Genomic DNA, 55,595 nt, shown 5'->3' on the forward strand with positions numbered 1-55,595 from the left:
TCTGGGCTATCGCCCGCCTGCGCCAGAAGCCATAGTCCAGATGGACCAAAGGCCGATCATGCACTAACAATCAAATTGGACCACTTAGATGGGGCCGATCAGTACTGCCAACCTGCCGACTATGCTGGACCTCCGGTTTGGCGAGGATTTTGTCTTTAACGCCTACGCTTTTTGGCTGGCAGAGAGCCATGAACACGTGGAAACTGTGGGCTACAGGTACTGTCAGCACGCCGCCCAGGTCAGCGCGTCTGCGTCCCAGGAGAAGATGCAGCAAAGGTTGATCTCGGACCAGACGACGTCGATGACAACCGTTTTGGAATTTCTACTGGCTCAGGAGCCGGGAAAAGACCGTGACACAGCAGTGCACGCTTTTTCCGTGCGCGAATACCATGCCACGATGCGGTTGCTACAGAACACGCTTGGAGTCACACAGGCAACGCAGATTGACGAGGTCGCGCATTTGATGGACGCCCGTCTTGCGGTCTTTGCCCCCTGGGCGCGCGAGATCCTGCGGCAGCGGGAAAGAGCCGACGGCCTTCAGCCCCGAATTGCCGATCGTTAGTGTTCGCGCCAGGAACACGTTCTACGATTGGGGTGGCATTCAGCCTCGCCCATTCGCTAAGAACAGAGATGTTTACATACGACCGGCCTGGGTCAGGCTGGGCTGACATGAAACGAAACGAGGATCACGGCCATGCCAAATGTCACTCCTGTTATACTTTCCGGCGGCTCTGGGACTCGGCTTTGGCCGCTCTCGCGCAAGGGGCATCCTAAGCAATTCACCTCGCTTATCGGCCAAACCTCGCTGTTTCAGCAGGCGGCGACGCGGCTTTCGGGACCTGGCTTTGAACCGCCCATCGTCATCACTCATGCCGATTTTCGGTTCGTCGTGCTTGATCAACTCAGGGACATCGAAGTTGATCCGGGGCTTGTGCTGATTGAGCCCGAGGGGCGCAACACGGCGCCCGCGGTGTTGGCGGCCACGTTGGCCGCGCTTGCCGAAGATCCGGACGCGATTCTGCTTGTGGCGCCTTCGGACCATGTCATTCCCGATGCGCCAGCCTTTCGTGACGCCGTGACACGCGGGCTTGAAGCGGTCGAAGAGGGCCGGCTAGTGACATTCGGGATCGAACCGGACCGGGCCGAGACCGGCTATGGCTATCTTGAGCTGAACTCTGTCCCTGATCAGGATGGCAGACCCGAAGAGCTCAAGCGTTTCGTGGAAAAGCCCGATGCGGATCGGGCCGAGCAGATGCTGGCCGCTGGAAATTACCTTTGGAACGCCGGTATCTTTCTTTTTGCCGCAAAAGACATGAAGGCTGCGTTTGAAGCTTATGCGCCCGACCTGTTGGCTCCGGTCACCGCCGCGGTCGAGCAGGCGGAATCCGATCTGGGTTTTGTGCGTCTGGCACCTGATACTTGGGCGCAGGCCGACGATATCTCGATCGATTACGCGGTGATGGAAAAGGCCGACGCCCTGTCTGTCGTCCCGTACCGGGCCGGCTGGTCTGATCTGGGAAGTTGGGAAGCGGTGGCCCGCGAGATGGGCCAGGACGAAGAGGGCATCGCCGCCGAAGGGCCAGTGACGGCCATTGACTGCAAGGATGTCATGTTGCGTGCCGAGGATCCCGATCAGGAACTGGTGGCAGTAGGTGTCAGCGACCTCTTGGTCGTCGCGATGAAGGACGCGGTTCTCGTGGCGGATCCTGCCCGTGCCCAAGACGTCAAGCTGGCCGTATCGACGCTGAAGGAAAAAGGCGCGCGCCAGGGTGAGCTTTTTGCCATGGATCACCGCCCGTGGGGGCATTTCGAGACCTTGGCGGCAGGTGACAGGTTTCAGGTCAAGCGTATCGTCGTCAAACCCGGCGCGCAATTGTCCCTGCAAAGCCACCATCATCGGTCTGAACACTGGATTGTCGTGGCCGGTACGGCACGTGTCACCATCGGTGACGAAGTGCAACTCGTGACCGAGAACCAGTCGGTGTACATCCCGCTTGGGATGAAACATCGGATGGAGAATCCGGGGAAGGTGCCAATGATCCTGATAGAAGTGCAAACCGGCACGTATCTGGGGGAGGATGACATCGTACGATTTGATGACATCTATGCGCGCGGCCAAGGCGCAAAAGGGTAGCTTTCTTGTTCAGGGCGCCGCCTGTTGAGTTGGGAAACAAGTATCGGTTTCGTGCATGTTTTGGACTGACCCGGAAAGGCTCTAGATGCTCTGGTCGTATTCGCCCACGGAAGGTTCGGTGCGGATGACGGTGTCGATCTCGGCGAAGATGGCGCGCATTTCCTCGTCTGACGTGGCGCTTTCGCAGACCACGACGAGGTTTGGGGTGTTGGACGATGCGCGGACGAGGCCCCAGCTGCCGTTTTCCAAGATCACGCGGGCGCCGTTGACGGTGACCACTTCCTTGATGGGCTGGTCGGCAAAGGTTTCGCCCGCCTCGTGCTTGGCGACGAGTTTCTGCACCAAGCGGTCGAGCACGTCGTATTTCTCGGTGTCGGCGCAATGGGGCGACATGGTGGGGGTGGACCAGGTCGTGGGCAGGGCGCGGCGCAGGTCGGACATGGACATGTCGGGATTGCGGTCCATCAGCTTGCAGATTTCCACCGCGACACGCATGCCGCAGTCGTAGCCGCGGCCCACCGGCTGGGCTAGGAAGTAGTGGCCGGATTTTTCGAACCCTGCCAGTGCGCCCAGTTCCTTGACCCGGCGCTTCATGTGGCTGTGGCCGGTTTTCCAGTAGTCGGCTGTCACGCCGTTCTTTTGCAACTCGGGGTCGGCGGCGAAAAGGCCGGTGGATTTGACGTCGGCCACGAAGGTCGCATTGGGATGCAGTTTGGAAAGGTCGCGGGCCAGGATGACGCCCATCTTGTCGGCGAAGATCTCTTCGCCCTCGTCATCGACCACGCCGCAGCGGTCGCCGTCGCCGTCGAAGCCGAGGGCGAAATCGGCGCCCGATTCCTTTACCGAAGCGGCCATGTCGTGCAGCATTTCCATGGCTTCGGGGTTGGGGTTGTAGTTTGGAAATGTGTAATCGAGCGTGTTGTGCGAGGGGATGACCTCGACCCCCAGACGCTCGAAAAGCTCGGGCGCGAAGGCCGACGCGGTACCGTTGCCGGTGGCGCAGACGACGCGCAGTTTCCGGGTCATGCGGAAGTCGCCGACGAGGTCGTCGAGATAGGCCTCGCGCACGCCCTCGACGAATTCGTAGCCGCCCCCCGAATGGGGTTCGCCTTCGCCATTCAGTACGATGTCGCGCAACTCTCCCATCTCGTCGGGGCCGTGGGTGAGGGGGCGGTCGAAGCCCATCTTGACTCCGGTCCAGCCGTTCGGGTTATGCGAGGCGGTGACCATGGCGACGGCGGGTACGTCGAGGTGGAACTGCGAGAAGTACGCCATGGGCGAGAGCGCCGGGCCGATATCCTTGACGTGGATGCCAGCCTGCATCAGGCCGACGATCAGGGCGTTCTTGATCGACAGCGAATAGTCGCGGTAGTCGTTGCCGACCGCGATCACCGGGTCGATGCCGCGGCGGCGCATCTGGGTGCCGAGACCGAGGCCGAGGGAGGTGATGCCGGGCAGGTTGATCTCGTCTGGGTATTTCCAGCGGGCGTCGTATTCACGAAAGCCCGTGGGCGTGATCATCGGGTCGCGGAGAAATTCCCAGGTGTTCTGGGTCACGTCGGCGGCAGGCTTGGTCACGGAAATACCTTTAGTTTGGATCGATGCGGCAAGGATATTCTTTTGCCAGCCTGTCGAATTGCATGAGGCTGTGCAAGAGGGCGGGCATCTGGTCGAGCGGGATCATGTTGGGCCCGTCCGAGGGCGCGGTGTCGGGCGCCTCGTGCGTCTCGATGAAGACCGCCGCGATGCCCAAGCTGACGGCGGCACGGGCCATGACCGGGGCAAACTCGCGCTGGCCGCCGGAGCTGCCGCCCTGGCCGCCGGGCTGTTGCACGGAATGGGTGGCGTCCATCACCACCGGATAGCCGGTGGCGGCCATTTGCGGCAGGGCCCGCATGTCCGCGACCAGGGTGTTGTAGCCAAAGGAGGTGCCGCGTTCGGTCAGCAGGATGCGGGTGTTGCCGGTGCTCTCGATCTTGGAGATGACATTGGGCATGTCCCAAGGGGCGAGGAACTGGCCTTTCTTGACGTTGATCGCGGCGCCGGTTTCGCCGGCGGCGAGCAGGAGGTCGGTCTGGCGGCAGAGGAAGGCGGGGATTTGCAGGATGTCTACGACCTTGGCCACCGGGGCGCACTGGTCGGGCAGGTGAATGTCGGTCAGGACCGGCACGCCGAGCGCATTCTTGACGGATTGCAGGGTCTTCAGCCCTTCGTCGATGCCGAGGCCGCGCTTGCCCGACAGGGACGTTCGGTTGGCCTTGTCGAAGGACGCCTTGAAGACGTACTGGGCACCGGCGGCGGCGCAGGCCTCTTGCATTTTGCCCGCGATCATTTGGGCGTGATCGGCGCTTTCCAGCTGGCAGGGGCCGGCGATGACGGTGAGCGGCGCGTCGTTTCCGACGCGCAGGTCTGCGATTTCAACTGTTTTCATGTCTTACGACGAAACCTGTTCCTTGAGCACCGATGCGGTCAGCGACAGCAACAGGTAGATACCGCCGAAGATCAGGAACGCAAGCAAAGTGTTCTCGAACTTGCGCGGATAGGAGGGATCCTGCGAAGCGACGGGTTTCACGGCGACTGTCAGGTAGCGGACTTGCTTGTTCGCCTCGATCTCGGACTGGCGCTTGGTTTCCAGCGCGGATTGCAGGACCATGTCGGAGGTGGCGAGATCGGCCTGTGCCATCTGGATCTCGGCAGCCTGGCTGGCGAGCGAGGCGTTTTCCTCGGTCGCCTCGGTCAGGCGGGCGTTCTGCTTGGCGAGTTCTTGAGACAGGACCTCAACTTCGGAGCGCAGGGCCTCGACCCGGGCGGTGTTGGGGCGGGAGTTGGCCAGCTGGGTGTTGAGCGCCAGCTGCTTTTCCTGCAGCTGCAATTCGACGTTGCCAATGAGCTGGCGGATGTTGGCGATCTCGCCTTCGGGGTCGAGGATCGAGCCCTCCTGCAATTCGACGAGGCGGCGCTGGGCGGCGCGGCGTTCATCCTTGGCCTCTTGCAGCGCGGCCTCGGCGGTCTTGACGGCATCGAAACGTTTTTCCTGGCTGAGTGCGTCGACGCGTTCCTCGGCGTATTCGATCAGCTTCTCGGAGAACTCCTGGCTGGTTTCGGGGTCGGCGGTGGCGACCTCAAGCCGGATCACGCCCTCGGTCGGGTCATAGCCGAGGTTCACGTATTTCTCATAGACCTTGTAGGCGTCCTCGTTCGTTGCATCGGGCTCGAGACGCTGGATCGGGTCGATCTCTTTGCCGCTGAACATCGCCTTGAAGCCCACATCCTCGTTCAGGCGCAGCATGGCATCCTTGGATTCGAGGTAGGATTGCACCGCGATTGAATCCTGCCCGGTGGCGAATTGCGAAGGCAGAAGGCCGCCCAGCCCGCCCTGGCCACTGCCGCCGCCGTCGGCGGTGATGATCAGGAACTCGGACTTGGTGGAATACATCGGCGTGGCGATGGCATAGAAATAATAACCCGCGATCAACGTCGGCAGCATCACGAATGCCGCCAGCCGCGACATGAGCAGCAGCATCTTCTTGCGGCGGCGCGAGGCGATGTCGCGCTGGATCTTCTGGATTTCGTGGGCGCGCCGGTCGGCCGGGCTGAGCTCGGTCGAGGGCAATGCGATCTGGCCCACCGGCACGGTCTGGGGCAATTGCACGCGTTCGCCGCCGGTTTCCGCGGGCAGCGTGTTTTCGCCGCCCGAGACAAGCTCGACGATGTTGGAACGCTGGAACGGGTCGATGCCGCGGGCGCGCAGGAGGCGGACCGCGTCGAAATCGGAGGTGGGGGCCAGCCCATGTTTCTGGGCCATGCGGCGAGCCATGCGCAATTGCCGGCCGGTCAGGCCTTCCTAGCGGATATCGTCGATATCCTGAGACACCGAGACCTCGCGGGTCGAAGATACTTCGCCCTCGTGCACCGGGGCGTGCTGAGTGTCGTCCACTGGCGGTTGTGGGGTGGTTTCCGGCGTCTGCTGCAACTCGTCTTCGACGCCGGTCTCGGGGCCGGGCCCGGCGGCATGTCCGTTGCCCGACACGGTGCGGCGGATGCGAAACTTTCTAGCCTTGGGTTTCGTAGTCATAGAGCCTCTTTGCCTCTTCCAAGGTGTCGAAAATATGCAGTTTGCCATCCATCAGGACGGCTGCCTCTCGCGCGAATTTCTCGAGCGTGGCGGGCTGGTGCGATACGATCACCACTGTGGTTGTACGCAGGCGTTCCCGAAGGATGTCGCCCGCGCGCCGGTTGAATTCAACGTCGGTGGAGCTGGGCATGCCTTCGTCGATAAGGTACATGTCGAAATCCAGCGCCAGCATCAACGAAAAGGTGAAGCGCGATCTCATGCCCGAGGAATACGTGCCGAGCGGCTGGTCGAAATATTCGCCAAGGTTGCAGACATAGCGGCAGTATGCCTCGACATAGTCGGGGTCGAGCCCGTAGAGCGTGGCGATGTAGCGCGCGTTTTCCTTGGCCGAGACGCGGCTGATGACGCCGCCCATGAAGCCCAAGGGGAAAGAGATGCGGCAGCCGCGCCGGATCTCGCCCTCGTCGGGTTTCTCAAGGCCCGCCATCATCTTGATCAGGGTGGTCTTGCCCGTGCCGTTGGGGGCCAGGATGCCGAGCGAGCGGCCAAGCTCCACCCGGAACGAGACGCGGTCAAGGATCACCTTGCGCTGGGTGCCCGTCCAGAAGGACTTGCTGACATTGTCGAACTCGAGCATCCAGAAGCTCCGTCGCTGCTCTTGACCCTCGTTTAGCGAGGTTTTGTTGCGGCTGCGTTAGCCATGATCCCGTACATTATGTCGGAATTGTCCACGATGTGACAACAAATCGGGGCAAATTTGTGTGCATGGTAAGAAAAAACGAGGAAGCGGCGCGAAAGCCCGGGAAGCTCTCGCGCCGCGTGGTCGAGGTGAAGGGGTCTTGCAGGATCAGGCGACGGCGTGCCACGCCATCCCGGCCAGAACGGCGCCGGTGAGCCCGAAGCCGAAATAGGCAAAGAAAATCCGTGGCTTGACTAGCGCCCAGACGGCGATGGCGGCGGGGATGCAACTGACGCCGCCTGCGATGACGAAGCTCATCGCGGCACCTTGGCTCATGCCTTGCGCCAGCAGGGCATCGACCAGCGGCACGGCGGCATAGCCGTTGAGGTAGGCCGGCGCGCCGACAAGCGCCCCGAGAAGGATCGTTCCGATGCCGTCGCCGCCCAGCACCGTGGCGATGGTTTCGGCGGGGATGTATTGCAGCATCACCGCCTCGATCACGTAGGCCAGCGTCAGCCATTTCAGCAGGAAGATGCCGTTGTCGATGACGTTCTCGCGGAAGGTGGCGGTGCGCTCGTCTTCGGCCCAGAAACGCCAGACAGGGCTGCCTTGGAACGGCTTCTTCGCACCGCAGCACCCGCCGGTCTGGCGGTTTTCGCGCAGGGGGTCGGCGAATAGGGGCGAGCGGGCGAGCGCCATGGTGACGAAGCCGCCCATGAGGCCAACACCCACCGCGGCGGCGGCCTTGGCGACGGCGAAATCCCAGCCGATCGTTCCGGAGGTGATGAGGAACATGGCCGGGTCCATCAGCGGCGAGGCAAGCCAGAAGGCCATCACGGCCCCAAGCGGCGCGCCGAGCGCCAGCATGGCGGCGATGAAGGGAATGACCTCGCACGAGCAGAAGGGCGACAGGCCGCCCAGGAGAGCCGCGAGGAAGATCATGCGAACCTGCCGCCCCTCGAAGGCCTTGGCCAGCAGGGTCTCGGCGCCGGTGGCCTTCATGTAGGCCACGGCGAGGACGGCGAAGACGATGAAGGGCGCGGTGTGCAGGAGCGCGCCCGCGGTGAAGGTCACTGTCGGCCAGAATTGCGGCGGGTCAAGCACGGCCACGGCGGAGAGGATCAGCGCCAGCGCCAGCCACGCCTTGTCGAGGCTCGCCCATCTGCGGCGCAGGGTGGTGGCGGAAATGTCAGCCATGGTCGTGGTCCTTTGGATCATCGTGCGCGCAATGGTCCCTGTCGGCACAGCATTCGCGCAGCAGAAAGTCGGCCAGCGCGTGCAACTCGTCATAGGCGACAGCGGCGCAGATGATGCTGCGGCCCTGTTTTTCCTGCCGTACGAGCCCGGCCTGCGCCAGAATCTTCATGTGATGGGTCAGGGTCGAGCCTGCAACCCCGGCGCGTTCACCCAACTCGCCGATGCGCAGCCCTTCGGGACCGGCGCGCACGAGGGTGCGCAGCACGGCGAGACGTTGTTCGGAGCCCAGCGCGGCAAAGGTCGAGGCGGTGAGGGCGAGATCGAGGTCGGGAATCGAGGTTTGTTTCATGTTTCTAGAATTATCGAAATTAGCGTCGCTTGCAAGCCATATTTCTAGAAATATCGAAATGACATGCTCCGTGAGCCCTGTGGAGCCCCTTTAACATCGCGCTGCACTGCGGTATGAGCGGCGCAAAGAGACCCGAACCGAAGAGGATTTCCCAAGATGGGTTACAAAATCGTCGTCGCGGGCGCCACGGGCAACGTGGGCCGCGAAATGCTGAACATCCTGGCCGAGCGCCAGTTCCCTGTCGACGAGATCGCGGTACTTGCCAGCCGCCGGTCCATCGGCACAGAGGTCAGCTTTGGCGATCAGACATTGAAAACCAAGGACATCGACGGGTTCGATTTCACTGGCTGGGATATGGCGCTGTTTGCCATCGGCTCGGAGGCCACCAAGAAATACGCGCCGATCGCGGCCAAGGCGGGCTGCGTGGTGATCGATAACTCGTCGCTGTACCGCTATGATGCCGATGTGCCGCTGATCGTGCCGGAGGTGAACCCGGATGCGATCATGGGCTATACCAAAAAGAACATCATCGCGAACCCGAACTGTTCCACTGCTCAGATGGTCGTGGCGCTGAAGCCGCTGCATGACCGCGCGAAGATCAAGCGGGTGGTGGTCAGCACGTACCAGGCGACCTCGGGCGCGGGCAAGGAAGGCGTCGACGAGCTGTGGGACCAGACCAAGTCGATCTACAACCCCACGGACGAAGTGCCGCCGAAGAAGTTCCAGAAGCAGATCGCCTTCAACGTCATTCCGCATATCGATGTCTTCATGGAAGACGGGTCGACCAAGGAAGAATGGAAGATGGTGGTCGAGACGAAAAAGATCGTGGACCCAAAGATCAAGGTCACGGCGACCTGCGTGCGGGTGCCGGTGTTCGTAGGCCACGCGGAATCGGTGAATATCGAGTTCGAGGAGTTCCTGGACGAGGACGAGGCGCGCGACATCCTGCGCGAGGCGCCGGGTATCATGGTCGTCGACAAGCGCGAGGACGGCGGATACGTCACGCCGATCGAATGCGTGGGCGATTTCGCCACCTTCATCAGCCGCATCCGGCAGGACAGCACGATCGACAACGGCATCAACCTGTGGTGCGTCAGCGACAACCTGCGCAAGGGCGCGGCGTTGAACGCGGTGCAGATCGCGGAAACGCTGGGCAACCGGGTGTTGCAGAAGGGCTAAGCCCCTACCATCGCTGTGAAATTCCGGCCGCGCCGTCCTTTCCCAAGGGCGGCGCGTTTTCTTTTCGTGAAAAAATTTCACGGTGCGGCCAAGAACGGCGGACTTGCGCGCGTCACATGAGAGACCGATCATCCGGCCAATTATCCTGGAGTAGACACCATGCGTTCGCTTTCCCTGATCATCCTTGCCGCCCTGCCGTTTCCCGCGCTGGCCGAAGACTTCGCCCTGTCGAGTGACGTGGGCGCGGTCACGCTTTACCCGCAAGGCGCCACCATTACGCGGCAGGTGCCTTACAGCATCCCGGCGGGTCAGCATCAGCTGATCCTGACGGATTTGCCGCGGTCGACGCCGCTCGCTTCTGTTCGCGTGGCGGTCGAGGGCGCGGCGATGGGCAGCGTCACGACGCGACGCGATTTCGTGCCGCCGCGCACCGAGGAAGACACCGCCGCGTTGCAGGCCGCCCGCGCCGAGGTGGAGCGGCTGGAAGACGAGTTGCGGGATGCCCGCGCCGCGGTCGAGACGATCCGACTGGAGGCCGAGGCGGCGCGGGCGCGAGTAGCGTTTCTTGAGAAACTGGGCGAAGGAGAGGGCGTGACCGAGCTGGACATTGCCGAGTTGCGCGACCTGTCGGCGATGATCGGAGAAGAGACCTTGGCGGCGCTTCGCAACGCTCAGGATGCCGAGCGGCGCGCCGATGCAGTGGCGCGGTCGCTGGAAGATCTGGAAGAAGAGCTGGAGCGTGCGAAACAGGCCGAGGCCGCGCTCGTGCCCGAGGACGAGGACCGCGCGATGCTGGCGGTCGCCGTCAGCGCCGAGGCCGCCGCCGAGGGCGTGCTGACGGTGACCTACAACACCGACGCGGCCGGGTGGGAGCCTGTCTATGACCTGCGGCTGGATCGGAGCAGCGGCACGCTGACGCTGGAACGGGGCGCCTACGTGGCGCAGTCGACGGGCGAGAACTGGCAGGCGGCGGAACTGACCCTGTCGACCGTGCGCCCCAGCGAGCAGACCGCCCCGAGCGAGGTGTGGCCATGGCTGCGCCGGATCTACGAGGAGCAGATGCCGCAACCGCCCATCCCGCTGGCGCGCAGTGCCGCCGAGTCGAACATGGCGGCGGGGGCCGCCAAGGAAGAGGCGATGGCGGTCATGCCCGAGCCTGTCGCCGCTGCCGCCGATTTCGACGGGCTGTCCGTGACCTACAGCTATCCGGGCACGGTGTCGGTCGCCACTGGGGCGGACCGGGTACGCCTTGCGCTGGGCACGCTGGAGACGCAGGCCGAAACGGTCGCCAAGGCGGTGCCGCTGAACGACCCCAGCGCGTTCCTGGTGGCGGAGTTCACCAACGACATGGGCGAGCTGATCCTGCCCACCGCAGAGGCGAGCTTTTACCTGGACGGGCGCTTCGTGGGGCAGCGGCACCTTGATCTGATTTCGGCGGGCGAAGAGGCGGAACTGTCCTTTGGCCCGATCGAGGGGCTGCGCCTGACGCGTACGGTCGAGGACCGGGCCGAGGGCGACCGCGGCGTGATCTCGAAATCCAACCGGATCTCCGAGACGGTGCGCATCGAGGTCGAAAACCTGACCGGCGAGAGCTGGGCGTTGCGGGTGCTGGACCGGGTGCCCTATTCCGAGCAGGAGGACCTCAAGATCAACTGGGAGGCCAGCCCCGCCCCGACCGAGGAGGGCGTCGACGACAAACGCGGCGTGATGGCGTGGGAGTTCGAGCTGGGCGCGGGCGATACGCAGGAGATCCGCCTGGAGCACACGATCCAATGGCCGGATGGCATGATGCTACGCTGAGGCGGTTCGCGGCCCGAAAAGCCGCATGCGCCGCCCACGCGGGCACGGTGCATGCGGCGCGCGGCAGCTAGACCGGGACGAAGCCTTTTTCCTCGGGCAGGTAATGCTCGATCACGCCTTCGCCGATATCGTGCCAGAGGCCGTGCAGGGTGAGGTTGCCCGATTCGATGGCTGCTGCCACGAAGGGGAAGGTGACGAGGTTTTCGAGGCTGACGAGCACGGCCTGCTTTTCCAATGCCGCCACGCGTTCTTCGGTATCCTTGATCTTTTTCACGCGTTCGTAGCCGGGGCGCAGGATATCCATCCAGCGGCCCACGAAGCTGGTCTTGTCGTTGAGTTCCGGCGCCTCGCCCGAGCACATCGCGTCGCAGCCGCGCACGCCGCCGCAATTGGAATGGCCCAGCACGATGACGTGCGCGACCTTTAGCGCGGTGACGGCGTATTCCACCGCCGCCGAGGTGCCGTGCTGCTGGCCGTCGGGGGTGAAGGGCGGCACGAGGTTGGCGATGTTGCGGTGCAAAAAGAATTCGCCCTGGTCGGCACCGAAGATGGCGGTGACATGCACGCGGCTGTCGCAGCAGCAGATGACCATCGCGCGGGGGTGCTGGCCTTCTTGCGCCAGGTGGCGGTACCAGGCCTGGTTGTCCTGGTATTTCGTGGCCTTCCAGCCCTTGTAGCGTTGCACGAGATAGCTGGGGAGCGGGCGGACTCTCTTCATGGTGGCGCCTTTGGATCTGTCACGGTTCCTAACGGTGATAATCTGGATTCTAGAAGAATTCGAGATAGAAATTGGTCGGCGGCAAACCAATTCAAAAGGCTTTGCCGGTATGGTTGGCCCTGCCGAGGGGGCATGGAAATGTGGGAAAGACCGTGGAAAGAATTACTCTTTTGAACCAGACCGAGGTCGTGCAGCTGGACCAGGGGTGGCTGGAGCAGCTTTACCTTCAACTCGGCGAGGCCGGGGCCGAGGATGTCGTCTGCCGTGCACTGGAAGAAGTGGCGGTGCGCTTGTCGCATACAGAGCGGTGCTTTCGCCGCAACCAGGTACAGGACATGCGCAAGAGCGCCCGGAGCCTGATCGCCATTGCCGAGCAGGTCGGGATGAGCAAGCTGGCGGGCGTGGCACGGGACGTGACGCTGAGCATCGACCTGTGTGACAAGGTAGCGGTGGCGGCCACGCTCGCGCGGTTGCTCAGGATCGGCGAGAGCTCTTTGCATGAAATCTGGGACGTGCAGGATTATTCTGTCTGAGGCCTTGCAGGTGCGGCGCTTAAGGCTAGGCTGAGCGGGAACGAAACCATCCCGGGACATGCGCCATGCCGCTTGAGTTTGCACCGGACGGGGCTGATGCCCTTCCGCTTCACGTGATCGAACAGGACGCGCTGGAGGATTGGCTGTCAGGCCAGTCCGCCAATGTGACGACATGGGTGAATGCGGCGGGATTCACCGGCGGGCTGGGCCAGTCGCTGCTGGTGCCGGATGGTAATGGCGCGCCGGAGATGGCGTTGGCAGGCTATGGTACCGAGGCCGCACGCAGGCGGGGGCGGTTTCACCTTGCCGGGCAGGCCGCGAGCCTGCCCGAGGGGGTCTATCGTCTGGAAGGGCTGGCGCCGGAGCGGGCCGCGGAAGAGGCGCTGGGCTGGCTGTTCGCGGGCTATGCCTTTGACCGCTACAAGGATCAGAAACCCGCCAAGGCGACGCTTGTGGCCCCCGAGGGGGTCGATGCGGCCCGGCTGGAGGCGATTGCCGCCGGCGAGGCGCTGACGCGCGACCTGATCAACACGCCCGCGTCGGATATGGGGCCGGTCGAGCTGGAGGCGGCCTGCGCCGACCTGGCCAAGGAGCAGGGCGCGGTGATCGAGGTCATTCGCGGCGAGGCGCTGCTGGACGAAAACTTTCCGATGATCCACACGGTGGGGCGCGCCGCCGATCAAGCACCCAGGCTGATCGACATGCGCTGGGGCGATACGGGGCCCAACCTGACGCTTGTGGGCAAGGGCGTGTGTTTCGACACCGGGGGGCTGAACCTGAAGCCCGGGGCCAGCATGGGTCTGATGAAGAAGGACATGGGCGGCGCCGCGACGGTGCTGGGGCTGGCGCGGATGATCATGGCGCTGAAGCTGCCGGTGCGCTTGCGGGTGCTGATCCCGGCGGTGGAAAATTCCGTCAGCGGCAATGCATTTCGCCCCGGCGACATCCTGACCGCACGCAATGGCATGACGGTGGAAATCAACAACACCGACGCCGAAGGGCGGCTTGTGCTGGCCGATGCGCTGAGCTTTGGGGCCGAGGATGAACCGGACCTGATGATCTCGATGGCGACGCTGACCGGGGCCGCACGGGTGGCGGTGGGGCCGGATATCGCGCCGTATTTCACCGATGACGGGGTGCTGTCCGGCGCGCTGGACGCGGCGGCGTTGGAGGTGGCAGACCCTGTCTGGCGCCTGCCGTTCCATGAGCCCTACGAGGCTATGATCGAGCCGGGGATTGCCGATCTGGACAACGCGCCCAAGGGCGGGTTTGCCGGGGCGATCACGGCGGCGCTGTTCCTGCGGCGGTTCGCCGGGGCTACGCGATACGCGCATTTCGACATCTACGGCTGGAGCCAGAGTGCTGCGCCGGGTCGTCCCAAAGGCGGGGTAGGTATGGGCGCACGGGCGCTGCTTGAGGCTTTGCCCGAGGTGCTGACGCTGTGACCGACCGCCGGCGGCTGCATTCCAACGGCCGCGTGGCCGATGCGGGCCTTCTGGGACAGGTCGAGGCGGAGTTGTTCGTGGAAGGCGAAGACCGGCAGGTGATCGTGCCTGTCACGCCAATCCTGTCGGAGCCGGAGGGCAAGCGCGAGCGTGAACTGGTCTTTGGCGAGGGTGTGCGCCAGCTGGAGGAGCGGGACGGCTGGGTCTTTGGCTATGCGCTGCGCGATGGGTATGCGGGGTATATCGGGGCCGGTGATCTTGCCTTGCCGAAAGGGCCGCCGAACCATGTGGTGCGGGCGCGAATGTCCTATGCGCTGGGGGAGCCGGATTTCAAGGCGAAGACCGAGCATCTTGCGCTGAGCCTTGGGGCCTGGGTGAGCGTGACCGGCACCGAGGGGCGTTGGGCCGAGATCTTGGCACCGGAGGGCCGGATGTACGTCCCGGCGGTGCATTTGCGCGTGGCCCGCGCGGTCGAAGCCGATCCAGTGGGCGTGGCAGAGCGACTTGTGGGCACGCCCTATGTGTGGGGCGGGAACTCGGCGCTGGGGATCGATTGTTCGGGGCTGGTGCAGGTCGGGTGCCTGGCCTGCGGCGTGGCCTGCCCCGGCGACAGCGACATGCAGGAGGCGGAGCTTGGTGAGGCGCTGCCCGAAGACGCGCCGTTGCAGCGTGGCGATTTGCTGTTCTGGAAAGGGCATGTGGCATGGGTGGTTGACCCCGAGACGATCCTGCATGCCAATGCGTATCACATGGCCGTCGCTTATGAACCATTGCAAAAGGCCATCGCGCGGATCGAGGCGCAGGGGGACGGGCCGGTGACGGGCCGCAAGAGATTGGAGACAAAGCCATGAGTGACCCGTTCTTTCAGCCTGTTTCCGGGTTCGAGCTGCCGCGTTTCGCCGGTGTGCCGACCTTCATGCGGTTGCCGCATCTGCTGCCGGATCATGCGCGGTATGGCGACGTGGATGTGGGGATCATCGGGGTGCCTTGGGACAGCGGAACGACGAACCGCCCCGGGCCACGCCACGGGCCGCGGCAGTTGCGCGATGCGTCCACCATGATCCGGGCGCAGCATGCGGTGAGCGGCGTGCGGCCGTTCGAGGCGCTGAACTGTGCCGATCTGGGCGATGTAGGGCCGAACCCCGCTGATATCGCGGACAGCATGGAGCGGATCACGAACTTTTACCAAGGCGTCGTGGATGCCGGGATCACGCCGCTGACGGCGGGGGGCGATCACCTGACCAGCCTGCCGGTGCTGCGTGCGGTCGCCAAAAACGGCCCCCTGGGCATGGTGCATTTCGACAGCCATACGGACCTTTTTCACAGCTATTTCAACGGCCAGATGTACACCCACGGCACGCCCTTCCGCCGCGCGGTGGAGGAGAGTCTGCTGGACCCCAAGCGCGTGGTCCAGATCGGGCTGCGCGGCAGCATGTACGATTCCGAGGACCGCGATTTCGCCCGCGCCGAGGGCATCCGGCTGATCCTGATCGAGGAGTTCTTCGAACGAGGCGTGGCCGACGTGATGGCCGAGGCGCGTGAGATCGTGGGGGATAAGCCCGCTTACGTGTCCTACGACATCGACTTCGTAGATCCGACCTTTGCGCCCGGGACCGGCACACCCGAAGTGGGCGGTCCGAACTCGTACGAGGCGTTGCAGGTCTGCCGGGAACTTGAGGGCGTCAATATCGTGGGCGCCGACATGGTCGAAGTGTCGCCGCCGTTCGATGCCAGTGGGAACACGGCCTTTCTGGGCGTGTCGATCATGTTCGAGATCCTGTGCGTAATGGCCGCGGGACGCGCAAAATGAGTGCGATCGTCAATACCGAGCAGGCCGAGCATTGGTCGGGCAAGGCGGGCGAGGTCTGGGTGCGTGAACAGGCAATGTTCGATGGGCTGATGGCGCCGGTGCTGGACTTGTTGCTGGCGCGGGCAGGACTGCAAACCGGGAGCCGCGTGGTCGATATCGGCTGCGGCACAGGCGCTGGGTTGATCGCCGCGGTGGAGCTCGTGGGCGAGGGCGGCCACGTGATCGGGCTGGACGTGTCGGAGCCGATGCTGGAGCTGGCGAAAGAGCGGCTGGAGTCAGAGGGCGTGACCAATGCGACCTGCCTTTTGGCCGATGCGCAGGTGCATCCGTTCGGCGACATGGCGGCGGATCACCTGGTGTCGCGCTTTGGCGTGATGTTCTTTTCCGATCCCGTGGCAGCCTTTGCCAACATGCGGGGCGCGTTGAAACCGGGCGGGCGCATGACCTTCGTGTGCTGGGCCGGGATGGACGGCAACCCCTGGTTTCGCATCCCTGCCGAGGCGGCGAAGGCCGTGGTTGGCGCGCCCCCACAACAGGACCCGCGTGCGCCGGGGCCGATGGCATTTTCAGAGGCGGATTACGTGCGGGATATTCTGGGGCAGGCCGGGTTCGAGGGGATCGGGCTGACCACGGAAGAAATCACGCTGACGCCCATTGGCGACCTTGAGCAGAATGCCACCTTCGCGTCACGCGAAGGGCCCGCCGGGAGGATCGTCAAGGACATGGGCGGTGGTCGCAAGGACTATGTCGCCGTGGCGGCGAAGCTGCGCGAGGCCTTGAAAGCGTTCGAGACCCCGGACGGCGCGCTGCGCATTCCGGGGCGGGTGCACATGGTCAGCGCGACCGCAGGCGGTTGAGCACCTCGCGCGAGGCGTAGCCGTCAACCTTCATGCCCGCGCTTTGCTGGAAGCCCATGATCGACTTGGACGTGTTCGGCCCGATGATGCCGTCGATCTTTTCCAGCGGATAGCCCATCTGCTTCAGCCGGCGCTGGATTTCCTTGCGTTCCTCGAAGCTGACGGGGGTATAGCCGCGCGGCCAACTGGCCTGGATCGCGGGGCCGCCCTTGATGCGGTCGGACAGGTGCCCGACGCCGATCGCGTAGGCGTCGGCATTGTTGTAGCGCTTGATCACGTCGAAATTGGAAAAGACCATGAAGGACGCGCCGGCAGGCCCCGCCGGTTGCAGGATGCGGGCCGAGCCGTAGTCGCGCACCGGGCGGCCATCGACGCCGACGACGCCCTGCGCGGCCCATTGCGAGGGCATCCGGCTCGTGTTGCCGAAGCGGGCGCCATTGGGCACGCGCACTTCGACGCCCCAGGGCATGCCCTTGCGCCAGCCGAAACGCTTGAGATAGGCGGCGGTGGAGGCGAGCGCGTCGGAGGGATCATTGGACCAGATGTCGCGGCGCCCGTCACCTGTGAAATCCACGGCATAGGCTTCATACGATGTGGGAATGAACTGCGTATGGCCCATCGCGCCGGCCCAGGAGCCGGTGAAGTTTCGCGGCGTGGTGTCGCCGTTCTGCAGGATCTTCAGCGCCGCCATTAGCTGTTTCTCGAAGAAATCGCCCCGGCGGCCGTCGAAGGCCAGCGTCGAGATCGCCTCTATCACGGGGATGTCGCCCATGCGGGTGCCGTACTTGCTTTCCAGGCCCCAGACGGCGGTGACGACCTCGGCCTCGACGCCGTAGGCCTGTTCGATCCGGTTCAGGGCGCGGCGGTGGCGGCGCAAGGCGTTTTGGCCCATGCCGACACGTTCGGGCGAGGCGGCGCTGTCGAGGTAATCCCAGATCTGGCGTTTGAACTCGGCCTGGTTGCGGTCTTTTGAGACCACGTCCGCGTTATAGTTGATGCCGCGGAAAGCGGCGTCGAAGACCTGCGCCCTGATCCCGCGCGACAGGGCGCGACCGCGGAACGAGCGGACCCAATTGTCGAAGGCGGGGTTGGAGACGCGGGTGACCTGCGCCTCGCCTGTGCTTTCGCTCAAGGCTTCGGGGCGCAATTTCGGGCGAAGGGACTTGGTCGAGACGGCGATTCGTGTGACCTGGGGCGTCGGCGTGGCCGCCTGAGCCGCTGCGGGCCGTACGACGGGCCGGATCGACGATTCGAGGGCCGTGGCCGCCGCGCCGCCGGACAGAAGGGCAGCGCCCAGAACTGGAAAGAGATACCTGACAAACATTGCTCGCCCCTTTTGGATGGGTTTGATTGGAGCATAGCCTGAAACAGAGTGTTTCAAAAGTGTTCAATGATGGGGCCGGGCGAAGTGTCGCCGTTCTTCAGGCCGTGTCGCAGGTCATGGCGGCAAGGCATTCGCGCAGGAGGATCGCGCGGCGGGGGCGGAAGGACGCGCCGGTCAGTTCCAGCCCGTGCATCCGGTCGAGGCGGAAGGCGCGGAAATCGTCGCGCAGGTGGCAGAAGGCCAGAAGGCAGAGCGAGGATTGCATGAGGACGACCGACAACGGGTCGACCTCGCGCGTGGTTTCGCGGCCCTCGGCGTCGGAATAGTCGAAACGGATGGTCTTTTCCTCCCACGTGGCGCGGCGCAGGCGGGCGGTGTCGACGCCGGATTGCGGCAGAGGGGTAAAGCGGCGGGCCGAGAGCACGGCGTGATCCAGCCGGTGCGCCTGCGCCTGCGGCAGGCGGGCGCGCAGCTTGGCCAGCGCCGATTGCGCGGCTTCAGCCAAGGTGCTGTCGCCCACCTCTTCGACCTCGCGCAGGCCCAACACAAGCGCCTCGAGTTCGTCCTCGTCAAAGTTGAGCGGGGGCAGGGCGGCGTCCTCGATCAGGCGGTAGCCGAAGCCCGCCGCACCGTCGATCACGGCGCCAAGACCGCGAAGGGCGTCGATGTCGCGATAGATCGTGCGAGCGGTCACGTCGAGCCGGTCCGCCAGCGCCTGCGCCGTGGCGGGGGGCGGCACGATGCGTAGGGCCTGCATCAATTTGAAAAGGCGTTCAGTCCGGGTCATGGCGCGGAGTATGCTGCCACATGGTGACAAGATTTGTCAGCATAGTTTGGCCGCAGGCGACGCGATGAACCTGTCACGGCAGCGAAATCTTTCCAGTGTCGTCTTGAATTGGGACGGAGCCTGCTCAGATTCGCTGCAACGCGTCTGATGCGCGGGATTGGAGTTACCTGAATTGGATATCGTCTTCGTGATCGCCGGGCTTGCAGGCCTGATCCTTGGCGGTGAATTGCTGGTGCGCAACGCGGTGCAACTGGCGCGGGGGATAGGCGTGTCGCCGCTTGTGATCGGGCTGACCATCGTGGGGTTTGGCACCTCGGCGCCGGAACTGGTGACCAGCTTGCAGGCGGCGTGGGTCGGTGCGCCGGGGATCGCGCTGGGCAACGTGGTGGGCAGCAATATCGGCAATACGCTGTTGATCGTGGGGATTGCGGCCTTGATCTCGCCCATTCTTGTGGCGCGGCGGGCACTGGCGCGGGACGGGGCCGTGATGCTGGGCGCGACGTTGGTCTGTGCGGCGCTGGTAATGAGCGGCGAGATGGGGCGCTTGGCCGGGCTGGGGCTCGTGCTCGCGCTGGCGGGCTACCTGGCCTTTACCTTCATGGCAGAGCGCAAGGGGCCGACGGCGGCGGGCGAGGTGTATGCCGCGGAAGGCGATTTGTTGCCCGAAGCGCCGGTGCGGGCGGGCCGTGCGGCGCTGGGGCTGTTGATCGGGCTGGTTGTTATCCTGGCCGGGGCGCGGTTCCTGGTGTCCGGGGCCGTGGGGCTGGCGCAGATGCTGGGGATGAGCGACGCGGTGATCGGATTGACCGTGGTGGCAATAGGCACGTCGATGCCGGAGCTAGTGACCTCGGTGCTGGCGGCCCGCAAGGGGCACGGCGAGGTGGCGTTCGGGAACATCATCGGCAGCAACATCTTCAACATCCTCGGCATACTGGGGGCGACGGTCTTGGTGGTGCCGATGGCCGCACCCTTGCCGATCACGGGGGTGGACCTGGCCGTGTTGGTGGGGTCGGCGGTGGTGTTCGTGGCGTTCGCCTTTACCGGCGCGCGGATCGATCGGCGTGAGGGGGCCGTGCTGCTGGCGGCCTACGCTGCTTATATTGTCTGGCTGTTGGCGAGCATCTAGCGGCGTTTCCGGGGCAGTTATGAAAATGCATTGTTTTCTGCGTTCGAAGAGGCAGCGAAAAGCGTTTCAATTCATCCCGGAAACGCCTTAGCGACGCTTGCGTGAGACCTTGCGCTTGGTCTTGTCGGACTTGTGCTTTTCGCGCGCCAGCTTGCGCTTGGGGCCGCCGCGCCCGCCCTTGGGCTTGCCGCGTCCCCGCCCCTTGCGGGGCGTGTCCGAACCGCCGGGCGTGATCGTCTTGCCGTCGAGCCGCACGAGGTCGAGCGCGAGACCGCCGGTGACAGGTGCCGCCTCGCTGAGGCGGACGACGACGCGCTGACCGAGTCCGATGACCATGCCGGTGTCGGACCCCATCAGGGTGCCGCGGTCGCGGTCGAGGTGGAAATACTCGTTGCCAAGCGCGCGCATCGGGATGAGGCCGTCGGCGCCGGTCTCGTCCAGCCGGACAAAGGCGCCGAACTTGGCGATGCCGCTGATCCGCCCGGTGAATTCCTCGCCCACGCGTTCCGACAGGAAGGCGGCGAGGTAGCGGTCATTGGTGTCGCGCTCGGCCATCATCGAGCGGCGCTCGGTTTCCGAGATATGCTCGCCGATGCTTTGCAGGCGCTCCTCGTCGGATTTCGACAGGCCGTCCTCGCCCCAGCCATGCGCCGATATGAGCGCCCGGTGTACGATCAGGTCGGCATAGCGCCGGATGGGCGAAGTGAAATGCGCGTAAGATTGCAGGGCGAGGCCGAAATGCCCGAAGTTGGAGGGTGCATAATAGGCCTGCGTCATGGAACGCAGGGTGGCGAGGTTGATGACTTCGACGTGGTCCGTGCCCGCCGCCCCGTGCAGTAGCTGGTTAAGGTGAGCTGTCTTCAGCACCTGGCCCTTGGCCAGCGTCAGGCCCGCGGCCTCGGCCACTTCGCGCAGGGTGTCGAGCTTCTCTGGCGGTGGTTCCTCGTGGACGCGAAACAGGAGCGGGGATTTCTTGGCAATCAGCGTCTCGGCGGCGGCCACGTTGGCCAGCACCATCATGTCCTCGATCAGCTTGTGGGCATCGAGGCGGTCGGCGAAGTTGACGGAGGTGACCTTGCCTTCGTCGCTGAGCACGACCTTGCGTTCGGGCAGGTCGAGGTCGAGCGGTTGGCGGTTGGCGCGCGCCTCCTGCAGGGCGGCGAACGCCTCGTAAAGCGGGTTTATGACCTCGTCCATGAGGGGGCCGCATTTGTCGTCCGGGTCGCCGTCGCGGGCAGCCTGTACCTGCTGGTAGGTGAGCGAGGCGGCGGAGCGCATCAGGCCGCGCACGAAGCGGTGGCCGATCTTTGTCCCGTGGGCGTCGACCTGCATGCGCACGGCGATGCAGGCGCGGGGCACGCCTTCGTGCAGCGAACAGAGATCGCCGGACAGCCGGTCGGGCAGCATCGGCACGACGCGATCGGGGAAATAGCTGGAGTTGCCGCGCTTGCGGGCCTCGGCATCGAGGGCCGAGCCGGGGGTGACGTAGCAGGCGACATCGGCGATGGCGACCCAGATGACGTGCCCGCCCTCATTTTTGGGGTCGTCGTCGGGATGGGCCCAGACGGCATCGTCGTGGTCGCGGGCGTCGGCGGGGTCGATGGTGACGAGCGGCAGGTCGCGCAGGTCTTCGCGGCCCTTGAGGCCTTGCGGTTTCTGTGCGTCGGCCTCGGCGATGACGTCATCGGGGAAATCGTCGGGAATGCCGTGCTGATGGATGGCGATGAGCGACACGGCCTTGGGCGCGGTCGGGTCGCCCAACCGGTCCAGGATGCGGGCCTGCGGCAGGCCCATGCGTCCCTTGGGCCCGGCCTGTTCGGCCTCGACCAACTCGCCATCCTTGGCGCCGCCTGTGGCGGAGGGTGCCACGGTCCATTCCTTGCCGTCGCCCTTGTCGATCGGCAGGATGCGCCCGCCCTCGGCGGTTTTCTTGAAGATGCCCAGCACCTTGCGCGGGTTGGTCCCGATCCGGCGAATGAGTCGCGCCTCGTAGTGATGCGCCTCGCCCTTGACCTCTTGCAGGCGGCCCAGGATGCGGTCGCCGGGGCCGAGCGCGGGATCGCTGGCGCGGGGGATCAGCAGGACGACCGGTTCCACCCCCTCGCCATGCCATTCCAGCGGGCGCGCCAGCAGCTCTCCATCGGGGGTCTGGTCACTGACTTGCAGCACGCTCACGGGTGGCAGCTTGTCGGGGTCGCGATAGGTTTTCTTGCGCTTTTCCAGATGCCCCTCGGCCTCGAGCTCCTTCAGGATGCGCTTGAGGTCGATCCGCGCCGCCCCCTTGATGCCGAACGCCTTGGCGATGTCCCGCTTGGAGGTCAGGGTCGGATTGTCCGAGATCCATTGCAGGACCTGTGATTTGGAGGGCAATTCGCTCATGCAATGGCACCTAGCACGAAGGTGGGGTGCGTTCCATGCGAAGATTGCCGACGCGGCCCGCCGCACCTTCTTTTTCTTGCCGGAAATACTCTCGGGGGTCTGGGGGTGAAACCCCCAGCCGGTCGACGCGGGCCTTGCCCGTGGCGAAACCGGTCACAGTGCTTTCAGGTCCTTGATCGTATCCACGTCCTGCAACGTATCGACAAGACCAATGCGCGCGCCCGGCAAGGTCTCCCTGCTGTCGGCCAGCGCATGTTCGGTGGACCACCGGACGCCTTGCAGGAAATTCGGGGGAACGGCGCTGGTGCGTTTCATCCCGATCAACCAGTAGCCACCATCGGGGGCCGGGCCGAAGACCGCGTCCTGCCGTCCGAGCGTGGCAAAGGCGCGGGCGATATGGGCGCGGGTGATGCCGGGAATGTCGCCGCCGACGATGCAGACCGGGCCGGGCGGGCGGGTCCGCATGACTCGGGCCATGCGGGCACCGAGGTCGCCGGGGCCCTGGGGTCTGCGCTCAAGATCGGCAGGCCAGGCGCGGCTGGTGAGGCCCGCAACGTCCGGGGCGACGGCCAGCACGAGGTTCCAGCGGGGATCGCGCAGGCGGCGCAGCAGGCCGGCGGTCTGGTGGCGGACCCACCAGGTTGCGTCAACCGTGCCGATATCGCGGGCCAGGCGGGTTTTCACCCGGCCCGGGCGCGGGTCTTTCAGCATGACGACAAGCTGTCGCCGGATCACGCGAAATAGTCTTTCAGAACGCGGGCATAGATTGCCTTGAGCTGTTCGATCTGAGCCACCTCGACCCGTTCGTCGACCTGGTGCATGGTCTGGCCCACGAGGCCGAATTCCACGACCGGGCAGTGATCCTTGACGAAGCGCGCGTCCGAGGTGCCGCCGCTCGTGGACAGGACGGGCGTGACGCCGGTTTCGGCCTCGACCGCGCTCGACACAAGCTTTGACAGAGGGCCGGGCGGGGTGAGGAAGCTTTCGCCGGAGTTCTTGACCTGCATGTCGCCGCGCACGCCGAACTCGGCGCAAACGTCATCGAGTTCCGATTGCAGCCAGTTCGTCAGGCTGTTGCCGCTATGGGAATCGTTGTAGCGGATGTTCACGGTCATGCGCGTGGACTCCGGGATCACGTTGGTCGTCGGGTTGCCGGTGTCGATGGTCACCACGGCCAGCGTCGAAGGGTCGAAATGGTCGGTTCCCTCGTCCAGACTGTGCGACGACAGGCGATCCACCAGCCGCGCCATTGCCGGCAGCGGGTTGCAAGCGCGGTGCGGATAGGCGGAATGGCCCTGCACGCCGGTGAGCGTGATCCAGGCGGACAACGAACCGCGCCGGCCGATCTTCATCATCTCACCCATGGTTTCGGGGCATGTGGGTTCTCCGACAAGGCAGGCGGTCATTGCCTCGCCTTCGGTTTCCATCCAGTCGAGCAGGGCAAGCGTGCCGTCGCGTGCATCGCCTTCCTCGTCGCCGGTGATGGCAAGGATCACCGCGCCTTCGGGAGGCGTGTCGCGGACGAAGTCGATGGCGGCGGCTGCGAATGCGGCGACGCCGGATTTCATGTCGGTGGCCCCACGGCCCCAAAGTTGGCCGTCGCGAATCTCGGCGCCGAAGGGATCGGCGGTCCAGGCTTCTGCATCGCCCACCGGCACCACGTCGGTATGGCCGTTGAAGCCGAAGCTGCGGGTGGCCTTCTTGTCGCCCCAGCGGGCGTAAAGGTTGGCGATGCCGTTGCGATCCACGCGGGTGCAGGAGAAGCCCGCGTCGGCGAGCAGACGCTCAAGCAGTTGCAGCGCGCCGCCTTCTTCGGGGGTGACCGAGGAGCAGCGCACCAGTTGCGCGGTCAGGTCAACGGGGTCGGTCGGGGCGGAGTTTTGCAGCATTTAGGGTTTCCTGTGACGTTTCGACAGACCTAGCCTGCACGGTTTGTAACCGCAAACCCGCGCCCGGAAAAAAGTTTGTCCTCGGGGCATGATCGATGACGGAAATTCTTAACAAAGCGAAAGAAACGTGTTAGTTGATCCTTAATAAATGACCCGAGGCAGGGCAAAAGAGCAGCTGGGCAAATTGCCCGACACGTTAGCAGGCACAAAAAACAAGCCGCGACGTGTCAGACCGGACCACCGGAAAAGCCGATTCTTGGCGTGTGCTGACCTTGGACGTACATGAGGTGGGCAGTATGGTCAGGGGCGTTGAAATCCCTATAGACGATCGTGCGTCGGCGGTAGAAATGGCCGAGACGATCTTTGGTGACGGTGTGCAGGTGGTCAGCGCCTCTTACACCGGTGACAAGGACTCTTCGGGGATCTACACACAAGGCAATTCGATCTCGCCGGGGGTAATGCCGTCGGACACCGGGGTGATGTTCTCGACCGGGGACCTGAATGGGTTCACCAATTCGACCTGGTGGTGGTCGAACGATTCCAATCAGTCCAGCGAGACATCGACCAGTTCCAACGGTCCCAACAACGACCTGATGTTCAATGCGGCGGCGGGGGCGCCCACATACGACGCCTCTTTCCTCGACGTCGATTTCATCCCGACCGGGGACGTGATGACGATGCAGTTCGTCTTTGCGTCGGAGGAATTTCCCGAGTACGCGACCGGCGCGTTCCAGGATTTCGTCGGTGTTTGGATCAATGGCACACAGGTTCCGCTGAGCGTGGGAGACGGGGATATCGACCCCAACAACCTGAACGCCGGGTCGAACGCGAACCTTTTCGTCGACAACACCTCGGACCAGTACAACACCGAGATGGACGGTTTCACAGTCACGATGACGCTGACGATCCCGGTCAATTCGGGCGACGTGAACTCGATCCGGATCGGGATCGCGGACGTCACGGACGCCAACTACGATTCGACGCTGATCATCGCGGGCGACAGCGTGCAGACGACGCTGGTGGCGCAGGATGATGTGTCGAACCTGTTTCCGACAGGCGCGAAGACGTTGGATGTCCTGGACAACGACGTCAACAACACCAGCGGCGCACTGACAATCACGCAGATCAACGGTCAGGACGTCGTCGCGGGCAGTACTGTTACGCTGGCCACGGGCCAGACGGTGCTGCTGAGCGCGGACGGCACCATCACGGTCGTCGGGGACGGCGACGTCGAGGAAGTCAATTTCACCTACACGGTCGAGAGCACGAACGGGCAGAGCGATACGGGCTTTGTCACGCTGAACTCGATCCCGTGTTTCGTGCGCGGGTCGCGTATTCTGTGCGAACGCGGCGAGGTGCAAGTCGAAGACCTGCGGGTGGGAGATCTGGTGGCGACACGAGACGACGGCCTGCAACCGCTGCGCTGGGTCGGCCACCGCGAGGTGGCGGGTGCCGGACCCTATGCACCGATCCGCATCTTGGCGGGCACGTTTGGCGATCATGGCGAACTTTGGCTGTCGCCGCTGCACCGGGTGCTGATCCGCGACAGCCTGGCCGAGCTGCTGTTCGGCGAGCGCGAGGTGCTGGTGGCGGCCAAGGACCTGGTCAACGACCGGAGCGTCCGGCGCATCGAGGTCGAGAGTGTGGATTACTTCCATCTGCTGTTCGACCGCCACCAAGTGATCGTGTCCGAAGGGTTGCCGACCGAGAGCTTCCTGCCCGGATCCCAGATCAAGAACAGTTTCGAGGCAGAGGTGCTGGAAGAAATTTGCACCCTTTTCCCCGAAATCAACCCGGAAACCGCCGAGGGGTACAGCCCTGCGGCACGACGGATACTGCGCGGCTACGAGGCGCAGATCCTGTCCAAGAAATGGGCGGCGTGACAATGGGCTGGATCGGACTGCGAGATCTCAATGACGGTTGGTTCAAACCGGACCCGCGGCTGACGGATACCGGCGCGGACCGGGTGTTGCACCGCGGCAGCCTGGTGGTCGAGACCCGTATCTCGGCCCAGATCCGGCCGCAGACATTGCTGGCGTTCCGTCGGACGTGGCCCATGCCCGGTTTGTTCACGATCCAGGCGTTGCCGCAGGGCGGGATCGTGCTGGTGAACGCGCAAGGCGACGATATTTGCCATGCGACCCTGCCGCTCAAGGGCGACGGGCGGTTGGACATCCTGCGGCTGACCTATTCGTGGGACAGCGCCGAAGGCTGGGCGCGGCTGACGCTGGAGCGGCCCGAGACTGACCAAGTGGAGAGTGTCGCGCTGAATGCCACCTTGCCGCTACCGGTGGACGATCTGAACGCCATCTTCGCGCATGGCTGCAATTTCGAGGTCGACGAGGAGGTCGTGTTCCTCGCGCTTTCGGACAAGATCGAGCCGGTGGGGCCATTGCCCGCACTGACATCGCAGGTGCCGATCATGACCGATCGCGGGGAGCGCCCGGCGGGCGAGATCCGGCGCGGCGATGTCGTGGTGACGGACGATGGCCAGCGCGTGCCGGTGTTGCAGGTCGTCAAGCGGACCGTGCCCGCGCGCGGCAGTTTCCGGCCCATCCGCCTGCGGGCGCCCTATTTCAAGCTGACCAAGGACATCGTGGTCTCGCCGCAGCAGCGGCTTGTGATGCATGGCAGCGAGGTGGAGTACATGTTCGGCCGCGAGGCGGTGCTGGTGCCCGCGCGGCACCTGGTGAATGACCGCTCGGCGTTCAAGGCCAAGGGGCCGGACCTGGTGACCTATCACCACCTGCTGTTGCCGGGTCACGAAGCGGTGCTGGCGGCGGGATGTGCGCTGGAGAGCCTTTACATTGGCCGGATGCGCCGCAAGCCCGAGGCCATCGCGGCAAGTGTGCTGGCTACGTTCGACCGCAATCGTCTGCCGGAACACGCCAAGCCGGTCTGGCCGGTGCTGAAACCGTTCGAAGCGGTGACGCTGGCGACAAGCCGCGCGGCCTGAACCGCGCGGAAGGTCAGTCGTAGAAGGGCGTCATCTGGGCAACGATCACAGCGTTTTCATCCAGCGCGCGCTGCATCAATTCCGTCTCGTCGTCGCTGATCTCGTGGCCTTCGGCCAACCGCTCGTCGAGCGTGCCATAGCCGGACACGTCAAGCGGCGCGGTGTCGGCCTGTTTCAGGATCGCCACGGTTTCGCGTACCGCCTCGGCCTCGTCCACGCCGGAGGCATAGACCACGAGTGCAGCGCCCGTGGCCTTTTCCGGCAGGCCGTCGCCCTGCTTGCGGCCGATCTCGACCAGCAGGGTGAAGACTTGCTGGGGTTTCTTCTTGTCAGGGTCTTTGGCCATGAGGACCTCGTGCCGGGCCTGCCGCGCAGGGATCAGTCGCGCAGAAGTTCGTTGATGGCGGTCTTGGAGCGGGTCTGTTCATCCACCCGCTTAACGATCACGGCGCAATAGAGGTTGAGGTTGTTCTTGGTCGGCATCGAGCCCGACACGACGACCGAGTAGGGAGGAACCTCGCCCATGAAGACCTCGCCGGTTTCGCGGTCGACGATCTTGGTGGACTTGCCGATGTAGACGCCCATGCCCAGAACCGAGCCTTCGCGCACGATGCAGCCCTCGACGACCTCGGACCGGGCGCCGATAAAGCAGTTGTCTTCAATGATCGTAGGGCCGGCCTGCATCGGTTCCAGAACGCCGCCGATGCCGACGCCGCCCGACAGGTGCACGCCCTTGCCGATCTGCGCGCAAGAGCCGACGGTGGCCCAAGTGTCGACCATCGTGCCCTCGTCCACGTAGGCGCCGAGGTTCACGAAGGAGGGCATCAGCACCACGCCGGGCGCGATATAGGCCGATTTGCGAACGATGCAGTTCGGCACCGCGCGAAAGCCGCCCTCTTTCCATTCGGTGTCGCCCCAACCCTTGAACTTGCTGTCGACCTTGTCCCACCAGGTGCTGCCCTGCGGGCCGCCGGCCTGGGGTTCCATGTCTTTCAGGCGGAAGCCCAGAAGCACGGCTTTCTTGGCCCATTGGTTGACGTGCCAGTCACCGTTCTCCTGACGCTCGGCCACGCGCAGTTTGCCGCTGTCGAGGGCGTTGAGCGTATCCTCGATCGCCTCGCGGGTTTCGCCGCCTGTGCTGGGCGTGATCTGATCGCGGTTTTCCCATGCGGACTCGATGGCTGTTTCAAGCTGTGCGTTGGACATCTCTGGCGTGCTCCCGTGGCAGGTCGTGTTGTGCTGGAATGCCCTATACGGGTGGACGGGAAAGATCGCAATGCGGCGCTGCGCCGGGCCTTCACCGGCGAAAGCGCAATGGGAACATTAAAAAGCGGGCGCCGCTCTGGGGGCGCCCGCCGGTCTGCATCTTGAATTCGTGGGAGTTAGCGTACGATGTAGACCACGCGACGCTCGGCCGGTTCGACCAGCACGGGCACGCCGTTCACGTAGGCGTAGCGATATTCCGAGTCCGGAACTGTGCGCAGGTCCACGACCTCGGGCAGGGTGGCGCCGGTTACAACCTCGCCGTCGAGGTAATAGGGGTCCATCGGGTTGTCGCGCACGTAGACCACTTCGCTTTGAACCGGGTCGATCGGACCGACATAGCTGTCGGCCAGCGGGGTGATGGTGCCGCCGGCATCGACAGTATCGGCTTCGCTGTATTCGTAGGTAACGGTCGGCAGGTTCATGGCGCTGCGGTTCTCGATAACGCGGACCGAGCCGGCATCGGTGGACGCGGCGAGATAGTCGCCATAGGCCCAGCCCTGGGTGCCGTTATAGCTGACCTCGCACCACGAGCTGGCTTCGATGCAGCCCTGGATGCTGACGGCGCCGGCATTGGGAATGACGTCGATCACGGGCTGTGCCGGGCTGGGACCCGCGCGCAGGTTCAGGTCGGTCACGGCGGTCGCGTCGACATCGGCCAACGCGGCGCCCGCGCCGAGGGTGCTGACAAGGGTCAGGCTCAGAAGTCGCTTTTTCATGGGTAGTCCTCCTCACTCACATAATCTGCCGTACGGACGGGATGTCCGTCGGCACTCTGAAGCCTCAACGCCGTGATTTCGGAGAGTGTTCCCACGCGGCCCGGCACCGAGGGAAAACGGGCGTCAATCCGCCGATAGCGGGTCCGGTGCGAGGTTGCCGCCGCAGATAAGTACCGCGACCCGTTCATCTTTGTCGGGCTGGTACGCACCGCTGGTCAGGGCCGCGAGCGCGGTGGCCCCGGCGGGTTCGACCAACTGTCGGGCGTCTTTCCAGAGCGCGTGCTGGGCGGCGGTGATGGCTTCGTCATCCACGGTCACGGCGGTCACGCCGTTCTGCTGCGCGAGGTCAAGGCAGATCGAGCCGATGCGCCGGGCGCCGAGCGCGTTGGCGGCCACGCCCGAGACCTCGACATCGACGCCTTTGCCCGCCTTTAGCCCGGCGTTCAGCGCAGCGCAGGTTGCAGGTTCGACGGCCACGACCTTGCGACGCCCGTCGAGCCAGGCCAGTGCGCCGGCGATCAGGCCGCCGCCGCCGACGGCGATCAGGATGGTGTCGGCCTTCAGGCCCTGGTCCTCCCACTCGGCCATGCAGGTGCCCTGGCCGACCACGGTGGCGGGGGCGTCATAGGCGTGGATCTGCATCGCGCCGGTTTCGGCCTCGTATTCCTTTGCCGCATCCAGCGCGTTGGAATAGGCGCCTTCGACCAAGTGCAGGTCGGCGCCCTGGTCGCGGATCAGCGCGATCTTGGCGGGGCCGGCCATTTCAGGCACGTAGATGCGCGCGCGGTGGCCCAGCTTGGCGGCGGCATAGGCCACGGCCGCGCCGTGGTTGCCGCCCGAGGCCGCGACCAGCCCGGCCTTGGGAACGTCCTGTGACAGAAGGGTGTTGAAGGCGCCGCGCGGCTTGAAGCTGCCGGTATGCTGGGTGTGCTCCAGCTTGACCTCGATGGGGTGATCCAAGCCAAAGCCCGACATCTCGGCCGCAGGGGTGCGGCGCAGGTGCGGGGCGATACGGAATTTCGCGGCGGCGATCTCGGTTTTCCAGTCCATTTCAACCCCTTTCGCACGCGCCCGTGGCTAGGCAAATCGTGCGGAACCCTATACGCCTGAGGAAACGAACCCAACAGGGAAGTGCAGGATGAAAGACGACCGCAATAGCCAGTTCCGGGATGCGCATTCCGACCGCAGCACCGCTGCCCAAGTGCCCGACACGCCGCAGACCCGTGCGCCGGCGTACAGGCTGGCCTTTGCCGATGACGATTTCCTGTGCCGTGATGAGCTGCGACCCGTGCGGTTGCAGCTGGAATTGCTGAAGCCCGAGATGATCCTGAACGAACGCGGCATCGAAAGCACGGTTGTCTTGTTTGGCGGCGCGCGCATTCCCGAACCGGCCGTCAAGGACACCGCGCGCACCGAGACGCTGGCGGGCCTGTCACGCTTTTACGACGAGGCGCGCAGTTTTGCGAAGATACTGACCGAGAAGTCGATGCAGAGCTATGGGCGCGAGTTCGTCGTGGCCACGGGCGGCGGGCCCGGCGTGATGGAGGCGGGGAACCGGGGCGCTGCCGATGCGGGCGGTACGTCGATCGGGCTGAACATCGTGCTGCCGCACGAGCAGGCGCCGAACGAGTACGTGACGCCGGGGTTATGCTTCAACTTCCATTACTTTGCCATCCGCAAGATGCATTTCCTGATGCGGGCCAAGGCAATCTGTTGCTTCCCCGGCGGCTTTGGCACGCTGGACGAGATGTTCGAAGCGCTGACGCTGATCCAGACCGACCGGATGAAGCGGGTTCCGTTCCTGCTGTTCGGTGAGGAATTCTGGCGCAGGATCATCAACTGGGAAGCCCTGTCGGACGCGGGCACGATCAGCGCCGAGGACCTGGACCTCTTTCAGTTCGTCGAGACCGCCGAGGAGGCGGTGAAGATTATCGACGACTGGTACGAAGAGCTCTAGTCGCCCTCGAACGCGCAGAGCGCGTGGACATCCATGCCGAGCGCTTCGAGCCGGGCGCGGCCGCCGATATCGGGCAGGTCGATGACAAAGGCGCAGCCGACGATCTCGCCGCCAAGCCGTTCGATCAGCCTGATCCCGGCCTCGGCGGTGCCGCCGGTCGCCAGAAGGTCGTCGACCAACAAGACCTTTTCGCCCGGGGCGATGGCGTCGTCATGGATCTCGACGATCGCCTCGCCGTATTCCAGTTGATACTCCTCCGAGATCACGGCGCCGGGTAGCTTGCCCTTCTTGCGGATCGGCACGAAGCCCTTGCCCAGCTGGTGTGCCACCGCGCCACCCAGGATGAAGCCGCGTGCCTCGAGCCCCACGACCTTGTCGATCTCCATCCCAGCATAGGGGTGCAGCAGCTGATCCACCGCCAGCCGCAACCCGCGCGGGTCTGCGAAGAGCGTGGTGACATCGCGGAACATGATGCCTTCATGCGGGAAATCGACGATGGTGCGGATGTAATCCTTGACCGTTTTCGCGTTGGGCATGGCTGTATCTCCGGTTGGGCCTGTCCGTCTTTGCGTTTGGCGCAACTGGCGCAAAATCGCAAGGTTTGGCTGAGATCGGCGGGGTATTGACGCCCAAGGAATTGATTTACAAGAGGGTTTGCCAAGGCTGCATATGCTTTGTATATACTTTGCGATACCGGTGACGGAAAACGCAAATCAGGAGCTCGCGTGGCCAAGAGTGACGACAAGAAAGCCGGGAAGAAAGACAGCCAGCTGATCCTGCGGCTGAACAAGGATGACCGCGACAGATTCATTGAACTGTGCAAGGAAATGGACACCAGCGCGGCGCGGGAAATCCGCGGGTTCATCCGGAAATTCATCAAGAAGAACGGCTAGGCCCGGCGCAGGGCGGCTGTCATGACGCCCATGCCCACCAGCGCCGCCCCGCCGCCACGGGTGAGCCAAGTGATGACGGAGGGCCGCCCGATGGTTTGACGCAACTTGTCGGCAAGCAAGGCGTATGCCAGTGCATTTATCCAGGCAAGGGCAACGAAGGTAGCAACCAGGATGGCAAACTGCGGCGCTAACGCATTGTCAACGCTTACGAATTGCGGAACGAAGGCGATGAAGAACGCGATCGACTTGGGGTTCAGCGCCGTGACGGCGGCGGCGTGCCAGAAGACGCCCCGCGCGGGTTTCGCGCCGGTTGCCGTGTGATCCAACCCGGTGCTGGGCGGGCTGCGCAATAGTTTGACCCCGAGATAGACGAGGTAGGCCGCACCGATCCATTTCAGGACCGTAAACAGCGTGGCCGAGGCCAGAACGAGCGCACCGAGCCCCAGAAGGGACGCGGTCATCGCGATGAAATCGCCAAGGGCGACGCCGGTGGCGCTGGCGACAGCGACGCGTTTTCCCTGGCTGAGCGCGTAGGACAGGACCAGCAGCACGGTCGGGCCGGGGATCAGCAGCAGCGCGATGGTGGCCGCGACGAATGTCAGCCAGAGGTCTAGGGGCATCGGGTTAAACCTTTCTAAAGGACACGGGCGGCGACGGCGTCCAGGCGCGACACCAGGGCGGGGTCGCGGGCCTCGGGCACGGTGAGGATGGCATGTTCGAGCGCGCGGTCGCAGCCATGGGCACAGGCGTCACGGTCGTCCGATCCCAGCAGGCCGGGCAGGCGGGCGACCATGTCGCGGGCCTTGTCGGCGTTGCCCAGAAGGGTCGCGATGATCTGCGTGACGTCGACCTCTCCGTGGTCGGGGTGCCAGCTGTCATAATCGGTGATCATGGCGACGGAAGAATAACAAAGCTCGGCCTCGCGGGCGAGCTTGGCCTCGGGCATGTTGGTCATGCCGATGACGTCAGCGCCCCAGCTGTCGCGGTACATCTTGGACTCCGCAAGCGTGCTGAACTGCGGGCCTTCCATGGCGAGGTAGGTGCCGCGGTCATGCACGGTAACACCGGCCGCGCGGGCGGCCTCGGCGCAGGCGGACCCAAGCCGCGGACAGGTCGGATGTGCGACGCTGACATGGGCGACGCAGCCCTGGCCGAAAAAGGAGCTCTCGCGCGCGACGGTGCGGTCAATGAACTGATCCACAATGACAAAATCGCCCGGCGCCATCTGTTCGCGGAACGAGCCGCAGGCGGAGACGCTGATGATGTCGGTCGCGCCCAGACGCTTCAGCGCGTCGATATTGGCGCGGTAAGGCACCGTCGAGGGGCTGTGCACGTGGCCGCGCCCGTGACGGGGCAGAAAGGCCATGTACGTGTCGCCCAGCATACCCGTAAGGATCTGGTCGGAGGGCGCGCCCCAAGGGGTGTCCACCGTGACCCATTCAGGGTGTTGCAGGCCGTCGATCTGATAGAGGCCGGAGCCGCCGATCACGCCGAGATAGGATGTCATGGGTGTCCTTTCCGCTTTGCCACAGCGAATACCGTGCGGCGCGGAAATTCAACCCTGTAACGACGGTATCAGGCGCCGGCAGCCAGCGTGCAGAGATCGCCGCGACCGATCAGCGAGGTGACCATGCGGCCCCGCTCGGTGTCGCGAATGGCGAAGCCGTAACCGCGCAGACGGAACTTCCATTCCCGGTCAGAGACGCAGCGTTGGCGTTCTTGCATCACGAAATCGCGGATGTCGTTTTTGGTTTCAAATCCCATCGTTTCCTACCCTTCCACAAATAGGTTGATGAAACGGGGATAATCACGCTGCGTGGCGACAATCGTCCCGAAATGTGTCACGAAAAAGATTTCTGCACATTGTGGGCGCAAGGGTTAACGGGCCGCCTGACCGTGAAAACGTGACGTCGGTATCGCATCGGTATTTCAGTGGTATCGCGACGGTGCGATTTTTGCAAATTTGGCGGGTTAACGGACCGCACGGTGTCGCCCGGAAAATGCACATTTTCCGGGGCATTCTCTGCGCATTAAATGTCGCACCGTCAGACGTCCGCGTCGTCTTCCATGTCGAGATGAGGATCCTTGGTTTTCTTCGTGTCCTTCGCCGCGGGCTGGCTGGACCCCTCGATCGTTTTGGCCTCGTCCGCGGCGCGGTCGAGGCGCAGGTGGGTGGCGGTGCCGTCCTTGTCCTCGCCGAAGTAGACGGTTTGATGTGGGAAGGGGATCTCGATGCCGCGCTCGTCCATGATCCGCTTGCAGATCTCGTTATAGGCGCGGCCGATGCCCCATTGCGTGCCGGGCACGGTCTTTATCCGGGCGCGCAGGACGACGGCGCTGTCGCCGAGGGCTTGCACGCCGAACCATTCGAGATCACCGGTGATGCTCTCACCGGCTTCGCTTGCCCGCAACTCCTCGAACGCGTCGACCATGGCATCCTTGCCGTCGTTGACGTTCTCGCGGTAGGCGATGCCCACATCCGCGACGAAGTAGGAATAATCGCGCACGTAGTTCGACACCATGTCCACGGACGAGAACGGGATGACGTGCACCACGGCGTGCAGGTCGCGCAGGGTGACCGAGCGGATGGTCAGCTTCTCGACCGTGCCGGTGGTGCCACCCAGCGTGACCACGTCGCCCACGTTGATGGCGTTTTCGAACTGGATGAAGATGCCGGTGATGATGTCCTGCACCATCTTTTGGGCACCGAAACCGATGGCCAGGCCCAGCACACCGGCGGAGGCGATGAGCGGGGCGATGTCGACGCCAAGTTCGGCCAGCACGAACATCAGGATGATGACCAACAGCGCGATGGTGGCCGCGTTGCGCAAGAGCGTCAGGAGCGTGATCTCGCGCGATGTGGGGGCGGAGCCGAATTCCGGGTTGAGGCGATAGTCCACCCAAGACACCAGCGCCAGCCAGAGGATCGCGCCGGTCAGCAGGATGAAGGCGATGCTGACGATGGCGCCGGCGGCCCAGGTGCCGAATTCGCTGCGCATGAAGCCGGAAATGTCCCAAAGCCCGATGGCGTCGAGCGCGAAGGCCAGGACGCCGATCACGATGAAGACGCGCACGACCTGGATCACGCGGCCAAGCAGCGAGTTGACACGCGGCTCGAGCGTGGGCATGCGGCTGCTGACGTTCATCGGCATGTGCATGCCGCGCACTGCGAAGCGCGACAGCCCACCGGAGAGCAGGATGCCCAGTACGATGATGCCGATCACCTGTGCCGAGTTCAGCAGTAACGGCAGGATGAGGCCGTCGGGGCGGGCGGCCACGATGACGGCGAGGCCGGCCAGATAGAGCAGCACGGGGATGTACCAATTGCGCCCGATGAAGCGCAGGGCGCTGGGCCGCTCCTCGGGGGTGGGGCCGAGGATCCAGCCGGCGACGTCCTTGCGCGAGCGGACCACCAGGATGGCGGCCATGCCGATGGCAATGAAGGCCAGCAGGGTCGAGATGCCCCGCCCGGCGGCATAGGAGGCCTGCCGGTTCACGATGGGGACGATCAGAAGCTGGCCGTAGCCGATCACGGAGGCAATGGCGCCGAACCACGACGACATGCGGCGGGCGGCGACGTCGGAGATGGCGATGAAGCGCAGTTCGTGGGTTGTGGGCGCGAGGACCGCACGGAGCGCCACCTTGGCCAGCCCGACCAGCAGGAAGGCATTGAGATAGAGCGTCTGGCGCACGCCGATGACACCGGTTTCGCCGTAAAGATAAAGCGCAACGAGATAGCCCAGGCCCCAAGCCGCAAGGACCACAAGGATGTCGATAAGCGTGGTGGCCGCGACGACCGCAAGGGTGCGCACGAAGCCCCAGTCATGGGCCTTGTCGCCCATGCGGCGATAGATCAGCTTCGCGCCGGCGCGCAGCAGGAGATAGGAACCAACGGTGACGACGATGACCACGGCGAGCGCCTGGAGCGCCTCCCACAGCACGTCGAGTTGCCCACCCTCCAGCGCCATGAGCGTGGTAGGCAGGGCGATGACCGCACTGAGGGCGGAGCCGATGGAGGTGGCGGCGGTCTCGAAGAAGGACTTGGTGAAATCGGCCAACTGGCGACCGATGGAGGTATCTTCCTCGGGATCGACGACCTCGTCGGCGGTGGTGGTTTCGGCAGCGCCGCGCAGCGACTGGATCAGCGCATCGCGCGCCTCGGGGTTTTCGAGCAGGTCAATGAGCTGCTGTGCCTCGGCGGAAGGCACGTTGGCCTCTTGCGCGCTGGCCGGCGTCAGGAAAAACAGGCCGAGCGCGGCCACGAGCAGAATACGGGTCAAAAGAAACATCGGTCGTCCAGTGCTGGTCTTCGGTTTGCGAGACACTTAGCACTGTCACTCTTGATCGCAACCTTGACCTTGGTGGGGTGTCAGGCAGCCCGCGGGATCAGGCGCGCACCACGTAGACCGAGCACTTGGCGTGGGTCACGACGTGGCTGGCCGTGGTGCCGAGCAGGTAATCCTGCACCTTGGGATTGGCGGAGTTCATCACGATGACATCCACATTGCGCTCGCAGGCAAGCTTGACGATCTGGCGGTGGATCGCGCCTTTGCGCACCACGGTTTCGACCTCGACCCCGTCAGCGGGGTTGTCCTTGATGAATTTCGCCAGTTGCTGGGACCAGTATGCCTCGGAGTCGCGGATGTTGAGGTTTCGCTCCATCTCGGGGGCGACGGTGGCCACGATCAGCTTGGCGCCACGGCGCTTGGCCATTGCGACGGCCTCTTCATAGGCGCGGGTGTGGGTTTCGAGGTGGCGCAGGTTGACGGGGCAGAGAAGAAGTTCGGTGTCGGAAGCCATCGGGTGTTCCAAATGATGCAGTGTGGATGAAAAGGGCGGGATGGCGGGCGGCAGGGGGGAAATGAATCAGAGGGGTCCCCCGGCTTGGTCCGGGGGTTTAAGAGATGCGACGATCCCGGGTCAAGCCCGGGATGACGTGAATTTTCACAGTCCCGCCTCGGCCTCGATCTCGCGGCGGGACTTGCGCTGACGCTCGGTGGCGGATTTGAGCTGTCCGCAGGCGGCCATGATGTCCTCGCCCCGCGGGGTGCGGATGGGCGAGGCGTAGCCGGCCTTGTAGATGATATCGGCGAATTTCTCGATCCGGTCCCAGTCGGAGCGCTGGTGCGGGGCGCCGGGCCATTCGTTGAACGGGATCAGGTTGATCTTGGCCGGGATGCCCTTGATCAGGTTGATCAGGCGGCGGGCATCCGCGTCACTGTCGTTGACGTCCTTGAGCATGACGTACTCGAACGTGATCCGCTCGGAGTTCGATGCCTTGGGATAGGCGCGCAGCGCATCGAGGAGCGCGGCGATGTTCCATTTGCGGTTGATCGGCACCAGCTTGTCGCGCACCTCGTCGGTGGTGGCGTGGAAGGAGACGGCCAACATGCAGCCGATTTCCTCGGCCGTCTTGTGAATTTCGGGCACGATGCCGGACGTGGAAAGCGTGATGCGACGGCGGGAGAGCGCAATGCCTTCGCCGTCCATGGCGATTTTCATGGCGTCGCGGACGTTGTCGAAATTGTAGAGCGGCTCGCCCATGCCCATCAGCACGATGTTGGACAGAAGGCGCGGGCCATCGGTGCCCATGCCGACGCCGGGCTTGGGCCATTCATCGAGGTCGTCGCGCGCCAGCATGACCTGGCCGATGATTTCACCGGCGGTCAGGTTGCGCACCAGTTTTTGCGTGCCGGTGTGGCAGAAGGAGCAGGTGAGGGTACAGCCAACCTGGGAGGAGATGCAGAGCGTGCCGCGGTCTTCCTCGGGGATATAGACGGTTTCCACCTCGTGCCCGCCGGCGATTCGGACGAGATACTTGCGGGTGCCGTCGGCGCTGATCTGGCGGTCGACGATCTCGGGCAGCTCGATGACGAATTTCTCGGCCAGCTCGGCGCGGTAGGCCTTGGAGAGGTTCGTCATGGCGGCGAAATCGCGCACGCCCCATTGGTAGATCCACTGCCAGATCTGGTTCACGCGCATCTTGGCCTGCTTTTCCGGGGTGCCGTGGGCGATCAGGGTGTCGCGCAGGGCGTCGCGGGTGAGGCCGACAAGGTTGATCGGCCCCTCGGGCAGCTTACGGGGGATGGTCAGGACATCCTGGGTGATGGGCGCAGAATCGGTCATCGGATAGATCTCAACGGGTTCGGGTTGCGCCATCATATAGGCGCGGGCGGCTGATTCCAAAACGGGGATTGCCCCCTCGAATAAAGACAAACCCCCGAAGCGGCTGCCCGGGGGTCGTCTTGACAATGCGTGTGGCCATTGCGGCGGTCTTACAGGAGACCTTCGCGCTGGGCCTTCTTGCGTGCGAGTTTGCGGGCGCGGCGGATAGCCTCGGCCTTTTCGCGCGCTTTTTTCTCGGACGGTTTCTCGAAATGTTGCCGAAGCTTCATTTCACGAAAAACGCCCTCACGCTGCAGTTTCTTTTTCAGGGCACGAAGCGCCTGATCGACATTGTTGTCGCGAACACTGACCTGCATGTGGTTGTCACCACCTTTCTAGGTTAAAGTTGCATAAAGTGCAGGAAGTGGCCGTATAGCAAAGCCGTCCTAGTTTGTCTAGGCGAAGGATGCCGATGCAGATCAGCACGAAAAGGAGCCCCGGAATGAGTGATCCCGACGTGAAAACGCAGCTTTTGGAAGCGGCAAAACCGCATGTGGCCTTTGACGGATGGACCGAGGCCACGTTCCGCGCCGCGGTGGAGGATGCCGGAGTGTCCATGGGCGTGGCGCGCGCGGCATGCCCGCGCGGCGCCGTCGATCTGGCGCTGGCCTTTCACGAGGAGGGCGACGCGGCGATGCTGGAGCGGATGGCGCGGGAGGACCTGAGCCAGATGCGCTATAGCGAGCGGGTCGCGGCCGCCGTGCGCTATCGGCTGGAGGCGGTCGAGGACAAGGAGCTGGTGCGCCGGGGCGTGACGTTGTTTGCGCTGCCGCATCACGCGGTGGACGGGGCCAGGGCGGTCTGGGGCACCTGCGACAAGATCTGGGAGGCGCTGGGCGATACCTCGGACGACGTGAACTGGTATACGAAGCGGGCGACGTTGTCGGGGGTCTATTCGTCGACCGTACTGTATTGGCTGGGCGACGAGAGCGAGAGACACGTGCGGACCTGGGAGTTCCTTGACCGGCGGATCGAGGACGTGATGCGGATCGAGAAGGTCAAGGCGAAGGCGCGGGAGAACCGCGTGGTGAGCGGGCTGATGGCGGGGCCGCTGTCGGTGTTTTCGAAGATCCGCAAGCCCGCGCCGGGGCGGACCGGCGGGTTGCCGGGGCGGTGGACACGGTAGAACGCCGGGCGTGGTGAGTTGTTGCCCACCAAAGGTGGGTTTTCACCCACCCTACGTGACATCGGATATTGGTGCGCCCGGTGACGTCTGACGGGGCCTCCGGCGGGGATATTTTCAGCCAGAGGAAAAGAGTGGGTCCTGCGGGCTGGGTGGCGGTGTGATCGGGCGCTGTTTGTTGCTTTTTCCGGGCGGGCTGATACCACGGATCGGATGACGGGGTTCTGGAAACGAGGCAAGCTGAGGCGATGGGCATGGCGCAGGTGGTGATCCTTTGCCTGATGGCGGTGAGCGTGGGCCTAAGCGCCTGGGCCATTGCGCGAGATGTGCCGCCGGTGTGGCGCTTTGCCGTGCCGGGGGCGGTGCCGACGGAGGGGGATCCGGCTTTCGAGACGGTCTTTGAGTATGATGTCGGAGAGGGGCAGGCGCATTCGGCATCGGTCGTGGTGACCGAGGGCGGCTTTGACGTACTGTGGTTCGAAGGCTCGCAGGAGGCGCAGGCGGATGTGGACATTCACGGTGCCGCATTCAGGCAAGGGTCGGAAGGGTGGCAGGCGGCCGGGCGGGACGTGCGGATCACGCGGGCGGCGCTGGGCGAGGCGATGGACCCGCCGCAGCTGGTGGTGACGCTGGGCAATACGGTGGAGAACGAGGCGAAACGGGGCCATGTGTTCGCCACGGTCGTGTCGGTGGGGGGCTGGGCGATGGCTTCGGTCGCCGATGTGGAGATGGGAGCGGCTGGGCCGGTGCGCGCCCGCAAGCTGACCCTTTCGCCGTTTCTGAACCGGTCGCACCTGGTGAAGTCGCCGATGGTGCAGTTTGCCGACGGGAGCATGGGGTTGCCGGCCTATTTCGAGATGGGGGCGGCGCATGGAGCCTTGGTGCGGTTCGGGCCGGGTGGCCGGGTGCGGGATACGGCGCGGATGATCGGGGCGGGCCAGCCGATCCAGCCGATGATCGTGCCGTTGGGCGAGAACCGCGCGGTGGCGTGGCTGCGGGATTTCGCGCCGTCGGGGAAGCTGCTGGTGAGCCACACCGAGGATGGCGGGCAGAATTGGTCCGAGGTGGTGGCTTCGGACATGCCGAACCCGAGCGCGCCGGTGGCGGCGCTGCCGCTGGGCGGTGGGCGCATCCTGATGGCGGCGAATGACGACCCAGGTGGGGGGGACCGGCTTCGGCTGCTGTTGTCGGAGGATGAAGGGGACAGCTGGCGCGTTCTGCGGGAGTTGGAGCCGAACGGGGCCGGGGCGCGGTATCCGATGTTGCGGCGGCTGAAAGGGGGCGGGATCGCGCTGGTCTACTCCGTTGGCAACAAGACGGGGCTTCGGGCGCATGTGCTGAACGGTGCCTGGGTGGCGGCGCAATGAGCGGGCTGGGTGCGACGGTGGGCGTGGCGGTGGTGCTGGGCTGGGTGGTGTTTGCCCTGAGCGGGCTGGTGCTGTCGTCGTCCCTGGCCTCCGGGCTGGCGATGGTGGCCGCTGTTCTGGTGGGCGTTTTGTGGCGCGACACGGTGGCGGTGAATGGCGCGGTGGCGGTGCTGGCGCCGTTCGGGGTGATGCTGCCGGCGTTGGCGCTGCGGCATGTGGCGGTTTCCTTGGGTTGGGACGTGCCGGGGTTTTCGGGCGTGGAGATTGCGGTGTTCCTGTGCGCCTACGTGGCGTTCCTGGCGTGCGCGTTCGGAGTGATCCCGGTGGATGTGTACCGGTTTGGCTATGCGCCGTGGCCGGTTGCGGGGATGGTGCTGGCGGTGTGCCTGTACGCGCTGGTGACGGGGAACTGGTTTCTGGCGGGGGTGGCCGTTCTGGGGCAGCTGGCGTGGGTGATGGGCTGGGGCAGCAGCAACTGGTTCGACTTGGTGCTGCACGTGCTGCTGGTGCCGGTGGCGGTTGTTGTGCTGGTGCTGCGGGTGGTCTGACGCAGGTGGCGGGCGTGAGGACGCTGCGCAAGCGGGCTTTTGCTGCCGCTGAGAATGGCTTCATGGAGCCCGGGGTGACGTATATCGTAGGGTGGGGTTTTACCCACCATCCCCGTCGCGGTGGGGTAAAACCCCACCCTACATGGGCTGTGACACGTCCGCTTCGTCCGCAAATCGGTTTTTTTACAAGGTGTCAAAGGTTGCAGGCGTAGAATGCGAAGGCTGGCTTCATCGAATCGGATCGAAAAGCGCATCGTCCAGTGTGCAGTCGCGGATCACGTCGCGGCCGCAGGGGACCGGGGCGAGGTCGCGGGAGAGGCAGATGCGGGCTTCCTGGATGCGGCCCGCGCGGCAGGTGATCGTGATGCCGTCGGGCTCGAGCTTGGGGTTGGCCTTGAGAAAGGCTTCCTCGACCACGGAGGCGGGGAGCTTGACCGGGTCTTTCAGTTTGCGAAAGACCTCGGGGCGGGTGATGCGGTCGTAGGCCTCTCGTGACAGGGCGTAGTAGGCGGGGGCGGAGAGGCCGGAGCAGGTGCCGTGTTTCTTCCATTGGTACCACGCCAGCCCGGAGGTGCCCATGATGTCGGCCATCTCGCCGGTCATGGCGCGGGAGGGCGGGCGTTCGGCGGATTGGCAGTGTTCGGGCCAGCCGCGGTGGTATTGCGGCCAGAGCCCGTGCAGCACCCAGCCGTGATCGCGCGACGCGTCGCATTGCGGCGAGGCGCGGTCGTCGCCTTCGAGCGCGCACCAGGTGGGCGACCAGCTGAGGCTGAGGACGTAATAGTCGAATTCGCCGGGGCGATCGGTGTCCGCCGCTGCCGTGGTGGCGGAGAAAAGCAGGGCGAAAAGCAGCCGCATGTTCACTCTTTCTTTTTGTGTTCGGGGCTACTATATAGCCGCCAAGTTCCCCGACAACGAGAACCCGTCCCGGCCCCCGGGACCGCCGTTTCAGGCGAGGGGAAAGATATGCGTGAAGGAGCCTTTGAGAGATGTCGAAACCGTTGATGGCCAAGGCCACCGCCGTCTGGCTGGTGGACAACACCACGATCAGCTTCAAGCAGATTGCCGATTTCGTCGGGATGCACGAGCTGGAAATCCAGGGGATCGCCGATGGCGACGTGGCCGCCGGGGTGAAGGGGTTCGACCCCATCGCCAACAACCAGCTGACGCAGGAGGATATCGACAAGGCCGAGAAGGATCCGCTGCACAGGCTGAAGCTGAAATACAATGCCGCCGCCGTGGGCGAGGAAAAGCGCCGCGGGCCGCGCTATACCCCGCTGTCGAAGCGGCAGGACCGGCCGAACGCGATCCTGTGGCTGGTGAAGTTCCACCCCGAACTTGCCGATGCCCAGATCGCCAAGCTGGTCGGCACCACCAAGCCGACGATCCAGACGATTCGCGAGCGCACGCACTGGAACATCTCGAACATGCAGCCGATCGACCCCGTGGCGCTGGGCCTGTGCAAGCAGACCGAGCTGGACGCCGCCGTGCAGAAGGCCGCCGCCAAGAAGGCCAAGGAAGGCCAGGCGATCGACGATGACGAGCGCCGTAAGCTGTTGTCGACCGAGCAGAGCCTGGAGTCGGATGCCGAGCCGCGGATGCCCACGGCCATCGAAGGGCTGGAGACGTTCAGCCTGGGTGGGGAAGAGACCGCCGGTGAGGACGAGACGGAAAAGGAATACGACGCCGACAGTTTCTTCAACCTGCCCGATGATGACGGTGAGGATGACGAGGACGACGAGGACAACCGGGGCTGACGCCTGCCGGACATCGTTGAAGACTGCGAACCGCGTCCGGGAACGGGCGCGGTTTTTTCGTGGGCGGCGCGCGTGATCAGGGAGTGGGCGCGGGGCGGGAGGTGGCCAGCAGGCCCGCGCCGACGATGAACGCGATGCCGAGAGACGAAAGCGTGTCGGGGCGTTCGGTGAAGATGAGCCAGCCCCAGAGGGCGGAAAAGCCGACGTAGGTGAAATCGAACGTGCCGATCACCGCGGGCGGTCCGTTCTGGTAGGCATAGGCGGCGCCGATGCTGCCGATCAGGATGGCGGTGGCGAGGATCGCGATGGTGCGCCAGTCGGCGGCGTCGAGCGTTGTCCATGCAGCGGTGAAGGGCGCGGGTGTGCCCGTCGGGGCAGGCAGGAGGGCGAAGGCGATGCCGCCTGCCAGGATGAAGGCGACGTTTAGCACGGCGGAGAGCATCAGCGGATGTTCGCCCCGGCAGCGCGTTCCGGTCATCAGCATGGCGATGGCATAGAGCATGGCTGCCAGCAGGGGCAGGAGCGCATGGGTGGACAGGCCCGAGGGCGTGGGCTTGATGATCAGGAGCACGCCGGCAAAGCCGATCGCCACGGCCAGCCAGTGGCGCGGGGCGATGGGGCTGCGGGTGGCCAGCGCGCCGAAGAGCGTGATGAAGAGCGGCGAGGTGTAATAACCCGCCGCCGCGACGGACAGGGGCACATGCGGCAGGGCGGCATAGTAGGCGACCCACATGGCGACGAGGATCAGGCTGCGCAGGCTGGTCCAGCCGGGGTGGCGCAGCGCGAAGGCGGACCGCGCGACGAGCGCCATGAGGGCCAGCAGTACGGGCAGCACGAGGGCCGAGCGCAGGATGAACATCTGCCAGAGCGAGATCGCGCCGGATGAGAGCTTGATGAGCGCATCGCCGAGCGCCAGGGCCGCCACCGCGAGGGTGATGACGAGGATGGCGCGGGCGGTGTTGTTCGGGGGTGTCATGGTGTGAACGGCGTGGGTTTTCGCCCAGCAAAGGTGGGTTATCACCCACCCTACGTGGGATTGCGGACAGGTCGGGTCAGGAGCGGGTCAGAGTGCCTTTCGCGCGTTGAGGGCCGCGGTAATGGTGCCATCATCGAGATAGTCGAGCTCGCCGCCGACGGGGACGCCCTGCGCCAGCGAGGTGAGGGTGACGCGGTCTTCGAGCTGGTCGGCGATGTAGTGGGCGGTGGTCTGGCCGTCCACGGTGGCGCCGAGTGCGAGGATGACCTCGGAAATGTTCTCCGTTTCGATGCGGTCGACCAGCCTGGGGATGCGGAGCTGCTCGGGGCCGACCTGATCGAGCGCCGAGAGCGTGCCGCCAAGCACGTGGTAGCGGCCCTTGAAGACGGACGCGCGTTCCATCGCCCAGAGGTCGGCGACGTCCTCGACCACGCAGAGCATGCCGTTGGCACGTTTCTCGGACAGGCAGATATCGCAGGTCTCGGTGGTGCCGACATTGCCGCAGAGGATGCATTCGCGGGCGGTCAGGGCGACCTGGCCCATCAGGTCCGCAAGCGGCGAGAGCAGCAGTTCGCGTTTGCGGATCATGTGCAGCACCGCGCGCCGGGCCGAGCGGGGGCCGAGGCCCGGCAGCTTGGCCATCATCTCGATCAGGGCATCGATGTCGCGGGTGGAGTTCATGAGGGCGGGAGGCGCCTCAGAACGGCAGCTTCATGCCTTCGGGCAGGCCCATGCCCTCGGTCAGCTTGCCCATCTCTTCCTGCGCCTTTTCGTTAGCCTTCGCCTGGGCGTCCTTGATGGCGGCGAGGATCAGGTCCTCGACCACTTCCTTGTCGTCGGAGTTGAAGATCGAGGGGTCGATATCGAGGCTTTTCAACTCGCCCTTGGCGGAGCAGACGGCCTTGACCAGCCCCGCGCCGGATTCGCCGGTGACGGTGATGTTGTGCATCTCTTCCTGCAGGTCGGCCATCTTGGTCTGCATTTCCTGCGCGGCCTTCATCATTTTGCTCATGTCGCCAAGCTGGCCTAATCCTTTGAACATCTGTCTCTCCCGGGGTTTGAGGGGTGTCGGGACATAGATACGGGCCGTGGGGGGTGTCGGCAAGGGGAGGGTGTGGGTTTGAGGGGCGGCGCGCGTGGGTTATCACCCACCCTACATGGTGTCGGGGCGGGTGCGCGGGGAAGCCGCCCCTCTTTAATGTTCAGGCCGCGTGCATTTCCGCAATGCACAGCCGATCCCGGATCGCCTGCGGCACCAGCCGTGCGGCGCTGATACGGGGATAGGCCATTTCGTTGATTGTGCGGTCCTCGCCGTAGAGGTCGACATATTCGCGGTAGTTACTAAAACTCTGCCTTCCGACGTAGTCTATGAAGGTCTCGGCAGGGGCGCCATTGGCAAGGATGATGTCGTGGTTCTCGGTCTCGATATGGTAGTAGGTCAGACGGTTCGGCAGCTCGGCGGTCGGCACGAGGGTAATGGTCTCGCCGTTTACCAACGCGCCTGCAGTGATCACCAGCCCGTCAAGGATCATCCCATGATCTGCCGTTACTGTCAGGTCAGAGTATGGGACGCCATGTCCAAAGGCTCCGGCGTGGATGCGGACTGCCGCCATCGCCCGTCCCGCAATGGCCGTCGGGCGCGAGACCACGCCGATCCAGCGGACGGATGTGGCGGTGCCCTTTGCGGTGATCAACATGTCGCCAACCTGAAGGTCTTGAACATGCACTTCGCCGGTTTCCGTCAAGATATTGGTGTCGGGAGCAAAACAGGCGCCGTCAAACGTGGCGCCGTTTGCGGAGAATGTCGCCGGAGGAGACACAGGTTCCTGATCCATGAAAACAACGACGAATTGTGGGTCGCTGGCGAAGGTAAACGCCGGCCAATGCACACCGTCGATGGCAAACGTGCCAGCGTAAGTATAGTTGGCACCCAAAGTGGTGACCGTATCACCAGTTTCAAAAGACGTGTCGGCCTCGCCGTCGTCGAGCGTTTCGGTGAAAGGTCCTTGTGGTGGTCCAAGGTACGCGTTGTTCTGATACGCGACCGTGTATGTGTACGCAAAGGTTCCCATGATGTCCTGCCCCTCATTTATGCAATCGATTAGGACCAGAGCCTATTTCGGACGCGCGCGCAACGGTTCTGTCAGGTCAGTCGTGCGCGCGCAGGAATGACAAAGGGCGTCGCTTTTGACTTGGCTTAGGCCTGCAGCACTGCATCAAGACCTTGCACCTGTCCACAGAGACCGAGCCGGACCTTGATCGCCTGCGGCACCAGGCGCGCGGCGCTGATGCGGGGCAGGGGCATCTCGTCGATGGTGCGGTCGTCGCCGTAGAGGTCGACATACTCGGCGTAGTTGTCGAAGGCCTGCCGCCCGGCATAGTCGATGAACGTCTCGGCGGGCGTGCCTTCGGCGAGGATGGTGTCGTGGTTTTCGGTCTCGACGTGGTAGACGGTAAAGCTGTCGCCGAACTCTTCCAGCGGGACCCAGTCGATGGACGTGCCGTTCACCAAAGCCCCTGCATTGATCAGCAAACCGTCGATCAAAAGACCATGGTCGGCGGTCAAGGTAAGGTCGCGCGACGGCAGGCCATCTCCCAACGCACCTTCTCGCACACGTACTGGCATCAAACGCTCCGGTGCGCCAAACAGCGTAGAGACTTTCTGCTGGCCAACCCATTTCACCTCGGTCGTTGCTCCACCCGAGGTCAAGACGGCGTCGCCAACTGTCAAATCTTCAACCGGTTTCGACCCATCCGGCGTCGCGATTGCCGTTCCTGTCAAAAAACAGATCAGCAGGGTCTCTGCGGTGAACGCATTTACGTCGACAAAATCACCGGTTGAAAGCCCGCCCGCCCCAGGCGTCGGAAGGTAAACAGCATAAATGTCCGGACCAGCAGTGCTTTGGTTGACGGGAAGTTTGGTCCCGGCCAGTTCGAACGTTCCAGCGTAGTCGAAACCGTTATCGGTCCAATCTTCGCCGATGTCCGCAATACCGTTCTCGGTCGACGCGGGCTCGGTTAATGTTCCTGGAGCGTTCGGGCGTACATTCAACACCTCGCCAGTTAAATTATTATAAACAAATGCTGATTGGAATGTGTAGACGGCCAAAGGTCTAGCTCCTAAGTTTTATTTTTCAATGTTCAAGCGACCTTCGTGACCGCAGCTGAAAGCCTCATCTTGATGTTGCCTGGCACCAACCGCGCGGCGCTGATGCGAGGCAGGGGCATCTCGACGATGGTGCGGTCATCGCCGTAGAGGTCGACATACTCGGCGTAATTGTCGAAGGCCTGCCGCCCGACATAGTCGATGAACGTCTCGGCGGCGGCGCCATTGGCGAGGATCACGTCGTGGTTCTCGGTCTTCACGTGGTAGTAGGTGACGCTGTCGGGTAGATCCTTCATCGGGACCCAGTCGATGGTGGTGCCATTCACCAGTGCCGAGGCATTGATCACCACGCCATCAAGGATCATTCCGTGGTCGCCGGTGATCGTCAGGTCGGTGTGCGGGATGCCATCGCCGAAGGCATTGGCCCTTATGCGCACCGGCTGAACGCTTGTACCGGCAAAGAGCCGGCGAACCGTCTGACGCCCAATCCATTTCACAGCCACGATGTCGCCCTTGGCCGTGCGCAGATTGGCACCAGCCTGCAGATTTTCGACATAAGTTTCACCATCGGGCGTACTGATCAAACTGCCGGGCGCAAAGCAGTATGTGTAAGGTGTCGTATCATCGAAGGTCAGGGTGGAACCTTGCAAACTGCCGTCATTCGACAGTTGGTAGACGGGATACGGAGGGCCGACAACGCGCTGGACAATGGGATCGCCACTGGGCTGCGCTGTTCCGATGATTTCAACGTCTTGTCCGGACTCGGACCAAGACAGATCGCCGTCGACCGGGGTCTGGTTGTCGTCTGCGCCGTCACGGTTGTCCGTGATCGTGTTGCTGACTGGTTGCGCTCCGGGATAGACGGTGCCGGTCGTCGGCGCCGTTTCGCCAAGGTAGTAAAAGAACGAATAGGTGGCTGTCGAGGGCACGGGGTACTCCGTTGTCACTAATTACAGGTCATCGGGTCTGTTTCTGCGTCGGGCGGGACACATGTTGCCGGCTGATCAGAGCCAAACCCCTCGTTTAAATATATCGCGCATGTGACCGGGCTTTCGTCAATGCCAGAAACCTTCGATACACATGACTTTTGCATGTTTTCGCAGACCATTCCGCGACACGTGCCGGCTTCATCGTCAAGCGGCCTGCCTCGCTCTGCCATCCAGCCGCATACGGATGCTTTGCGGCACCATCCGCGCGGCGCTGATGCGCGGCAGGGGCATCTCGACGATGGTGCGGTCATCGCCGAAGAGGTCGACATACTCGGCGTAATTGTCGAAGGCCTGCCGCCCGACATAGTCGATGAACGTCTCGGCGGCGGCGCCATTGGCGAGGATCACGTCGTGGTTCTCGGTCTCCACGTGGTAGACGATGAAACTGTCGGGCAACTCGGACAGGGGTACCCAGTCAATCGTCGCGCCGTTCACCAGTGCACCAGCGTTGATCACGCATCCGTCAAGGATCATGCCATGCTCGGCGGTCGTGGTCAGGTCCGTATGGGGCAGGCCATCGCCCAAGGCACCGGCGCGGATGCGGACGGGTTGCATGTGATGGCCGTGGCTAAGCCGGTGCAAGGTCTGACGCCCGATCCATTTGACGCGCACCGTATCGCCGCTGGCGGTCAGAATTGGGTCACCGTTGCGAAGGTCTTCGACGGCTGTGCTGCCAGCCGGCGTCGTGATCAACGTGCCTGCGGCAAAGCAGGTGGCCAAGGGCGTGGTGACAAGCGTCGGAGGGGGGTCGGAGGCATAGTTCGTGGGATACCCGGACGACGTTGTCGCGGCAGTGGGGGACACGATGGTATGTCCACCAGCGCCAAAATTGGGATTATCAAAAACCAGGAACAAATCACTGCCTTCGAAATAATGGCCGGCAAAAGTTACATTCGGGGCGCCGTCAATGAGGGGATCGCCCAAGTTCCAAAACCCGTCGTCGGTTGCCGAGCTGCCGTAAACCGTAGGGTTGTCGGTTACTACGACCCGCCCTCCGTCCCCGTGGTAGGAAATCAAGCTTTCGATGTAATAGTCACGTGCCAAAACAAATTCCCCTCATTAAAGTACAGTTCGATTGTTAAAGGCGCGCTTTGTTATTTCCAATACTATTTTGAATTTTTTCAATCATTTGGATAAAGGGGGTGTCCGGTCGGGCACCTAGCATGGAGCGGGGCACAGATTTGCGACGGCCGGTACGCGGCACATCTCGCGTGACGCACAGGCCCTAGGAGGCCTGCGCGATGGGAGATGTCTGGGCATGGATGTTCAAACGGTCCCGTATGCTTTGCGGCACCAGGCGCGCGGCGCTGATGCGGGGCAGGGGCATCTCGACGATGGTGCGGTCATCGCCAAAGAGGTCGACATACTCGGCGTAGTTGTCGAACTTCTGACGGCTGACATAATCGATGAACGTCTCAGCCGCTGCACCATTGGCGACGATCACGTCATGCTCTTCCGTTTCGATATGGTAGTAGGTGACGCGGTCCGGCAGGTCCGTCATCGGGACCCAGTCGATGGTGGTGCCGTTCACCAGCGCCGAGGCATTGACCACCAAGCCATCAAGGATCATGCCGTGGTCGCCCGTGACGGTCAGGTCGTTGTGCGGCAGCCCGTCGCCCAAAGCGCCCGCTTGGATGCGCACAGGTGCGGCGGCCGCACCAGAGAAGAACGGCAAACGGGTCTGTCGTCCGATCCATTTGACCGGCACCGCGCGGCCCTTTGCCGTGGTCACAAGGTCGCCGGCGCACAGCGCTTCTACCGCGGTTTCTCCGTCAGGGGTGGCGATCAGCGTGCCCGCGGCAAAGCAGGTGGCAAAATCGTCCGTGGAGCGCGAGTCGTAGACGATCGGTTGCGGGAAATTGAAGTCCGACACAGAGAGATAGTCCGGAACAACGATCAGCACCTGAATGATGTTCGGATCCACAAAGCTGGCCGCACCTTGAACCAGGGCCAGTTCCATCGTGCCACCTCCGACCATGTCCACGTTCAGGGTGCCCAGATATGGCAGTTGCTCGCCCGAGACCGTGGCGACGATTTCGTTCTCCGAAAAGAACATGTCGCCCGCACCATTCCCGTCGTCGAAGGTGAAGTTTTGCACCGTGGTCCCCTCGAAGAACGTGTCGGTGTTCGTGGTGTTCACCTGGTAGGACGCGAAGCCTGAAATCTCATAAGTTGCCATGTGGCGCCTTTTTTTTGCCTGGGGTCATCGAAACATTTTCGCGCAGACCGGTTGAAATGGAATGCTTGCAAAGCTGATCGGCCAATGTCGACCGGCAAAACGAAAATACTTCGGAGAGGTGTGACTTCTGCAACTGACGATGCTGGGTCATGGGCAAAGCCTGGTGGTCCGTTAGCCCCGAAAAGACGCGTTCCAGTGGGGCGTCCCAACGGTGTCCCGCCAAGCCTGGAGCGGTGGCGGGACCCCTTGGCGCAGAGGCGGCCGTCGCATGATCGTCTAGGCATACAAAAAGGCCCCCGGATCAAGCTTCGGGGGCCTTTCTGCGATGTGGTTAGATGCGGACCGGAGGGGGCGTTACTCTGCCGCCATCGGCGCCTGTGCCAGGTTGCGCAGCACATAGTGCAGCACGCCGCCGTGTTCGACGTATTCGATCTCGATCGCCGTATCGATCCGGCACTTGAGAGTGATCTCTTTCGTCGTGCCATCCTTGTAGGTGATCGTGCAGGGCACCTCGGCCTGCGGCTTGATGTCGTCGAGGCCGTGGATCGAGACCTCTTCCTCGCCGGTCAGCTCCAGCGTCTTGCGGGTGTCGCCGCCGGTGAACTCGAACGGGATGACGCCCATCCCGACGAGGTTCGAACGGTGGATACGCTCGAAGTTCTCGGCGATGACGGCCTTGACGCCCAGAAGTGCGGTGCCCTTGGCGGCCCAGTCGCGCGAGGAGCCCGCGCCGTATTGTTCGCCGCCGAAGATCACCAGCGGCGTGCCTTGCTCCTGGTAGGCCATTGCGGCGTCGAAGATCGAGGTCTGTTCGCCGTCGGGGCCCTTGGTGTAGCCGCCTTCGACGCCGTCCAGCATCTCGTTCTTGATGCGGATGTTGGCGAAGGTGCCGCGCATCATCACCTCGTGGTTGCCGCGACGCGAGCCGTAGGAGTTGAACTCGCGCACCGGAACCTGCCGTTCGCGCAGGTACTCGCCGGCCGGGGTGGTTTCCTTGAAGGACCCCGCGGGCGAGATGTGGTCGGTCGTGACCATGTCGCCCAGAAGCGCCAGAACGCGGGCGCCCTCGATATTGGAAATCGTGCCCGGGTCCTTGCTCATGCCCTGGAAGTAGGGCGGGTTCTGGACGTAGGTCGATTGCGGCGGCCAGTCGTATGTTTCGGCGTCTGAGGTCTCGACCTGCTGCCATTTCTCGTCGCCCTTGAAGACGTCGGCATACTTGGACTGGAACGCCTCGCGCGTGACGGTCTTTTCGACCAGCTCGGCGATTTCGCTTTGCGACGGCCAGATGTCCTTGAGGTAGACGTCGTTGCCGTTCTTGTCCTGGCCCAGCGGGTCGTTGGCGATGTCGACATTCATGTCGCCCACCAGCGCATAGGCCACGACCAGCGGCGGCGAGGCGAGGTAGTTGGCGCGCACGTCGGGCGAGATGCGGCCCTCGAAGTTGCGGTTGCCCGACAGCACCGAGACGCCGATCAGGTCGCTGTCGTTGATGCATTTCGAGATCGGTTCGGCCAGAGGGCCGGAGTTGCCGATGCAGGTGGTGCAGCCGTAGCCAACGAGGTTGAAGCCGATGGCGTCGAGATCATCCTGAAGCTCGGCGGCTTCCAGATAGTGCGACACCACCTGAGAGCCCGGCGCGAGCGAGGTCTTGACCCAGGGCTTGCGCGTCAGGCCAAGCTCGTGCGCCTTGCGGGCCACGAGGCCGGCGCCGATCATCACGTAGGGGTTGGAGGTGTTGGTACAGGACGTGATCGAGGCGATCACCACCGAGCCGTCATGCAGCTGGTGCTTGTGGCCCGCCTCGTCGGTGTACCAGCCTTTCTTGTGGTGGCCTTCGTTGCCGGGGATATCGCGCGGCTCGGGCGCGCCGCCTTCACCTTCCCAGCGGGCCTCGGTGTCGGCACTGGCATCCTTGCCTTCGCGGATGCCCTTGACGTAGGCGTGAAAGGCGGTCGCGGCCTTGTCGAGCGCGATGTAGTCCTGCGGGCGCTTGGGGCCGGAGATGGCGGGCACGATCGTGCCCATGTCGAGATGCAGCGTGTCGGTGTAGACCGGGTTGTAATCCGATCCGCGCCAGAAGCCGTTTTCCTTGGCGTAGGTTTCGACCAGCGCGATGCGATCCTCGTCGCGGCCCGTCTGGCGCAGGTAGCGCAGGGTCTCGTCGTCGATCGGGAAGAAGCCGCAGGTGGCGCCGTATTCGGGGGCCATGTTGGCGATGGTGGCGCGGTCGGCCAGCGGCAGGGTGTCGAGCCCGTCGCCGTAGAACTCGACGAACTTGCCGACGACGCCTTTCTCGCGCAGCATTTCCACGACCTTCAGCACGAGGTCGGTGCCGGTGGTGCCTTCGACCATCTTGCCGGAAAGCTCGAACCCGACGACTTCGGGGATGAGCATCGAGATGGGCTGGCCCAGCATGGCCGCCTCGGCCTCGATCCCGCCGACGCCCCAACCGAGAACGGATGCGCCGTTGACCATGGTAGTGTGACTGTCGGTGCCCACGAGGGTGTCGGGATAGGCGACGGTTTCGCCGTTCTGGTCCTGGTCGGTCCAGACCGTCTGGGCGAGGTATTCGAGGTTCACCTGGTGACAGATGCCGGTGCCCGGCGGCACCACGCGGAAGTTGTTGAACGCCCCCTGGCCCCATTTCAGGAACTGGTAGCGTTCCATGTTCCGCTCGTATTCACGGTCGACGTTCATCTGGAAGGCGCGGGGGTTGCCGAATTCGTCGATCATGACCGAGTGGTCGATCACCAGGTCGACGGGGTTGAGCGGATTGATCTTTTGCGCGTCGCCGCCCAGTTCCTTGATCCCGTCACGCATTGCCGCGAGGTCCACCACGGCGGGCACGCCGGTAAAGTCCTGCATCAGCACGCGGGCGGGGCGGTAGGCGAGTTCCTTGGTGCCCTTGCCGCCGTCCTTGGCCCAGTCGGAGAAGGCCTTGATGTCATCGGTGGTGACGGTTTTGCCGTCCTCGAAGCGCAGCATGTTTTCCAGCACCACCTTGAGCGCGGCGGGCAGCTTGGAGAAATCGCCCAGGCCCGCCTCTTCGGCGGCGGCGATGGAATAGTAGGCGACGGAGGTGTCACCGACCTTCAGCGTCTTGCGGGTCTTGGAGGAGTCGTGGCCGACTGTAATGGGCATTGGTGGATATCCTTTCACGTATGAAGGCAGGATTGTCTGGCTTGCTTCTGACCCAAACCTGAGAGTCGTTCAAGAGGGGTTTGGCGTTTATTGTATACTATTGCACACAATTTGTGAATGTTACAGTTTTCACGTGACTCTCTCGAAACCTTGATTGGCAGTTTCATGCCGTGATGAATACTCAGAAGCGACGTCACGAACAAACAGGTAGAGCGCCAGGCATGAAAATCAGCAGACTGATCACGGGGCTTGCGGCCGTAGTGCTGTTTTTCGCGGCACCGGCGCTGGCGATGGCGCAGGCGGTGGACCGCCCCGTGGTGGTGGAGCTGTTCACCAGCCAGGGCTGTTCCTCGTGCCCGGCGGCGGACAAGTTCTTTCACAAGCTGGCGGGGCATGAGGGCGTGATCGCGCTGTCGCTGCACGTGGATTACTGGGATTACATCGGCTGGAAGGACAGTTTCGCGAACCCGGCGTACACCAAGCGCCAGCGGGCCTATGCCAAGGCGGCGGATCGGCGGGTGGTTTATACCCCGCAGATGGTGGTCAACGGGGCCGATGACGTGGTGGGCAATCGGGCGATGGACGTGGTGGACGTGATCGACCGGCACCGGCGGTTGCCGCGCACGGTGGACCTGGACCTGATGCGGCAGGGCGAGACGGTCGTGGTGGAGGCGGAGCGCCTGGTGGAGCTTGACGGACCGCTTACGGTGCAACTGGTGCGCTACAAGCCCGAAAGCACGGTGCATATCAAGCGCGGCGAGAACGCGGGCCGGACGATCAGCTATGCCAACGTGGTGACCGAGATGCGGAGCCTGGGCGATTGGGACGGGGCCGCGCCCTTGCGCGTCGAGGCCGAGGCCGGGGGCGATGCGCCGGTGGCGGTGCTGTTGCAGAACAAGGGCGGCGCCGGGTTGATCGAGGCGGCGGCGGTTCTGGAGTAGGTTTGACCGTTGGGGTGTGGTGGGTTTTCACCCACCCTACACGGGAAGCGTCGACCGAGGCACGCGTGGGTTTCACCCACCCTACATTTGCGAATTGATGTCGCGCGGCTGTCAGCCGATTTCCTGTACCAGCGCGGGCAATTCGCCCAGGTTCTTCACCTTTCGGAACCGCGTGGCATCTTCGGGCGCGTCGTCCACCTCGTAGCCCCAGGTCAGGTCGTGGGGGACGTGCACGCCCCAGCCGCCCGCCGCGATCACCGGGTTCACGTCCGAGCGCAGGGAATTGCCGGCCATCAGCGCATGGGCCGCGCCATCGCCGTGGCGGTCGAAGATGCGGGTGTAAACCTGAGGTGTCTTGTCCGACACGATCTCGACCGCGTCGAAAAGGTCGCCCAGGCCGGACTGGGCCAGCTTGCGCTCCTGGTCGAGAAGATCGCCCTTTGTAACAAGAAGCACGCGGTGGGTGCCGGCCACCGCCTCGACGGCGTCTCGGGCGTGGGGCAAAAGCTCGATGGGGTGTTCCAGCATCTCGCGGCCCGCCGCGATCAGTTCGGAGATGACCGAAGCGGGCACGCGGCCGTCGGTAACGTCGATGGCGGTTTCGATCATCGACAGGGTAAAGCCCTTGATACCGAATCCGTAATGCCCGAGATTGCGTTTTTCGGCGGCCAGCAGGTGCTCTGCCAGGTGGTGTCCGTCGACGTAATCGCGCAGGAGATCGGCGAATCTGTCCTGGGTCAGCTTGAAGAAGCGTTCGTTGTGCCAGAGCGTGGCATCGGCATCGAATGCGATTGTCGTGAGAATTTGCGACATTGCGACCCTTGTCCAGGATGCGCCCCCTTTTCAGACGCACTCGGGAAGTTATATAACCCGCTCACGAAACGCCATACGCGCAACGGGGATTGATGCAGCATCAGGTGATCATGTCGGGCAAGGACGATGACGGCGACGGCGATGCCGCCGTGGTGGTCGATACCAAGCCCAAGACCAAGCGGCCACCGCTTTACAAGGTGTTGCTGCTGAACGACGATTATACCCCGATGGAATTCGTCGTGGCAGTGCTGGAACGGTTCTTCGGCATGAACCATGCGCAGGCGTTCGAGATCATGCTGACCGTGCACAAGAAAGGTGTCGCAGTGGTCGGCGTCTTCAGCCACGAGATCGCGGAGACCAAGGTGGGGCAGGTGATGGATTTCGCCCGGCGCCACCAGCATCCGCTGCAATGCACCAT

54 protein-coding genes and 1 pseudogene (1 of these 55 running past the window's edge) are annotated in these 55,595 nt (G+C 63.9%); 20 read left to right on the forward strand and 35 right to left on the reverse strand.

What is annotated here, in order from left to right; genetic code table 11:
• Positions 1-88: 88 nt before the first annotated feature.
• A complete protein-coding gene (locus PVV74_RS22050; protein ID WP_274594675.1) occupies positions 89-562 on the forward strand; it encodes a hypothetical protein in 474 nt (157 codons plus the stop codon).
• A gap of 132 nt (positions 563-694) precedes the next feature.
• A complete protein-coding gene (locus PVV74_RS22055) occupies positions 695-2,134 on the forward strand; it encodes a mannose-1-phosphate guanylyltransferase/mannose-6-phosphate isomerase (protein ID WP_274594676.1) in 1,440 nt (479 codons plus the stop codon).
• An 81-nt stretch (positions 2,135-2,215) separates the two neighbouring features.
• Here PVV74_RS22055 and PVV74_RS22060 read toward each other — a convergent pair whose 3' ends face one another.
• The 6 genes and pseudogenes from PVV74_RS22060 to PVV74_RS22085 form a co-directional block, all read right to left on the reverse strand.
• Positions 2,216-3,712, reverse strand: coding sequence for a phosphomannomutase/phosphoglucomutase (locus PVV74_RS22060; RefSeq protein ID WP_274594677.1), 1,497 nt, complete (start codon positions 3,710-3,712; stop codon positions 2,216-2,218).
• Between the two features lie 10 nt (positions 3,713-3,722).
• Entirely contained in the window at positions 3,723-4,565 is an 843-nt protein-coding gene (gene kdsA, locus PVV74_RS22065; RefSeq protein ID WP_274594678.1) for a 3-deoxy-8-phosphooctulonate synthase, read from the reverse strand.
• A gap of 3 nt (positions 4,566-4,568) precedes the next feature.
• Positions 4,569-6,209: pseudogene (locus PVV74_RS22070) on the reverse strand (capsule biosynthesis protein).
• On the reverse strand, positions 6,187-6,846 hold the full coding sequence (locus PVV74_RS22075; protein WP_103763067.1) for an ABC transporter ATP-binding protein: 660 nt from the start codon (positions 6,844-6,846) through the stop codon (positions 6,187-6,189). Before PVV74_RS22075 ends, PVV74_RS22070 begins: the two are co-directional and overlap by 23 nt.
• 210 nt (positions 6,847-7,056) lie before the next feature.
• Positions 7,057-8,085, reverse strand: coding sequence for a permease (locus PVV74_RS22080; RefSeq protein ID WP_274594679.1), 1,029 nt, complete (start codon positions 8,083-8,085; stop codon positions 7,057-7,059).
• Positions 8,078-8,434, reverse strand: a complete 357-nt coding sequence (locus tag PVV74_RS22085; protein ID WP_103763069.1) for an ArsR/SmtB family transcription factor — start codon at positions 8,432-8,434, stop codon at positions 8,078-8,080. The genes PVV74_RS22080 and PVV74_RS22085 overlap by 8 nt, the downstream gene beginning before the upstream one ends.
• A gap of 156 nt (positions 8,435-8,590) precedes the next feature.
• Here PVV74_RS22085 and PVV74_RS22090 point away from each other — a divergent pair, with 156 nt between their 5' ends.
• Together PVV74_RS22090 and PVV74_RS22095 are read left to right on the forward strand one after the other, a co-directional pair.
• Positions 8,591-9,613, forward strand: a complete 1,023-nt coding sequence (locus PVV74_RS22090) for an aspartate-semialdehyde dehydrogenase (protein WP_103763070.1) — start codon at positions 8,591-8,593, stop codon at positions 9,611-9,613.
• Between the two features lie 159 nt (positions 9,614-9,772).
• The gene (locus PVV74_RS22095; RefSeq protein ID WP_274594680.1) at positions 9,773-11,413 is read left to right on the forward strand and encodes a DUF4139 domain-containing protein; all 1,641 of its coding nucleotides are present in this window, start codon (positions 9,773-9,775) and stop codon (positions 11,411-11,413) included.
• 67 nt (positions 11,414-11,480) lie between these two features.
• Here the strand turns inward: PVV74_RS22095 and PVV74_RS22100 are convergent, their stop codons facing one another.
• Positions 11,481-12,131, reverse strand: a complete 651-nt coding sequence (locus PVV74_RS22100; RefSeq protein ID WP_274594681.1) for a carbonic anhydrase — start codon at positions 12,129-12,131, stop codon at positions 11,481-11,483.
• A 152-nt stretch (positions 12,132-12,283) separates the two neighbouring features.
• Between PVV74_RS22100 and PVV74_RS22105 the strand changes: the two genes are divergently transcribed.
• From PVV74_RS22105 to PVV74_RS22125, 5 genes are all read left to right on the forward strand, one after another.
• Positions 12,284-12,664, forward strand: coding sequence for a hypothetical protein (locus PVV74_RS22105; RefSeq protein ID WP_274594682.1), 381 nt, complete (start codon positions 12,284-12,286; stop codon positions 12,662-12,664).
• A 65-nt stretch (positions 12,665-12,729) separates the two neighbouring features.
• Positions 12,730-14,109 carry a leucyl aminopeptidase family protein gene (locus PVV74_RS22110; protein ID WP_274594683.1) on the forward strand — a complete coding sequence of 460 codons (1,380 nt, stop codon included), beginning with the start codon at positions 12,730-12,732 and terminating at the stop codon, positions 14,107-14,109.
• A complete protein-coding gene (locus PVV74_RS22115; RefSeq protein WP_274594684.1) occupies positions 14,106-14,960 on the forward strand; it encodes a C40 family peptidase in 855 nt (284 codons plus the stop codon). The genes PVV74_RS22110 and PVV74_RS22115 overlap by 4 nt, the downstream gene beginning before the upstream one ends.
• The gene (gene speB, locus PVV74_RS22120) at positions 14,957-15,919 is read left to right on the forward strand and encodes an agmatinase (protein WP_103763076.1); all 963 of its coding nucleotides are present in this window, start codon (positions 14,957-14,959) and stop codon (positions 15,917-15,919) included. Before PVV74_RS22115 ends, speB begins: the two co-directional genes overlap by 4 nt.
• On the forward strand, positions 15,916-16,776 hold the full coding sequence (locus tag PVV74_RS22125) for a class I SAM-dependent methyltransferase (RefSeq protein WP_274594685.1): 861 nt from the start codon (positions 15,916-15,918) through the stop codon (positions 16,774-16,776). The genes speB and PVV74_RS22125 overlap by 4 nt, the downstream gene beginning before the upstream one ends.
• Here the strand turns inward: PVV74_RS22125 and PVV74_RS22130 are convergent.
• Both PVV74_RS22130 and PVV74_RS22135 read right to left on the reverse strand, forming a co-directional pair.
• Positions 16,754-18,100 carry a lytic murein transglycosylase gene (locus PVV74_RS22130; RefSeq protein ID WP_274594686.1) on the reverse strand — a complete coding sequence of 449 codons (1,347 nt, stop codon included), beginning with the start codon at positions 18,098-18,100 and terminating at the stop codon, positions 16,754-16,756. The genes PVV74_RS22125 and PVV74_RS22130 overlap by 23 nt on opposite strands.
• 97 nt (positions 18,101-18,197) lie before the next feature.
• On the reverse strand, positions 18,198-18,887 hold the full coding sequence (locus PVV74_RS22135; RefSeq protein WP_274594687.1) for a helix-turn-helix transcriptional regulator: 690 nt from the start codon (positions 18,885-18,887) through the stop codon (positions 18,198-18,200).
• 172 nt (positions 18,888-19,059) lie between these two features.
• Here PVV74_RS22135 and PVV74_RS22140 point away from each other — a divergent pair, with 172 nt between their 5' ends.
• Positions 19,060-20,013 carry a calcium/sodium antiporter gene (locus tag PVV74_RS22140; protein ID WP_103763080.1) on the forward strand — a complete coding sequence of 318 codons (954 nt, stop codon included), beginning with the start codon at positions 19,060-19,062 and terminating at the stop codon, positions 20,011-20,013.
• A gap of 87 nt (positions 20,014-20,100) precedes the next feature.
• Here PVV74_RS22140 and rnr read toward each other — a convergent pair whose 3' ends face one another.
• From rnr to dapE, 3 genes are all read right to left on the reverse strand, one after another.
• Positions 20,101-22,392: a ribonuclease R gene (gene rnr, locus PVV74_RS22145; RefSeq protein WP_274594688.1), complete on the reverse strand. Its 2,292-nt coding sequence runs from the start codon at positions 22,390-22,392 to the stop codon at positions 20,101-20,103.
• 153 nt (positions 22,393-22,545) lie between these two features.
• Complete coding sequence (locus tag PVV74_RS22150) at positions 22,546-23,124, reverse strand: TIGR04282 family arsenosugar biosynthesis glycosyltransferase (protein WP_274594711.1); 579 nt, start codon at positions 23,122-23,124, stop codon at positions 22,546-22,548.
• The gene (gene dapE / locus PVV74_RS22155) at positions 23,124-24,281 is read right to left on the reverse strand and encodes a succinyl-diaminopimelate desuccinylase (protein ID WP_274594689.1); all 1,158 of its coding nucleotides are present in this window, start codon (positions 24,279-24,281) and stop codon (positions 23,124-23,126) included. Before dapE ends, PVV74_RS22150 begins: the two co-directional genes overlap by 1 nt.
• Before the next feature lie 296 nt (positions 24,282-24,577).
• Here dapE and PVV74_RS22160 point away from each other — a divergent pair, with 296 nt between their 5' ends.
• Both PVV74_RS22160 and PVV74_RS22165 read left to right on the forward strand, forming a co-directional pair.
• The gene (locus PVV74_RS22160) at positions 24,578-26,164 is read left to right on the forward strand and encodes a Hint domain-containing protein (protein ID WP_274594690.1); all 1,587 of its coding nucleotides are present in this window, start codon (positions 24,578-24,580) and stop codon (positions 26,162-26,164) included.
• Between the two features lie 2 nt (positions 26,165-26,166).
• Positions 26,167-27,237 carry a Hint domain-containing protein gene (locus PVV74_RS22165; RefSeq protein ID WP_103763425.1) on the forward strand — a complete coding sequence of 357 codons (1,071 nt, stop codon included), beginning with the start codon at positions 26,167-26,169 and terminating at the stop codon, positions 27,235-27,237.
• Positions 27,238-27,250: 13 nt separating this feature from the next.
• Here PVV74_RS22165 and PVV74_RS22170 read toward each other — a convergent pair whose 3' ends face one another.
• The 4 genes from PVV74_RS22170 to PVV74_RS22185 form a co-directional block, all read right to left on the reverse strand.
• Positions 27,251-27,583 carry a hypothetical protein gene (locus tag PVV74_RS22170; RefSeq protein ID WP_103763084.1) on the reverse strand — a complete coding sequence of 111 codons (333 nt, stop codon included), beginning with the start codon at positions 27,581-27,583 and terminating at the stop codon, positions 27,251-27,253.
• 32 nt (positions 27,584-27,615) lie between these two features.
• Positions 27,616-28,443, reverse strand: coding sequence for a 2,3,4,5-tetrahydropyridine-2,6-dicarboxylate N-succinyltransferase (gene dapD, locus PVV74_RS22175; RefSeq protein ID WP_103763085.1), 828 nt, complete (start codon positions 28,441-28,443; stop codon positions 27,616-27,618).
• 176 nt (positions 28,444-28,619) lie between these two features.
• A complete protein-coding gene (locus tag PVV74_RS22180) occupies positions 28,620-29,219 on the reverse strand; it encodes a DUF1236 domain-containing protein (protein WP_274594691.1) in 600 nt (199 codons plus the stop codon).
• Between the two features lie 123 nt (positions 29,220-29,342).
• Complete coding sequence (locus PVV74_RS22185; protein ID WP_274594692.1) at positions 29,343-30,269, reverse strand: threonine/serine dehydratase; 927 nt, start codon at positions 30,267-30,269, stop codon at positions 29,343-29,345.
• An 88-nt stretch (positions 30,270-30,357) separates the two neighbouring features.
• On the opposite strand from PVV74_RS22185, the gene PVV74_RS22190 reads away from it, so the two are divergent.
• Complete coding sequence (locus PVV74_RS22190; protein WP_103763088.1) at positions 30,358-31,176, forward strand: LOG family protein; 819 nt, start codon at positions 30,358-30,360, stop codon at positions 31,174-31,176.
• Here the strand turns inward: PVV74_RS22190 and PVV74_RS22195 are convergent.
• Positions 31,173-31,712: an adenine phosphoribosyltransferase gene (locus tag PVV74_RS22195; protein ID WP_103763089.1), complete on the reverse strand. Its 540-nt coding sequence runs from the start codon at positions 31,710-31,712 to the stop codon at positions 31,173-31,175. The two genes, PVV74_RS22190 and PVV74_RS22195, sit on opposite strands and share 4 nt — an antisense overlap.
• Positions 31,713-31,901: 189 nt before the next feature.
• On the opposite strand from PVV74_RS22195, the gene PVV74_RS22200 reads away from it, so the two are divergent.
• Positions 31,902-32,069: a hypothetical protein gene (locus PVV74_RS22200; protein WP_170067184.1), complete on the forward strand. Its 168-nt coding sequence runs from the start codon at positions 31,902-31,904 to the stop codon at positions 32,067-32,069.
• Here the strand turns inward: PVV74_RS22200 and PVV74_RS22205 are convergent.
• The 7 genes from PVV74_RS22205 to rpsU form a co-directional block, all read right to left on the reverse strand.
• Positions 32,066-32,689 carry a LysE family translocator gene (locus PVV74_RS22205; protein ID WP_103763090.1) on the reverse strand — a complete coding sequence of 208 codons (624 nt, stop codon included), beginning with the start codon at positions 32,687-32,689 and terminating at the stop codon, positions 32,066-32,068. The two genes, PVV74_RS22200 and PVV74_RS22205, sit on opposite strands and share 4 nt — an antisense overlap.
• A 14-nt stretch (positions 32,690-32,703) precedes the next feature.
• Positions 32,704-33,576, reverse strand: coding sequence for an S-methyl-5'-thioadenosine phosphorylase (locus PVV74_RS22210; protein WP_274594693.1), 873 nt, complete (start codon positions 33,574-33,576; stop codon positions 32,704-32,706).
• A gap of 68 nt (positions 33,577-33,644) precedes the next feature.
• On the reverse strand, positions 33,645-33,833 hold the full coding sequence (locus PVV74_RS22215) for a hypothetical protein (protein ID WP_274594694.1): 189 nt from the start codon (positions 33,831-33,833) through the stop codon (positions 33,645-33,647).
• 281 nt (positions 33,834-34,114) lie between these two features.
• On the reverse strand, positions 34,115-36,358 hold the full coding sequence (locus PVV74_RS22220) for a mechanosensitive ion channel domain-containing protein (RefSeq protein ID WP_274594695.1): 2,244 nt from the start codon (positions 36,356-36,358) through the stop codon (positions 34,115-34,117).
• A 97-nt stretch (positions 36,359-36,455) separates the two neighbouring features.
• Complete coding sequence (locus PVV74_RS22225; protein WP_274594696.1) at positions 36,456-36,869, reverse strand: universal stress protein; 414 nt, start codon at positions 36,867-36,869, stop codon at positions 36,456-36,458.
• A 144-nt stretch (positions 36,870-37,013) separates the two neighbouring features.
• On the reverse strand, positions 37,014-38,195 hold the full coding sequence (gene rlmN, locus PVV74_RS22230) for a 23S rRNA (adenine(2503)-C(2))-methyltransferase RlmN (protein ID WP_103763426.1): 1,182 nt from the start codon (positions 38,193-38,195) through the stop codon (positions 37,014-37,016).
• A 149-nt stretch (positions 38,196-38,344) separates the two neighbouring features.
• The gene (rpsU, locus tag PVV74_RS22235; protein WP_007818122.1) at positions 38,345-38,551 is read right to left on the reverse strand and encodes a 30S ribosomal protein S21; all 207 of its coding nucleotides are present in this window, start codon (positions 38,549-38,551) and stop codon (positions 38,345-38,347) included.
• A gap of 125 nt (positions 38,552-38,676) precedes the next feature.
• Between rpsU and PVV74_RS22240 the strand changes: the two genes are divergently transcribed.
• The 3 genes from PVV74_RS22240 (at position 38,677) to PVV74_RS22250 (ending at position 41,272) form a co-directional block, all read left to right on the forward strand.
• Positions 38,677-39,360, forward strand: a complete 684-nt coding sequence (locus PVV74_RS22240) for a COQ9 family protein (protein ID WP_274594697.1) — start codon at positions 38,677-38,679, stop codon at positions 39,358-39,360.
• Between the two features lie 251 nt (positions 39,361-39,611).
• Positions 39,612-40,724 carry an exo-alpha-sialidase gene (locus tag PVV74_RS22245; protein WP_274594698.1) on the forward strand — a complete coding sequence of 371 codons (1,113 nt, stop codon included), beginning with the start codon at positions 39,612-39,614 and terminating at the stop codon, positions 40,722-40,724.
• Positions 40,721-41,272, forward strand: coding sequence for a hypothetical protein (locus tag PVV74_RS22250; RefSeq protein ID WP_274594699.1), 552 nt, complete (start codon positions 40,721-40,723; stop codon positions 41,270-41,272). Before PVV74_RS22245 ends, PVV74_RS22250 begins: the two co-directional genes overlap by 4 nt.
• A 228-nt stretch (positions 41,273-41,500) precedes the next feature.
• Here PVV74_RS22250 and PVV74_RS22255 read toward each other — a convergent pair whose 3' ends face one another.
• Positions 41,501-42,130 (reverse strand): ribonuclease T2, encoded by a 630-nt coding sequence (locus PVV74_RS22255; RefSeq protein WP_274594700.1) that lies wholly within the window; start codon positions 42,128-42,130, stop codon positions 41,501-41,503.
• 131 nt (positions 42,131-42,261) lie between these two features.
• On the opposite strand from PVV74_RS22255, the gene PVV74_RS22260 reads away from it, so the two are divergent.
• The gene (locus tag PVV74_RS22260; RefSeq protein ID WP_103763099.1) at positions 42,262-43,029 is read left to right on the forward strand and encodes a DUF1013 domain-containing protein; all 768 of its coding nucleotides are present in this window, start codon (positions 42,262-42,264) and stop codon (positions 43,027-43,029) included.
• A gap of 76 nt (positions 43,030-43,105) precedes the next feature.
• Here PVV74_RS22260 and PVV74_RS22265 read toward each other — a convergent pair whose 3' ends face one another.
• From PVV74_RS22265 to acnA, 9 genes are all read right to left on the reverse strand, one after another.
• Positions 43,106-44,005: a DMT family transporter gene (locus tag PVV74_RS22265; protein ID WP_274594701.1), complete on the reverse strand. Its 900-nt coding sequence runs from the start codon at positions 44,003-44,005 to the stop codon at positions 43,106-43,108.
• Between the two features lie 87 nt (positions 44,006-44,092).
• The gene (gene recR / locus PVV74_RS22270) at positions 44,093-44,686 is read right to left on the reverse strand and encodes a recombination mediator RecR (protein ID WP_274594702.1); all 594 of its coding nucleotides are present in this window, start codon (positions 44,684-44,686) and stop codon (positions 44,093-44,095) included.
• Positions 44,687-44,702: 16 nt separating this feature from the next.
• Positions 44,703-45,047: a YbaB/EbfC family nucleoid-associated protein gene (locus PVV74_RS22275; RefSeq protein ID WP_103763102.1), complete on the reverse strand. Its 345-nt coding sequence runs from the start codon at positions 45,045-45,047 to the stop codon at positions 44,703-44,705.
• Between the two features lie 160 nt (positions 45,048-45,207).
• The gene (locus PVV74_RS22280; protein WP_274594703.1) at positions 45,208-46,077 is read right to left on the reverse strand and encodes a Hint domain-containing protein; all 870 of its coding nucleotides are present in this window, start codon (positions 46,075-46,077) and stop codon (positions 45,208-45,210) included.
• Positions 46,078-46,202: 125 nt separating this feature from the next.
• On the reverse strand, positions 46,203-47,114 hold the full coding sequence (locus PVV74_RS22285; protein ID WP_274594704.1) for a Hint domain-containing protein: 912 nt from the start codon (positions 47,112-47,114) through the stop codon (positions 46,203-46,205).
• A 32-nt stretch (positions 47,115-47,146) separates the two neighbouring features.
• Positions 47,147-48,040 carry a Hint domain-containing protein gene (locus PVV74_RS22290; protein WP_274594705.1) on the reverse strand — a complete coding sequence of 298 codons (894 nt, stop codon included), beginning with the start codon at positions 48,038-48,040 and terminating at the stop codon, positions 47,147-47,149.
• Positions 48,041-48,244: 204 nt separating this feature from the next.
• Positions 48,245-48,904, reverse strand: a complete 660-nt coding sequence (locus tag PVV74_RS22295) for a Hint domain-containing protein (RefSeq protein WP_274594706.1) — start codon at positions 48,902-48,904, stop codon at positions 48,245-48,247.
• Positions 48,905-49,325: 421 nt separating this feature from the next.
• Positions 49,326-50,279 (reverse strand): Hint domain-containing protein, encoded by a 954-nt coding sequence (locus PVV74_RS22300; RefSeq protein WP_274594707.1) that lies wholly within the window; start codon positions 50,277-50,279, stop codon positions 49,326-49,328.
• 354 nt (positions 50,280-50,633) lie between these two features.
• Entirely contained in the window at positions 50,634-53,423 is a 2,790-nt protein-coding gene (gene acnA / locus PVV74_RS22305) for an aconitate hydratase AcnA (protein ID WP_103763106.1), read from the reverse strand.
• A 221-nt stretch (positions 53,424-53,644) separates the two neighbouring features.
• On the opposite strand from acnA, the gene PVV74_RS22310 reads away from it, so the two are divergent.
• On the forward strand, positions 53,645-54,364 hold the full coding sequence (locus PVV74_RS22310; RefSeq protein WP_338020441.1) for a DUF1223 domain-containing protein: 720 nt from the start codon (positions 53,645-53,647) through the stop codon (positions 54,362-54,364).
• Between the two features lie 111 nt (positions 54,365-54,475).
• Here PVV74_RS22310 and PVV74_RS22315 read toward each other — a convergent pair whose 3' ends face one another.
• A complete protein-coding gene (locus PVV74_RS22315; RefSeq protein ID WP_274594708.1) occupies positions 54,476-55,177 on the reverse strand; it encodes an HAD family hydrolase in 702 nt (233 codons plus the stop codon).
• 92 nt (positions 55,178-55,269) lie between these two features.
• Here PVV74_RS22315 and clpS point away from each other — a divergent pair, with 92 nt between their 5' ends.
• A protein-coding gene (gene clpS, locus PVV74_RS22320) for an ATP-dependent Clp protease adapter ClpS (RefSeq protein WP_103763109.1) crosses the window boundary here: on the forward strand, positions 55,270-55,595 show its 5' portion. The gene runs 13 nt beyond the window's last position; 326 of the gene's 339 nt are visible here — the first part of the coding sequence; the start codon lies at positions 55,270-55,272; the stop codon falls past the right edge of the window.

This window comes from Roseovarius sp. SK2 (assembly GCF_028807495.1).
Taxonomy (GTDB): domain Bacteria; phylum Pseudomonadota; class Alphaproteobacteria; order Rhodobacterales; family Rhodobacteraceae; genus Roseovarius; species Roseovarius confluentis.

Excerpts from the sequence above, each read along its gene's own strand:
- PVV74_RS22135 (WP_274594687.1), bottom strand. The coding sequence starts at position 18,887 with ATGACCCGGACTGAACGCCTTTTCAAATTGATGCAGGCCCTACGCATC.
- dapD (WP_103763085.1), bottom strand. The coding sequence starts at position 28,443 with ATGTCCAACGCACAGCTTGAAACAGCCATCGAGTCCGCATGGGAAAAC.
- PVV74_RS22195 (WP_103763089.1), bottom strand. The coding sequence starts at position 31,712 with ATGCCCAACGCGAAAACGGTCAAGGATTACATCCGCACCATCGTCGAT.
- PVV74_RS22190 (WP_103763088.1), top strand. The coding sequence starts at position 30,358 with ATGAAAGACGACCGCAATAGCCAGTTCCGGGATGCGCATTCCGACCGC.
- PVV74_RS22085 (WP_103763069.1), bottom strand. The coding sequence starts at position 8,434 with ATGAAACAAACCTCGATTCCCGACCTCGATCTCGCCCTCACCGCCTCG.
- PVV74_RS22110 (WP_274594683.1), top strand. The coding sequence starts at position 12,730 with ATGCCGCTTGAGTTTGCACCGGACGGGGCTGATGCCCTTCCGCTTCAC.
- rnr (WP_274594688.1), bottom strand. The coding sequence starts at position 22,392 with ATGAGCGAATTGCCCTCCAAATCACAGGTCCTGCAATGGATCTCGGAC.
- PVV74_RS22240 (WP_274594697.1), top strand. The coding sequence starts at position 38,677 with ATGAGTGATCCCGACGTGAAAACGCAGCTTTTGGAAGCGGCAAAACCG.
- PVV74_RS22265 (WP_274594701.1), bottom strand. The coding sequence starts at position 44,005 with ATGACACCCCCGAACAACACCGCCCGCGCCATCCTCGTCATCACCCTC.
- PVV74_RS22210 (WP_274594693.1), bottom strand. The coding sequence starts at position 33,576 with ATGACATCCTATCTCGGCGTGATCGGCGGCTCCGGCCTCTATCAGATC.
- PVV74_RS22245 (WP_274594698.1), top strand. The coding sequence starts at position 39,612 with ATGGCGCAGGTGGTGATCCTTTGCCTGATGGCGGTGAGCGTGGGCCTA.
- PVV74_RS22075 (WP_103763067.1), bottom strand. The coding sequence starts at position 6,846 with ATGCTCGAGTTCGACAATGTCAGCAAGTCCTTCTGGACGGGCACCCAG.
- PVV74_RS22125 (WP_274594685.1), top strand. The coding sequence starts at position 15,916 with ATGAGTGCGATCGTCAATACCGAGCAGGCCGAGCATTGGTCGGGCAAG.
- PVV74_RS22095 (WP_274594680.1), top strand. The coding sequence starts at position 9,773 with ATGCGTTCGCTTTCCCTGATCATCCTTGCCGCCCTGCCGTTTCCCGCG.
- PVV74_RS22185 (WP_274594692.1), bottom strand. The coding sequence starts at position 30,269 with ATGGACTGGAAAACCGAGATCGCCGCCGCGAAATTCCGTATCGCCCCG.
- PVV74_RS22315 (WP_274594708.1), bottom strand. The coding sequence starts at position 55,177 with ATGTCGCAAATTCTCACGACAATCGCATTCGATGCCGATGCCACGCTC.
- PVV74_RS22280 (WP_274594703.1), bottom strand. The coding sequence starts at position 46,077 with ATGGGAACCTTTGCGTACACATACACGGTCGCGTATCAGAACAACGCG.
- PVV74_RS22080 (WP_274594679.1), bottom strand. The coding sequence starts at position 8,085 with ATGGCTGACATTTCCGCCACCACCCTGCGCCGCAGATGGGCGAGCCTC.
- PVV74_RS22300 (WP_274594707.1), bottom strand. The coding sequence starts at position 50,279 with ATGGCAACTTATGAGATTTCAGGCTTCGCGTCCTACCAGGTGAACACC.
- rpsU (WP_007818122.1), bottom strand. The coding sequence starts at position 38,551 with ATGCAGGTCAGTGTTCGCGACAACAATGTCGATCAGGCGCTTCGTGCC.
- PVV74_RS22255 (WP_274594700.1), bottom strand. The coding sequence starts at position 42,130 with ATGCGGCTGCTTTTCGCCCTGCTTTTCTCCGCCACCACGGCAGCGGCG.
- PVV74_RS22170 (WP_103763084.1), bottom strand. The coding sequence starts at position 27,583 with ATGGCCAAAGACCCTGACAAGAAGAAACCCCAGCAAGTCTTCACCCTG.
- PVV74_RS22130 (WP_274594686.1), bottom strand. The coding sequence starts at position 18,100 with ATGTTTGTCAGGTATCTCTTTCCAGTTCTGGGCGCTGCCCTTCTGTCC.
- PVV74_RS22180 (WP_274594691.1), bottom strand. The coding sequence starts at position 29,219 with ATGAAAAAGCGACTTCTGAGCCTGACCCTTGTCAGCACCCTCGGCGCG.
- rlmN (WP_103763426.1), bottom strand. The coding sequence starts at position 38,195 with ATGACCGATTCTGCGCCCATCACCCAGGATGTCCTGACCATCCCCCGT.
- PVV74_RS22055 (WP_274594676.1), top strand. The coding sequence starts at position 695 with ATGCCAAATGTCACTCCTGTTATACTTTCCGGCGGCTCTGGGACTCGG.
- PVV74_RS22310 (WP_338020441.1), top strand. The coding sequence starts at position 53,645 with ATGAAAATCAGCAGACTGATCACGGGGCTTGCGGCCGTAGTGCTGTTT.
- dapE (WP_274594689.1), bottom strand. The coding sequence starts at position 24,281 with ATGCTGCAAAACTCCGCCCCGACCGACCCCGTTGACCTGACCGCGCAA.
- PVV74_RS22205 (WP_103763090.1), bottom strand. The coding sequence starts at position 32,689 with ATGCCCCTAGACCTCTGGCTGACATTCGTCGCGGCCACCATCGCGCTG.
- PVV74_RS22165 (WP_103763425.1), top strand. The coding sequence starts at position 26,167 with ATGGGCTGGATCGGACTGCGAGATCTCAATGACGGTTGGTTCAAACCG.
- PVV74_RS22090 (WP_103763070.1), top strand. The coding sequence starts at position 8,591 with ATGGGTTACAAAATCGTCGTCGCGGGCGCCACGGGCAACGTGGGCCGC.
- PVV74_RS22260 (WP_103763099.1), top strand. The coding sequence starts at position 42,262 with ATGTCGAAACCGTTGATGGCCAAGGCCACCGCCGTCTGGCTGGTGGAC.
- PVV74_RS22250 (WP_274594699.1), top strand. The coding sequence starts at position 40,721 with ATGAGCGGGCTGGGTGCGACGGTGGGCGTGGCGGTGGTGCTGGGCTGG.
- PVV74_RS22225 (WP_274594696.1), bottom strand. The coding sequence starts at position 36,869 with ATGGCTTCCGACACCGAACTTCTTCTCTGCCCCGTCAACCTGCGCCAC.
- acnA (WP_103763106.1), bottom strand. The coding sequence starts at position 53,423 with ATGCCCATTACAGTCGGCCACGACTCCTCCAAGACCCGCAAGACGCTG.
- recR (WP_274594702.1), bottom strand. The coding sequence starts at position 44,686 with ATGAACTCCACCCGCGACATCGATGCCCTGATCGAGATGATGGCCAAG.
- PVV74_RS22160 (WP_274594690.1), top strand. The coding sequence starts at position 24,578 with ATGGTCAGGGGCGTTGAAATCCCTATAGACGATCGTGCGTCGGCGGTA.
- PVV74_RS22100 (WP_274594681.1), bottom strand. The coding sequence starts at position 12,131 with ATGAAGAGAGTCCGCCCGCTCCCCAGCTATCTCGTGCAACGCTACAAG.
- speB (WP_103763076.1), top strand. The coding sequence starts at position 14,957 with ATGAGTGACCCGTTCTTTCAGCCTGTTTCCGGGTTCGAGCTGCCGCGT.
- PVV74_RS22275 (WP_103763102.1), bottom strand. The coding sequence starts at position 45,047 with ATGTTCAAAGGATTAGGCCAGCTTGGCGACATGAGCAAAATGATGAAG.
- PVV74_RS22215 (WP_274594694.1), bottom strand. The coding sequence starts at position 33,833 with ATGGGATTTGAAACCAAAAACGACATCCGCGATTTCGTGATGCAAGAA.
- PVV74_RS22050 (WP_274594675.1), top strand. The coding sequence starts at position 89 with ATGGGGCCGATCAGTACTGCCAACCTGCCGACTATGCTGGACCTCCGG.
- kdsA (WP_274594678.1), bottom strand. The coding sequence starts at position 4,565 with ATGAAAACAGTTGAAATCGCAGACCTGCGCGTCGGAAACGACGCGCCG.
- PVV74_RS22220 (WP_274594695.1), bottom strand. The coding sequence starts at position 36,358 with ATGTTTCTTTTGACCCGTATTCTGCTCGTGGCCGCGCTCGGCCTGTTT.